Raw genomic sequence first — 56,075 nt, forward strand, 5'->3', positions numbered from 1 at the left:
CTTGAATTCTGATGGAGTTCGTACGTCAATAAGTGTACCGCCGTTTTCCACGATCGTATCAATCTCATGCCACTGAACGGTTTCAATCATACCTTCAACGATGTTACTTGCTACATATCCCGCCATATTCACCGGATCTTTCGCTGAAGAGTAAGGAGGGGCGTAGGCGAGTTCTAAGTCAGGGAGGTCGAGAACGGTTAAGGCTCCTTTAATCGCGGTTGCGATGACATCGATTCGCTTATCCACGCCATCCTTACCGACTGCTTGGGCACCGAAGATCTTTCCTGTTTCTTTATCGAAAATGAGCTTCAAGGCAATGGGGGAGGCGTTTGGATAATATCCGGCGTGTGAACCTGGATGAACGTGCACAACTTCATAAGCAATACCAAGGCTTTTTAAGGTTTTCTCATTATTACCTGTCGTAGCAACGGTGTAGTCAAACACTTTGGCAATGGATGTTCCGAGTGTCCCTTTATAAGGTGTTTTTTTGCCGTAAATGTTATCAGCTACGAGTCTTCCCTGTCTGTTTGCTGGCCATGCTAAAGGAATCATGGTTGGTTCCTTATTAATGTAACACTTTACTTCAATGGCATCACCAATTGCATAGATGGAAGGATCACTCGTTTGGAGGTATTCGTTTACTTGAATCCCGCCTCGTTTTCCTACAGATAAACCGGCATGGACAGCTAGTTGATTTTCTGGGCGGACGCCGATTGACAAAATGATCAGGTCCGTAGCGATTTCTTTTCCGCTTATGCTGAGCACTTTCGTTCCATTGCTTTCGAACGCCTTTACTCCGTCATTTAAAATCAAGTTAATGCCTTTATTCCTAAGGTGCTGGTGAACGATTGCGGCCATTTCATAATCGAGTGGTGGCATAATTTGATTCGCCATTTCAATTAGCGTGACGTTCATGCCAAGGTCGCTCAAGTTTTCAGCCATTTCAACCCCGATAAAGCCACCGCCTATAACAACAGCATGTGATGGCTTCTCTTCATCAACATAAGATTTGATCCGATCGGTATCAGGAATATTGCGAAGCGTAAAGAGTGCCTTTGCTTCATTGAGCCCAGGGATCGGTGGCACAATCGGACGCGCTCCTGTTGAGAGAATCAGTTGGTCATACGTTTCCTCGAAAGTTCGACCGGATTTTAAATCGTGCACAGAGATGGATTTTTTTGCACGATCAATTCGTGTGACTTCGCTCAAGGTACGAATATCAAAGTTATACCTTGCTGTCATGCCTTCTGGTGTTTGGACGAGTAGTTTCTTGCGGTCTTCAATCGTTCCACCTATATAGTAAGGGAGCCCACAGTTGGCGTAAGAAATATACTCACCTTTATCAAACATAACAATTTCTGCGGTTTCATCTAATCTCCTTAAACGAGCTGCCGCTGTTGAGCCACCAGCTACGCCACCAACAATGACAATTTTCTTACTCATATGATCGTCTCCTTTTTAATTACCTATAGGGGTATTTGTCTCTTTTATTATATTTCATTATTGTAGGGAAGAATGTGATGGTTCTCACATTTAATTGAATGATGACACATCTAGTAACACTGAAAATGCTTTTTGTAAAAGTTATCATCCAGGCTTAATCACAGTGAAACCTCGTGATCGAACTTTTCTGTTAGACTAGGTGAATCGGCTCGAAGAAGTGTGACAATCACACGGCATATAGGTTGCTAGTAGTTACATATCTTAAATTTTTATTTATCTATCAAGTTGCTAAACTTCAGCTAGAATCGGTAGGAGGAATTTACATGAACAAATCTAGATTAACCGCACGAAAATATATTGCTTCATCTACTTTGGTGGCCGCGATGGTTTTTTCTCCGGTCTTAAGTGAAGGGGTATTTGCTAAGGTCGACTCAAATGATGTGAAGCAAAGCGATTCTGTTAGTTCATCATCAATTAACGTTCTGAGCGGGGACCGTGGCGAGGCTGTTACGGCACTACAAACAGAACTGGAATCTCTCGGTTATTATTCATATAACTTGGATGGTATTTTTGGTCAGATCACAGAAGATGCTGTTGAAGAATTTCAAAAAGACGAGGGACTTACTGTAGACGGTATAGCTGGACCTGAGGTTATGGGTGCACTATCCTCAAGTGAATCCGAAGCGACTGAAACGTCAGATGACGCTCCTACTGAGTCCGTTTCCGAATCCGAAGTGGTTTCCATTGCGGAAAGCTTAATTGGAACACCATATGTATGGGGCGGCACAACTCCAGACGGGTTTGACAGCAGTGGGTTCATCCAGTATGTGTTTAACGAAGCTGGAGTCGACTTATCAAGAACGGAACGTGATATGTGGAAATATGACGGGACAGAAGTAGAGTCTCCAGCGATCGGGGATGTTGTCTTTTTTGAAGGCACTTATGATGTAGAAGGAGCTTCACATAGCGGAATCTATATCGGCGACAACCAAATTATCCACGCAGGTAGCGGCGGAGTGGAAGTCACTGATCTTAGCTACGACTTTTGGCAAGACCATTATTTAGGCGTTAAGTCATTCAAATAACCATCATATAAGGCCAGCGTGATTTCTAAATAATCGCGTGGCTAGTTCAAGAGGGATGCTAATCATTTCATAAGATGATTAGCATCTTTTTTTCGCGGTTCATTGAGCGCTGCATGAAATCTTCTCATTCATTTACAATCGTCATCTGTATGGATATCATTGAAATTGAGAAAAGATATCTTATGTTATGAAAGTGAGATTCAATCATGTCAAAACATCACGCACTACAAAACATCTATCAAAGAAAGTTAGCGGTAAGCGTTGCTTATATTGTGTTATTGTCACTTCTTACGTCAATGCTATTTTTTCCGGAAATGTCATATTTCCATGGTATGAACCATTTGTTCTTTGAAATATTTTTAGCTATTTACATTTATGGCATTTGGGCTTCGTTGTTAAGTGACGTCTTAGCCTCGATTCTATCGGATCGAACTAGAATACGAGAGGTGTATGGATCAGCGTTCTTTCATATCGGGGCTGGAGCACTCTTTGGCCTTGGGGCCATGGCTATCGCTTTTTCGTTTTTCTTATTGGATCGCTTTTTCATGAAATACATAAAAGTAAATTGGACGATCCCTTTCATATGTTTTGGAATTCTAGTTCTCATTTTTATTCTAAACTTGAATAACTATTTTCCGTCTTAGTTAAAAGATCAGTAGAATAATCATAAAACAACTATGGAGGTTAGTTATGGACTACATACAGCACCTACGTTCTATGGTAGGTCATGAGAAAGTCATTATGGTCGTAGCGGGGGCGATGGTTTTTGATGATGAGAATCGATTGCTGTTACAGCTTCGCACTGATAGCGAGTCATGGGGACTGCCAGGTGGGTTTATGGATTTGAATGAATCGGTTCAGGAAACGGCAAGACGAGAAGTATTTGAAGAGGCGGGTCTTGTGCTGAAAGACATGTCGCTGTTTGGGATCTATTCTGGCCCCGATAAAGAAAAAACGTTTGGTAATGGCGATTAGGTGTCACCGGTTCAAATTCTATTCCGCTGTCATGATTTTGAAGGTAAGCTACGAGGAAGTGAAGAGTCGTTCGAGACAGCATTCTTTTCACTAGGTGATCTTCCGGAAAACCTCTTCAGTGAGCACAGACTTATGATTAATGATCTTGTAAGTGATAAGGAGCAGCCTATCCTTGGGTAATAGAAATGATTCAAGTAAGGCAACATATTAGAGGTTAAATGTGAGATAGTAAGAGAGATTCGCCGTCTTTTCATTATTTGATATAGTGATCTTCCAACAAATCACTTCAATGAGTATATAGGAGGGAATTCAATGCCAAAGCGGAAAGTATCCGTATACATCGCAACTAGCGTTGACGGCTACGTTGCAACGGAAGATGACTCACTCGACTGGCTTTTTAAAGTTGATCCAGAAGGTGACGCGGGTTATGGGGAGTTCATGAAAGATGTTGACACACTCATCATGGGGCGACGTACATATGACTGGATAATGGAACAAGAGAACGGGGTTAACCCGTATGAGGGAAAAGCTTCCTATGTGTATACGACTCAATCACGAGAAAACACAGACGATGTTACATTTACATCGGAAGACCCTTCTTCATTATTGAGTAGATTAAATGAGCAGGGTGGAGGGACAGTCTGGCTGATCGGTGGCAGTGTATTGGTTCATGAGTTTCTTGAGAAGAATTTGATTGATGAATTCATTATCTCGCTTGCACCAGCGTTAATTGGAAAAGGAATTCCACTATTTCAACACAGTGAGATCAAGCATGACCTGGAGTTAACCGATGTGCGCCAGTATGGTCAGTTTGCACAGCTTCATTACTTAGTTAAAAAAGGATAATGGAAGATATTGAAAAAGCCGTTCAATCAAATTGTCCAAAAATGGTTTGGGCACATTGATGAACCGCTTTTTTTATGCGATTTTGATAAGAAAATCCTTGAAGGACGCAGTTTGTTGGTAAAAATATGGTATTGTTTAATAGTAAATGAATGGGATTATGAAAGTGGTTAGAAAAAAGTTATTGGAGGGTTTTTTTGTATTTACTATTATCGATCTTTTTAGCCTCTATTTTAGGGTTCATTTTGATGATGACTGGGCCACTAGTAGGTGGAATTGTAGCGTTTGGCATCGTTGCTGGTTGCCTTTTCCGTGGACTGTATCTCCTTCATGACATCCATCACAGAGTTTCTAAGATTACCCCAGAAAGAGATAAAGTGAAAGAAGCTTATCAAAAGTACCTAAATGAGCGTGAAAGCTCTTCCTCTTAAAGAAATTGATGAGTGCACAGCTTTAAGTATTGGGCAAGTAGGATAAAGATTAGAAATGGAAGATAAGGTAAAATTACATTGTATTTCATCTAAGAATATTGAAGAATGGAGTAGTGGTAGTTTGGATAATGGACCTTCCTTGTTAATCTTTATGATGACAATCATATTGATGGGCATTACTGTAGGATCTTTCGTATTATTTATAAGACGGCTGCTGATTAATTCAAAAGTTAATCATAAGCGAACGAAAAATGTTGAGGACAAGCTCGATAGAATTATCGAGTTGCTAGAAGAGAAGAAACGATGAAAGAGTTAAAATATGACCTTATGAAGAAGTGGAAGCTTGAGTAAATCTGATTGTGGCGTGTATGCGCGCAGTCTTTTTTCTATTTCTGTTAACGGTAATCGAAAAGGAAAGAGAAATTCCTAGTTCCTTCAAATAAACAAGAAAAACAGTCCCGCTATTTAGTTAAAGAACGATGCATTAGAAAGGCGTGATTTCTTTGACTCATTTACGAAAAGTGAATTTATTGTTGGCATTCGTAGCAATAGGAATGGCTTTTACTCATTTTTTTATTTTGCCTAACGCGATTTCTAGTCAAGTCTTTATCTCATTTTTGTTTGTCATGTTTCTGCTGTTTGGAATCGAAAAAATAAGAGAAGAAGAACAAAATAAAAAAATAGCCAATACATACATTGTTACAGCGGTTATACTTTTCATTCTGTTAATGACTGATTTATTATAAAAAATATAAACTAATGGAAACACACACTTTATTTAGCAAATTAGTAAACTATAATTAAATTATGTAAACTAGAAGGGGTGATTATATGCCGGACTGGTCCTACCACGTCATGTTTAAACCTTTTCTATCAAAATGGAGTCCCGAAGCTTCAAGAGAGTTTATTCATCAATCCATGAATCGTATCGCTTCACTTCCAGGTGGACAGCATCTCATTCATTTTTTAGGAAGAGAAGAGGTAGCGGATGAGCTGATGGTTAAGATCGAAGACATTACTTTTCCAGGCTGTGTGGGGCTATCAGGCAAAATTGATCCCAGACTCTCTGGTTTAAAAGGATTTAGTCATTTAGGGTTTGGCTGTATTGAAATTGGTCCGATTACGAAGGAGCCATTTGAAGAATACACGAAACCAACGAGGCTTCAGAATGGAAGTATTGCTTTTTCTGAACACGGAGAGAGAGCGGGGCTTGCAAAGACGATTCAACGATTAGATCAAGCCAAGTTGGTTCAGCCCGCTATGTTCCAGTTAAGCGGTACAAACGTTGAGTTAATTGAGATTGCTAGAGCTTTAAAACCTTATAACGGTGTTTATGAAATTGATTATAACGAAATCGATTTTACTCATATGGAAGTGCTGAGGTCCATTCGAGAATGGAAAAGCATTTATGTTCGAGTGCCAGGTAATCAAATTGAAAAGGCTGACTTGGATTCTATTTCTCCATATATAACGGGTGTTGTGATTGATGAAGTGCAAGGTTTGGATACGTTGGCAAACCTTGCGATACATAAGGAAGCGATTGCCTATTGTCAAAAAGAATATCCTTCATTACGATTGGTGACCGTGGGTGGAGTGAAGGAACCTGATGATGCTCTACAGCTAGTGAATCACGGTGCTGATTTGTTGTTCCTATCTGGTGAATATGTCGAAGCTGGGCCAGGGTTGCCTAAGAGAATTTATGAAGCGATGAACGACAGCGTTTTACAAGAAGAAAGTCGTGGATGGAAAGACTACTTTTTGTTTGGATTATTCATCATGATCGGTGGCATGATTGCTTTAATGTTAAGTCTTACTTCGATCGTTTTACCATATGATGAAAGGTTTATGCAGCTAACTCGTGAGGAGCTGTTTCTCTTTAATGAACGACTCTTATGGTTTATGGCACATGACCGAATGACGTTAGCAGGAACGATGATTTCTGGTGGGATTGTTTATATGACGTTGTCTTATAACGGAGTTAAGTACGGTTTGCTGTGGGCGAAGCAGGCGATTGATATTGCGGCAATTATCGGTTTTCTAGGCATCTTGCTTTTCATTGGCTATGGATACTTCGACTGGTTACACTTGCTGTTTTGGATTGTGTTATTACCCTTTTACTTTAGAGGATACGTGAAAACGAAAGGCATTAAGAAAACGCCAAAATCACGCAACCGTCGGAATGACCTGGCATGGCGTAAAGGCGTTATTGGGCAATTTTGTTTTGTTATGCTTGGCTTTTCATTTGTTCTGGGTGGAGTGATTATTGCAGGAATTGGTGTGACAGGGGTTTTTGTGCCAGCGGATTTACAATACATCTGCATGCCAGCGGATCTCATTCAGTCCTTCAATGATCGATTGATCTCAGTCATCGCCCATGACCGTGCTGGATTCGGAGGAGCGATGATTAGCGTTGGATTGTTAGTGCTAATGTCTGCTCTTTGGGGCTTCCAATCGGGGAATGCCTGGCTATGGTGGATGTTTCTTATAGGAGGATTGCCTGCATTTGTAGCAGGAATTTATGTACACATTATGATTGGCTATACGACGTTTATTCACTTGCTACCGGCCTATATCGCTCTTGCACTATACTTTGGAGGCTTGTATTTTTCAAAACGTTACTTGATGGGGAAGTATTCATCTTGAAGAATAAGAAAAGGTTTTGCAATTGTTTAATGCGGATTTAATTTTAATAAAAGCTGAAGTTGACTTTAAGGTACTTCAGCTTTTTTATATGAATAATTCTTTTATTTCATCCTAAAGTTGTAGAAAAGTTCATTCATTATTCCACTGCTATGACGCTGAAGAAATTTTAAAATATTAGTATATAACAAATATCTATTAGTATTATTGAGATCATGAATTGAAGGGAACGACGATGAAATTTCAAGATTTTAACGCAGTGCAAGTTCGAATAGCTAGGCCGACCGATCAATTGAATAAGATTATTCAGTTTTATGAACATGGATTAGGCTTGCAGCGAGTGGCTGAATTTACTGGACATGCAGGATATACGGGAGTGGTATATGGATTACCTCATCTATCTTATCAGCTAGAGTTCACGTCACATGAAGAAGGTAGCCCTTGCCCTGCTCCTACTGCTGATAACTTGATCGTTTTCTATATTCCAAATGGAGAAGAGCTGAAGAGCGTAGCAAAAAGACTTAATGAAATGGGGCATAGGGAAGTAGAACCTGAAAATGTGTATTGGAAAGAGAAAGGGATAACGATTGAAGATCCTGATGGCTGGAGAGTTGTACTAATGAATACAGAAGGGATTTAAACTTAATAGATACGTAACTTTTATACTTGTAGTTGGAATTGAGTGTGGAATAATATGTTAAAATCAACGGTAAGGATAAAAAGGATTTATTATTATGAAACTGCTCACACCAAAATTACGTAAAGCGTCACCACGTTGAAAAGGAGGAGGGGACAAATGACACCTGTTCTCTTAACAATTATCACGGTTATAGCCTTAATTGTAGCTACATTTATCGTTTTTCGTAAAAGAAAAGCGGCTGATTTGACCGGTATAAAGAGTGCTTTAACGCCAGTGTTTCTCTTTCTTATTGCGATCGTGAACCTTTTAGCTTACTGGTTTGATTTCATGGGAATGATTAACTGGGTTGCGATGATGGTTTTTCTCTTACTCGGTGCTTATTTCACTAAGTACTCCTTGAAAACCGAAAACAAGGCTTAATCTGTTGTTTTGACTGAAAGAGTGTAAACGATGGTTGTTCGGATTGCGTTGTTAGCGGCGATGATGCTTTCGATACTTTTTTATATCTACCGTCACGCACTCTTCATTAGGCCAAAAACATTAAACTGGCTCAGTCCTTGTAGGAATTTTGGGCGTTGCATGAATTGATTCATGATCGGTAAAGTTCTACTATGATTGATTTAGCGGGGGGAGAACATGATGGAAGTTAAAATACATAGACTTCAAAAAAGTGATGCGGAATCATTGTTTCACTTTGAAGTCGCAAACAGAATTTATTTCAATAAGATGGTCCCAGATCGTGGAGAGGATTATTATAAATTTGAGACGTTTAACGACAAGCTCGTACAATTAGTAACAGAACAATCTCTGGGTTTATCGACCTTTTATCTTATAAAAGATGAAAATGGCACGATCTTAGGAAGAATTAATTTAGTAGATTTCAATCCCTCCAATAATACCGTCGAGCTTGGTTATAGAATTGGTGAAGATAATACCGGCAATGGAATAGCGACAAAAGCGATCAAGCTTTTATTAGAAAAGACAACCAATCTCGAAGTCATTCAATGCATTATAGCTAGAACAACTCAAGATAATGTCGCCTCACAGAAAGTACTTGCGAAAAATGGTTTTACATATACCTATACGAATCAAGATGAAGTCTTATTGAACGGCAAGTTTGTATCGTTGCTTCATTACATATGGAAAAGGGAAGCCCGTTGATCATTGTGATTAGCGGGCCTTTATTATTATCCAGCTTGCTTTTGAGCAAGCTCTTGATCAATTAAGAGAAGAGCGGATGTATTATCACCTGCTAACTTTAATCTCTCTACGATCGTAAGCGCTTGTGCTTCTTCATCAATTTGTTCTCGTAAGAATTCCTGTCCAATAACTGCTGTTTGCGGGTTGATTTTTTTAATAAAGTTATAGGCCTGATGGTAGGAATTAGTGATATTCTGTTCGTGCTCCAATACTTGTTGGAACGTTTGAAGTGGAGTTCAAAAATTGGTCGATTGCTCAGGGAGAGCGCCTAATTCTACTACACCATCTTTTCCTGCTAAGCTTAAGCAAATGGGTACGTTCTTCGTCTGACTGAATTCGTAACCAACTAGCCATACCTGTGTAATTTTTTCGATCTATATACGCTAACATTGTCAACTACAACGTTGTAGAAATGCGTTCGATTTGAATCAATCTGTTTAACAGGGCTTGAACTTCCTTTTATACTATTGCATCTACCTCGTCATCTTCATATAACTCACTGTATTAAGTAGTTGTTTGTCTCGTTACAGCATAAAAAGTTTAAGAGAAACAGCCTCTTGTTTGAATTCGTATGAACGAGTTCAAAGGTGTTTTTTGCTTTTTTCATAAGAGTAAGCCGTCTCATTCGCCGTTTCATCATGTTCATGATCTTCATATATTAACGTAGGATTAGTTGATGCTAAGAAAACTGCGTCTATATTTACAATAGAGATCGTCTATCGAAATTAAAGAAAAGTGAAATACCTCTGATAGCTAGCAATAACATAATGTAGTAGTGACGGATTTAGGCATCGACGTAGGGAAGTGTAATTTACAATGAATTGTCGAACTAGACGAGCATGCACACCCTGTCCTAACGCGATGCATACAATAGATAAGAAATATTAAACAAATGGTAACTTGAAGAAGTTGAAGAATTCAGCTTCTCATGCTTCGAGTTTACTACATTGTTAGAAAGGATAACTGATTATGGCTTTTATAAATCGATTTGCAACAAATAACTGTGGTGCCATAACATTTACAGGAAATACACTCGGGCTTAGTGGAATTAGTAATATACCAAACACCGCAGGAACAGATGGTACAATCGGTGCATTTATTACGCTTGATAGTGGTTCAACTGTCGATGCCTTTCCACCACCAACAATCGTCGGATCAGCAGGCACAACGACAATCTATACTGAGAATGAATCTCAAGCTGTTCTCGTCTTACCTGTCGGAAGTACAGTGCTCTATGCTGAATTGATTTGGGGAGGACTGTATTTAGGTGGTGGAGAAGACCTTTCGGGGTTAATAGATGATGATATTTTATTTTCTACTCCGATTATCGGTGATACCCCGATTACACCTGATCCTATCACAGCAAATGAATTTAACGGTTTTTATATGCGTTCAGCAGATGTGACCACCCTAGTACAGTCTGCGGGAGCAGGAACTTATAGTGCAGGAAGTGTGCCAGCGATTGTCGATGCTCCAGGGTTTGTTAACCATGCGGGGTGGACTCTTGCAGTTGTCTATGCAAATACAGCTTTGAATAACCGTAATATGAACCTTTATGTTGGTGCAGATGGACAAGTAAGTAACGGTAACCCGATTGACGTCCCGATAGCGGGTTTTTTAACTCCACCTAGTGGTGACGTAGAAGCAAGAGTGCTCTTGAGTGCACAAGAGGGTGACGCGAATATTACTGGGGACCAGGCAGAATTTGGGGTAGATGCATTTACGCTAACGAATCTGTCAGGGCCACGTAATCCAGCATTAAATTTCTTTGGTTCACAGATAACGGACGATTCAGGAAACATTGATATTAGTGGTTCTTATGGAGACCGCAATCATATACCAGGTACTCCAGGTACAAACATATTTGCTGGAAGACAGGGATGGGACATCAGTAATGTGGATGCGACCAACTATTTACCTAACAACCAGGCCTCTGCGTTATTTCGATTTAGTTCCACAGGTGATCTTTATATGCCGAATGCGCTAGGCGTCCAGATTGACTTTGGGGAAGCAGATTTAGAATTGGATAAAGAAGTGAGTAAAACAATCTCCTACGCTGGAGACGTTTTAACATACACCGTTACAATAACAAACGATGGCGTGGTAGAAGCTGACAATGCTTTTTTTGAGGATCTTCTTTCTGATGGTTCAGAGTTTATTCCAGATACGGTGAAGATAGACGGCATTACCCAACCAGGTTTTGACCCGGCGGTGGGCTTCCCATTAGATCCAATTCCGGCGGGAGATTCCCGTGTAATTACCTATAAGATACGTGTTGGTAGTAAGTGCTTTATTATTAATGAAGCAACTCTTACGTATAGCTGCGGTAAAGTAGCAACTAGTAATTCAGTGATTACAACAGCTTGTCAGCGGTGTTGCGGGGATGACGGTGGGTGTTGCTGTTAATGAAAGGGTGCTGTATTCATGCTCAGCATCCTTTTTTACGTTCGCTAAAATTATAGAGATTTACTACCCTATCGGTGATTGTAAACAAACTGATTGCTAGATAGAAATATTTTTGAGAAACAGAATGAATAAAAGATGGCATTATTCTAAATTTTTTGAAATAATTGGTATTAATTAGCTTTCTATATATTTATGAATAAGGAAAAGGTGGGGGTATCGTATGTTTAGTTTAAAAGTGAATGAAGAGGTCTCCTTAAAGTTACTTCAAATGGAAGATGCGCAAGAGCTATTTGAATTGGTTGACCATTCAAGAGATTATTTAAGGGAGTGGCTTCCCTGGGTGGACAATATGAAAGAAAAAGAGGATTATATGCCAGTGATTGAAATGTGGCTAAAACAGTTTTCTTCACATGATGGATTTCAAGCAGGTATTGTGTACAATGAAAGATTAGCAGGCGTGGTAGGATTCCATGGCATCGATTGGTCTAACAAGAAAACGAGTATTGGCTATTGGCTATCAGATAAGTTCCAGGGTAAGGGGATTATGACAGCTGCCGTTAATGAACTAATTGTCCAGGCATTTGAAGTATACAAATTGAACCGAATTGAAATACAGTGCGGGATAGAGAATAAAAAAAGTCAGGGAATTCCGAGACGTCTTGGTTTTAAACCCGATGGAATCATAAAAGACGCTGAATATTTGTACGATCACTTTCATGACACCATCCTGTACAGTCTTCTCGCGAAAGAATGGAATGAATATCGTGAGAGTTAATAAACGCACAGAATTTAAATTGACTATAGCGTATAGGGGTATGAATGAGGTGTATTAATGGGAAAGTTGTATTTTTATAGCGATCAAGTAAATGAAACACCCGGCAACCGTAGATTAGATGGATTACTGTTTAGTGGTGGAAACAAAAAGATTAGCTACATACCTTCAACGGAGGATAAAGAAAAGCATTATTTTGGAGCTAAAGTGAATTATTATCGAAACTATGGAATCGAGAATATCATGTTTTTCGATTTATACAGTGAATTTGAACCTATGAAAATAGATGAATTATTGAGTTCAGATATAATCCATCTCTCAGCAGGTAATCCGCTAGAATTTAGTAAGGCTCTCAATCATCGGCATATGGATCATGTTCTTTTAGATTTCTATAATCGCGGAGGAATTCTTGTTGGGGTGAGCGGAGGAGCGGTTCAACTCGGTAGATCTACAAAGCTATTTCAGATGTATACAGAAAAAACTAGCGAGGCGGTGCACCAAACTATGGGTCTTGTCGATTTCGAGTTTTTACCTCACTACAATCGCTGGAGTTCAGATTATAAGAGTAAAGTTTGGGAGTACGCTAAGAGAACAGGAACAACTGTTTATGCAGCTAATGACGGCGATGGAATTATTTTTGAAGAGGGTAAACTACAAATGATTGGTGATATAGTAGTGATGAATAGTGAGTTGTAATGGCACTATCTCAGTGAGATATGGTACATCACTACAATTGCTTGTTTTATAGGAGGACTAAAAATGGATGTATTTGAAGAATATCTAGCAAAGATAGAGAACCTGCAGCACCGAGAGCGAACGGAACAAATTTTGACCTGGGTACAAAATGAATTTCCAAACCTGGTGCCGAAAATTGCCTGGAATCAGCCAATGTTTACAGATCACGGAACATTTATTATTGCCTTTAGCGTAGCAAAACATCATTTGGCTGTTGCCCCTGAAAAGACTGGAATTGTTCATTTTTCTGAAGAAATGAAACTTGCTGGCTATGATCACACTAAACAACTAATGCGTATTCCGTGGGGTAGTTCAGTTGAATTTTCATTACTTAAAAAAATGATCGAATTCAATATTCATGATAAGGCAGACTGTTCAACTTTCTGGCGCAAGTGAATAAATAGACGGGACAGGCTTCTATTTGGACCAACCGCTTGGTAGTCGCTATGTGAGATTAACGTTTAAAACTAAATGAGGTTCATATATGGTCAACGGGAACCCTTCTATTTATTTTTGCCCATATTGGCATCATTATGTGACTCATCGGGATAGCGGCTTCTGTTATGAAATTACAGGTAAGTGAAAAAATACACGTGTATAAATTAAGTAATAATAAATTACGGCGTAGGGCAAGTTCCATCAGCGAGCTTGCTCCTTTTTAGTACAAATTAATTCAGTCTGGAAAAATCGAAAAAGGCTAGAAATGCAGTTCATTAAATGATAGGTAAGCTTATCTATATGTCGAAAGATGCAGAGAAAACGTCACGGTTTTCTTTAACATAAGTATGTTATCCATACATGATCCACTTCGAATGATTCATTTTTGATCAGAATACTTGTAATAGTTTGAAAAATACAACCTCATATCTCTAAAATAGAAGATAGTTCAACTAGAAGAGGAGGAAAAAAGACATATGAAATCCAGGAAATGGAAATATGGAATTGCGCTTTTTATTGTAGGGATATTAACTTTCGGTTTCTTACCGTTAACTGGAAGTGCCAAAGGTGATTGCTTTAACACTGATGCGGCGCTAACACCAGAGGAGCAGCGAATGGAAGACGGTGCCCCAATCCCACAGCAAATTATGGATAAGGCGGAGTTTACAGTTTTTGCGGATGAATTTAAGGAGGATTTGTGCAAAGCGAAAAGTGTAAAAAAAGCAGAGAAAGTGATCGAAAAGCATGGTGAGAAGCTGTGGGAGACGGCTGTTGCTCGAGCTCAGGGAGAACGAAATGATTTAGGGGAACTAGATCGTTATGATGATCGCCCGCTTTATTGGACTCGATTACATATGACTGCTGCCCTCAGGCAATGGGAACCTTCATATACAGTAACGGAGAAAAAGCAAGAAGAACTGATGAAGAAACTAGAGTACACGTCAAGGGGAATTACTTCTATTGATTTTCCAAAAGGGAAGAAAGTTAAGCGTATTTTAGTAAGCGGATTTGATCCATACCGTTTAGAACAGGAATTTAGGAGATCAAACCCTTCTGGCGCTGCAGCGCTTCAGATGGATGGGAAAGTCGTTTTGACGGAAGAAGGTCCAGCTTTTATTCAAGCAGCGAATTTTCCGGTACGATGGGATGATTTTGATGAAGGAATCGTTGAAGATACTTTTGGACCTTACCTGGTTAATAGTAAAGAGCAGGTGGATCTCATGATGACAATCAGTCAAGGTGGTCCAAAAGCTATGACCATCGAAGGGTTTGCCGGGAGATGGCGCACAGGGGTTGGAAACACTCTTGAAGATCGCTCAGAAGTTATTCCGACAGTGAGCAATTGGCCGATGCCTGAAAAACTGCCGGAATTTATTGAAACAACGCTTCCTTACAAGGAAATGATTGCAGCCAATACTGGACCATGGCCGGTAGAAAGAGGCGATGAAGTATGCGAATGGCTCGCACCAGAATATCGTGATAAACCGTATGAGTGCCATGAAGGGGGTCCGACTGAAGGATCAAAAGCTCGTAAAGGAGGAGGCGGAAGCTACTTATCGAATGAAAGTCAGTACCGATCCAATCGCGTGCGAATTGGGATAGGAGCTTATGATATTCCGGGTGGACACCTTCACGTAGCCGCTCAGGAGTACTATCCTGAAGATCCTTCCGTTTATATCACTGATGAGTTCCAAAAGTTCCGTCAGGCGACAGTAGATCAAACAGTTGAATTAGTTATAGCGGCTTCAGAGGCTGCTGAAAAGTAACCGTTTAAGAATTATGTTAGAAGTATACAAAACCGCCCTTTATTTAAATGAAGGGCGGTTTTGTATAGCCTTTAAGAGTTAAAAGTAGGTAGGTGAGGTTGGTTGTAATGTAAAGCTACACCCCTATGCTCTTCAAACTGCGATCATTTACACAGACGGAGGGGTTAATAAATAAAAGAAGAGAAGAAGCTCGTATTGATATAGCCCAGAAAGCTTATATAACATAAAAAAAGAAGCGCACGCAGCGCTTCTAGTGAATGGAGCGAAAGACCCCAATTACTTTACCAAGAATAGAAACGGAATCAAGAATGATCGGTTCCATCGATGAGTTTTCCGGTTGAAGTCGGAAGTAGTTGCTTTCTTTAAAGAATCGTTTAACAGTTGCTTCAGCTTCATCTGTCATCGCGACAACAATATCACCGTTATTTGCAGTTGGTTGTTGCTTCACAATAACCATATCACCGTTATAAATACCAGCTTCGATCATACTATCCCCTTCAATCACTAGAATAAAGGTATGTTCTTCATCCTGTGCAAACTGTTCTGGAAGCGGGAAGTATTCTTCTACATTTTCAATGGCAGTGATGGGTTGACCAGCAGTTACTTTACCAATGACGGGAACGTTTACAGTATGTTGACGAGGAATATCGATCGTTTCATCAAGACCAAGCACTTCGATGGCTCTTGGTTTTGTTGGGTCTCGTCTGATATACCCTTTTTTCTCGAGTCTTGCCAGGTGGCCATGGACAGTGGAGCTTGAAGCAAGTCCAACAGCTTCGCCAATTTCTCTTACGGAGGGTGGATAACCCTTTTGCTTAACTTCGACTTTAATAAAGTCCAGAATGTCCTGCTGACGCTTTGATAGTTTCATAATATCTGGCACCTCGTTCCAATCTATCTATTTGTTAGTAGTATACCAGAATTTTTGTTCGCATACAAACATAAGTTCGAAGAAATTAGTTGACACGAACAGAGGTTCTGATATACTAAAAACAGAACAAATATTCGCATATGGGGTGATTGGGATGAGAAAGCAAGCTGGGGGCTTGTCTGGAGTTGATTTTCTTGTCATTATATCTTTTGTAGCTGTGTTAATTATTGTGTTTCTATCTTTGCGAACAGCTGCAGCTGAGGAGTATGATCGTTATACAACGGTACAATTGGAGCAGGGAGATACTGTTTTAGAAATTGCGGAAGAATACCGTACTGCTCATGAGTTGTCTGATCGGAAGTTCGTCAGTTGGGTTGAAGAAGTGAATAGCATTGATGCAAACCGAATTACAGCAGGAGATACTCTCATCATCCCTGTTGAAGCGAACGCTACCGCACTTGGGGGTAAAGAATAAAGTATGAACGCCGTTATTTATTGTCGGGTAAGCACAAAGAAAGAAGCACAGGAGTCTTCTCTTGCCAGGCAAAAAGAAGAACTACAACGATTTGCATCACAGTCAGGTTTTATTATACAGCGCTTGATTGAAGAAAAGCACAGCGGGTATGACATTGATCGTGATGGCATACTTGAGGTGCTTGACTTATTGAAAGAGGGGCATGTTGAGGCATTGCTCATTCAAGATGAAACAAGACTTGGGAGAGGGAATGCAAAGATCGCTCTTCTACATGCCGTCCATAAATATGGAGGGACGATTTATACAGTGAATCAAAACGGAGAACTTCAATTGTCGGAATCTGATTCGATGGTTCTTGAGATCGTTAGTATCGTTGAAGAATTTCAGCGCAAGCTTCATAATCTGAAAATTAAACGTGGAATGGACAAGGCGGTTAAAGAAGGCTATCGACCACAGCGAAACCTCAGCCATCAAAATCAAGGTGGGCGTGAGCGGGTGGAAGTTCCAATCGAAGAAATTGTTAATCTACGAAACCGTGGTCTTACGTTTAATGAGATAGCTGCAACGCTTAAAGGATTTGGACATCACGCTTCGAAAGCAACGGTACATAGACGTTATCAGGAATATGTTGACGAGCAGAACGAGAAGCACTAAACTTGTCTATGTTCAAAACATGCGTTAGCATGTGAGATACAAGTTTCAGTAAAGGAGCTATTTTACATGCCTTTTGAAGATAAACTCCAAAGAATTAACGAGCTATCTCGTAAAGCAAAAGAGTCATCATTAACAGAAGATGAGAAAAAAGAACAGAAAAAGCTACGTAAGGAATATTTAGCAAATTTCCGTTCTTCTTTCAAAAACCAACTTCATTCTATAAAAGTTGTGGATGAAGAAGGCACAGATGTAACACCTGAAAAGCTTAAGGAAAGCAAGAAAAACCGTCGCTTTCTTCAGTAGAAAATAGCCTAATTTTGCGAAAAGCAAAATTAGGCTATTTTTATGGTTGCAATTTTTCAAATATTCGTTATACTGTACTATAACAAGATGTACTAATACAAAACGGAGAGGGCGGATATGATGTTTGTTGTAACTGATTCTGCAGCTGAGTTTTACAAAAATGAAATGGAACTTGGTAACGGTGATTGCTTGAGGTTATTCGTACGCTACGCAGGGAGTGGAGACAGCGGAGGTTTTTCTCTTGGGGTCATGTCTGATAAGCCTTCATATGATGATTATAAGCAAGAAATTGGAGGAGTTACGTACTTCGTTCGACCGGACGATCAATGGTTTGTTGATCGAATGAAGCTTGATTATGATGAGAGATCCGGCGGTGTTCTTTGTGACCTGCCGAGTATGGCATAGCATTCTAAAGACCTGTACTATAACATATATGTTATAGTACAGGTCTTTTTGATTTCGACAAAACTAGTGAAAGCTAGCCTCCATGTATAGACAATCATTTTATGAGAACTCATTTATACTTTCTTTTATATGAGTGGATTCTTGGGCAGGGGGGGAGTTATATGAGGCATTACGAAATGTACTTCGTTAAGCAGCACATTGCAGAACAATATGCTGGTAAGGAGCATCTGTTGTATCAACTTTTCCTCGAAAGGAAGCGGGCCATACAGGCTGATCAGAAAGAGCTTCTAGAAAAACAGGTAGCCTTTATTACAGAGCCTGTGGAAGAAGAAGAACTAAATACCTGTTTGGTCAATGAATTGGGTGGCTTTCGCACGTATGAATATAAAAATGAAGGGCATCGATTGTGTATTAAACAATCTAAAAGTGATGCATCTTTATTTGTAAGAAGCGAGAAGATAAATATATATGCTAGCGGATCAAACGAGGCTGAAACAGTCTTTTTTGAAGTGATACGAAAATTAACTCCTTCGTTCTTTGCGATTGACTTCCAATCCGGTCGATACGGGTGGCTTAACCCGATTAAACAACAGAAACTAGTTTGAATAAACTCCTACTATTTTAATAGACGTTATTGTATAATCATTAAGGGTTGTAGTACACTATTGGAAGAGAAAGAATAAGGAGGAAATCTAGAATGTGGTGGATGTACACGCTTGTGGGCGTGCTAGCGTTGATTGCTGGAGTAGCACTTGGCTTTTTTATTGCCCGCAAATATATGATGGACTATTTAAAGAAGAATCCCCCTATCAATGAAAATATGCTTCGTGTAATGATGATGCAAATGGGGCAAAAACCTTCTCAGAAGAAGATTAATCAGATGATGAAGGCTATGAATAGTCAAATGACAAACAACGATAAATAGCTTATTGAGCACTCTGGTAACAGAGTGCTTTTTGTATGGAGTAATTTTGGTTGACGGGTCTAATTGGTGTGATGGTATGATAGATTAGACTATAAAAAATCAGGAAGTGTTCACATGACAATGAAAAATTTAGTAGTAGCAACAGGTCTTTCGTTCGCGCTTTTAGCCGGATGCCAGGCGGGAGATGACGAGCAAACGTCTAACCAGACAGAGAATCAGTCACAGAATGATGGACAGACGAATAACGGCTCCTCGAATAGTATTGAAAATAATGATGGAAACCAAAACAATAACAAGCAAAATGATAGCAGCAAGAAAGAAGATGAAGAAAGCGATCAAAGCGATGAGGCCAAAAAGGATAAATCAGCAGCGTATCCAACGATGGCTGAAACAGTTGAGAAAAATGGAGAGAATTTAACTGTAACGAATCCAGACAGTATTTATGTTGTGGCAAATAAAGAGCGAAATCTACCTTCAGACTTTGTGCCCCAAAATCTTGTGGAACCGGATGTTTCTTCATACGCACCAAAAGATGATCCTAAAAGGTTGATGGTCAAGGAAGCGGCTACAGCGCTTGAAAAAATGTTTGCCGGTGCAAAGAAAGATGGATTTGAATTAAAAGCTGTCTCTGGCTACCGCTCCTATGAGCGACAGGAAGCTATTTTTGCTTATAATGCTGAACAGCGTGGAGAAGAAGTAGCGAACCAGGTTAGCGCTCAGGCGGGGCAGAGTGAACATCAGACGGGATTAACGATGGATATTAGCACGCCTTCTCTAGGAAGCTCTCTTACCGAAGAATTTGGCAATACGCCAGAAGGTAAGTGGGTAGCAGAGCATGCGCATGAATATGGCTTTGTTGTTCGTTACTTAAAAGGAAAAGAAGATATCACTGGCTATCAGTATGAGCCATGGCACGTTCGGTATGTGGGCAAGGAAGCGGCTTCTGATGTTCATGAAGCGGGCGTTACGCTTGAAGAATTTTTCTCTGAAGAAAAATAGTTATGGAATGTTCATAGTTTGAATAAGATAAATCGTTTACAATAGAGGTTGAAATGGTAACGACATGCACATGATAAGATCATGCATTAGACAGGGAGTAATTTAATGGCAGATTTGAACTTGTTTTTAGCGTTCGGAGCCGGCTTTTTATCGTTCATCTCACCGTGTGTGCTACCGCTTTATCCAGCGTTTATTTCTTATATCACTGGGGTATCCGTTGACGACTTGAAAGAAGAACGAGGAATGATGCAGAAAAGGGCAATTCTTCATACGATCTTCTTTTTAATAGGGTTTTCAATTATTTTCCTCGTATTAGGGATGTCAACATCGCTCGTTGGAAATTTATTTATTCAGTACAAAGAGCTGCTTCGTCAAGTTGGAGCCATTTTGATTGTGGTATTTGGACTTGTAGTAGTAGGTTTTTGGACACCGAACTTTCTAATGAAAGATCGCAGGTTAAAAATTCGAAACCGCCCATCTGGCTTTGTTGGATCGATTTTAATTGGGATGGGTTTTGCGGCAGGTTGGACACCTTGTACAGGGCCGATTTTAGCTGCGGTTATTGCGTTGGGTGTTTCAAACCCTGGAGCTGGCTTCATGTACATGGTAGCTTATACGCTTGGTTTTTCTGTTCCATTTTTCATTCTGTCCTTTTTTATCGGTCGAATGCACTGGATTAAGAAAAATAGCCGGTTCATCATGAAGGCTGGCGGGTACTTAATGATTGTAATGGGAATCTTGCTTTACTTTAACTTTATGACAATGTTTACATCGTTCCTTGTAAATAACCTGTTTGGTGGATTTCAAGGATTTTAATAAAGAAAGGGTGTAGAAGTGTGAAGGGGACAAATGACCTTATACTTAAAACGACGACTACGATTATCGTCTTTATTATTCTAGGATTTTCAATATACTTATTCTTCGCTGGTCATAATGCACCTGGTGGAGGTTTCATCGGAGGACTTATGTCGGCGGGTGCTCTGGTGCTTCTTTATATCTCTTATGGCTTTAAAACCATGAATAAGGTCATCCGCATTGATTTTAAGAACTTTATTCCGATCGGTCTTCTGATTGCTGTTCTCACTGGCGTCGGTTCCTTTCTTTTTGGACAGCCGTTCTTGAGTCAGACAGACGCGTACTTTGAGCTTCCGATTCTCGGTCATTCTCACCTCGCGACAGCAATGTTATTTGACCTAGGCGTTTATTTTACGGTTGTCGGTGTTACGATGACGATTATCCTAAGCATTGCGGCAGATGAAGGCGAAGAAGAACTTTCAAAAGTAAATGGTTAATGTGAAAAGAACGGTTGTGCACCGTTCTTTTTTTCATGCGCTTGTATTTTTTGTCTCTTCCACATACAATGGAAATGATGGGTAGTACGGTATAGGTGAGGGATGAGTATATGCTGATTTTAAGTACAGTTGTTGGAGCTATGATGGCTCTTGCGATGGTAGTAATCAGGTTGAAAGCTTCAAAGAAACCTGCAACAATAAGGAAAATAATACTTCCGCCCTTTTTTATGGCAACTGGTTTTTTGATGTTCGTTGTTCCGGATGCAAGGGTTCCGTGGTACGAAGCGATTGAAGCGCTATCAGTTGGAGCGGCTTTTTCGTTGTTATTGATTCGGACGTCTAAGTTTGAAATTAAAGATGATCAAATTTATTTAACACGTTCAAAAGCTTTTGCGTTTATTTTGATCGGCTTACTTCTAGTAAGAATCGTTTTTAAACTAATCATTGGCGAGTCAATCCCTGTGCTTCAAACAAGCTCGCTTTTCTTCGTATTAGCATTTGGTATGATCGTTCCATGGAGAATTTCGATGTATTATCAATTTAAGAAAACGGAACGAAGCCGAGGACACAGTGGTCGACTTCATCAAACATTACTTTAAAAAAACTCGTTTAGCATCTGCTAAACGAGTTTTTTTATTGAAGCAAATGATGATAGGGGCTCATATCAATTCGCTTTTCATTTAATTTTTTCACGAGCCATTTGTGATCTCGTTTTGGAGTAGCGATAATATACCCTCGAATTATTAAGTCTTGAGACATATCTTTCGCTTTTTCTTTTAACGCAAGCTCGCCAATTGTTCCTGCAATCTTATACTTAGCAATATCTCGAAACAATTCAGGCACAGGGGCGACTAGTTCGTCTAATAACTTTTTTTGATCACTGCTCCACATATGCTTCGTTTGTTCAATGTAGTGCTCTTGCCAGTCAAGAGTTGACTTGCCATCTTCTTTTGGAAGGCGCTTGAGAAACTTCCGAAACATAAAGAATCCACCAATTGCAATTAGTGAAATTAAGATCACTGTCCATCCAACGATAAACCATTGAAACCATCCTGCCAACGCACTCACCTCATGGCATCATAATATAAACTGTATGAATACGGTCACATTATACGCCGAAAGCGCTTTTTAATCAAGAGGGTAGGGGAGTTACGTTTCTATCGTAGACGATGATGAAGGTGTGAAGTTGACTACTTCGACGACGATAGGGGTGTTTAATAATAGGGACGTAGCGGCAGGAACGTCAAATGCTAATTCTCCGACACCTGTAGCTCCTGGTGTATAAGTTGAGAGGTCCTGCATTTGTAAGACACCATTTACATATACGTTAAAGTAGCTATTGTCTGTATTTAGTGTAGGTAAAGTTGTTACCGCGGCTCCTGTATCATCAAAGAAATCTGCCGCATCAATTGTTAGAGTGGTTGCGCCAATAATTAAGCTAGTTGTGTTATAGAAAAAACGTTGGGTATCAGGAGTGGTCGCAACAGTAGTCGTCACGTTAGCTACAATTTTCATGATTTGTAAGGCCATTCGTTCACCTCCTGTCGTTTTATAATATGCTCATAACAATATTATGTAAGGGGACAAACATTTGTTTTAATTCGTTAGTAAAAAATTGTGCGTTGTGTAAAGAGAGGAGGGGGTCTAGTGATGAATAAGAGGAGAACCGATCGCTGTAACAATCCTAAAATTATGCTACCTATTATAAATTCGAAACCATTCAGAGCGAAGCTTCCGGCGAAAGTGCGAGTTTACGAATACTTTGCTATTGCAAATGGATATCAAAAAACCTTTACAGACAAAGACGCCGTAAAAGGATATGGTAATCATCAAATTTTATCGAGTAAGGACGTTTCCTTCATGAATCTATTTATAAATGCAGTGCTGCAACCTGAAATGAATTATAAAGTAGATGAGGGGATCTTAATACTTTTGACCGAAGATGCGCCGATTGAAGGAACGGCCATTATCTTGCAAATGATCAAAGTTTAAAGAATGGCGGGACTGTGTGGGAATCGAACCCACCGAAGACGGCACGCGCCTCCCAGGCGGTTTTGAAGACCGTGGCACTCACCAGACGTACAACCAGCCCCATATAAAAAGTATTACGCTAATATAGTAACGGAAAAAATTGATTAATTCAACACATGTGCTCAATAAGATTATTCTAAGAAAACTTTAAGTAAAACACCAAGTAAAGTTTTACTTAAATGTGTTTGTGCAGATTTTCATCAAAGACATTTGTCGAAAAAGGTCTAAACAATTTTGAAAGTATAGATTAATGTGGAAAAATCAGATGAATCGACAAAAAGCGTATCTTTTCCCATTATTCGTGATTTCGACAAATTGTTCAAATGAAACAGTTTTCTATAACGAACTATAACAGATGCTTGGGTGGTACAGTGGTGAAAAGCCGGTGTAACAGTTTTGTCTGTGGATAGCTGTGCATAACTTTTTAGCTATACATAGGTGAATATATATACATAAGTGAATGGAAAATGAAACGGTGATTTTAAGAAAGCAATGGTTTAAATTTGCATCCTGTTACGACATTTATTAAGGTTAATAAATGATGACAGTTGATTGGCGGGTGTGAAAGTGAACTATTATACAATTGGTCTAGCTGGACACATTGACCATGGAAAAACAACGTTGACTGGAGCGTTAACAGGAATCGATACAGATCGTTTGAAGGAGGAAAAAGAACGAAACATTTCAATTGAACCAGGTTTTGCTCCTTTTCATTTATCTGATGACATGAAAGTATCAATTATTGATGTTCCGGGCCATGAACGGTTCATTCGTCAAATGATTGCGGGTGTTGCAGGAATAGACCTTGTTGTTCCAGTCGTAGCGGCGGATGAAGGGGTTATGCCTCAGACGAGAGAGCATTTGGAAATTTTATCGTTGCTTGGGATTGAACGATCGATTATTGCGATTACTAAAGCAGACATGGTTGACGATGAGATGCTTCATCTTGTTAAGGAGGATATCCTTGAATACATAAAGGGCACTGGATTTGAAGGATCACCGCTTCATTTCGTCGATGGCAAGAGTGGGCGAGGTATTGAGGAGTTGAAAGAGAGTATTCGTGCCTTTTTAAAAGATGTTCCTTCGAGAAATAAAGGAGGAGCGCTAAGGTTACCGATTGATCAGATTTTCACGCTACAAGGTCACGGAACCATTGCGAGAGGCACGATCTTTGATGGGGAAATTCAAGAAGGAGAACTCGTTACACTGTTGCCAGACCGTGTAGCTGCTAGAGTAAGACAAGTCCAGACACACAGTCAGAAAGTGGAAAGGGCTTTTGCTGGCCAGAGGGTAGCAGTTAATCTAGCAGGACCTAATAAGCAAGAATTGTCGAGAGGACAGGTGATTATTAATTCTAATCACTATGCAGTTTCAACTACCATCGACCTTTCATTCACCAAAGCGCTCACGATGTCGTATGACTTGAAACAGCGATCAGAAGTAACGGTTCATATTGGTACTGCTGAAGTACGTGGGACGATTGTGTTTTTTGATCGCAACACTCTTGAGCCTGGAGACCGAGAAGATCTATTTTGTCAGCTTCGTTTACATGATCCCGTTACAGCAAAGAAAGGAGACCGCGTCATCCTTAGACGCCCTTCCCCGGTTGAGACGATTGGTGGAGGAAGCATCTTAAATGTTGCGGGAGAAAAATACAAATTTGGCTCAGAGACAATTGCGAAATTTGAGCAGATGGTGAAAGGAACGCCAGTCGAACAACTTGTTCAGATTCTTGAACAAGAGCACCTATTATCAAAAGAACAGGTGATGCAGCAAATTGGTTTAAATGAAAAATCCTTTCAACAGCTTATTGATGATCCGGAAATTGTAAGTATCGACAATGGCGTTACATCTAAAGACGTTTTAACTCGGATCGTTGAAGCCATTCACAACTTTGTACAGGGCTATCATGATCACTTTCCGATGCGAAAAGGACCACGCAAGGCGGAGGTCGTTCAAGATTTGAAAAAAACTTATCCTAAAAAAGTAATTGAAGTTGTCCTTCAAGCAGAGCTGAAAGAAGATATGTTGCAAACAGGGCCATTCTTATCAATGACTGGTTTTGAACCCACGATGCCTGATGCCTGGAAAACACGTATGACCCAAGTGTTCAAGAAGTTACTTGAACAGGGTGTGAATGTTTCACCGATCGATCGCTTGATCGAGGATCAACAAATCCCAGATTCCCATCAAGCTGAATTGAAGAAATTCTTATTAGAAGAGGAAATCGCGGTAAAATTAACAGATGACTTATATGTTCACAAAGAAAATTGGAGTCGCGTTGTGCTAGATTTAAAGGAAGGCACTGATAAATCCTTCACTCTTCAACAAGCTAAAGACATTCTGAATGTTAGCCGTAAATATCTGGTGCCGATTCTTGAGCGACTTGATGAAGAGAGCTACACAATAAGAAAAGATCAGGAAAGATATTGGAGATTAGAGAAATAGATCGATGCTTAGGAGTGGAAAAAAATGAAAAGATTTATGATGTTTACACTGGTGCTTATGCTAGGAATACTTGCCGCATGTAGCTCAAATAATAGCGAAAATGCTTCAGAAGAGAAAAACAGTGAGTCAGAAGATAAGGCCTTTACAATTGGGGTTATTCCTGTTCAAACAGAAGGTGAGATTGAAGAAGCGATGACGAAACTTCAAGGTGAACTTTCCGAGAAGTTAGATCAAGAAGTAGAAATCACAACGTTTCCAGATTATAACGGTGTTGTAGAAGCGATGAATTATGATCAAATCGATATGGCCTATTTTGGCCCGCTTACTTACGTGATTGCTCATGAGAAGAGTGGTGCAAAAGCGATTGTTACACAGCTAATTGACGGTGAGCCGTTCTATCATTCTTATATCATCACAAATGCTGAGAACGAGTGGGATACGTTAGAAGACTACCTTGAAGATAGTGAAGCAAGAAGCTTTGCATTTGGTGATCCGAATTCTACTTCAGGATCCCTCATTCCATCAATCGAGCTTCAAGACAGAGGAGTTTTTGAGGATCAAGACAAGAACAAATTTGCTTCTGTAGCGTACACCGGATCACATGATGCAACGGCTTTATCTGTTCAAAATAAACAGGTTGACGCTGGTGCGATTGATAGTGCTATTTACAATCAGCTTCTTGAGTCAGGAAAAATTGATGGAGATCAATTAAAAGTCATTTGGGAGTCAGAAAAGCTATTCCAATATCCGTGGGCTGTTTCAAAAGGTACGGATGATGAGACGATTGATAAGCTTCAGAACGCATTTTTATCGATTGAAGATGAAAAGATTTTGAATGCATTTGGTGCGTCCGGATTTACGAAGGCTAGTAATGACGATTATGAGAGTATTAGAAGCGCTGCTGACAAACAAGGGTTATTAGACGAGTAAAATGGCCTGGTTTAAATGGAAGCACCTTATCCTCTTCCTTGGGGTTATTCTATTAATTGTGTGGAGCATTGGGGTTACGGAATTCGACGTAAGGAAATTCAGTCAATTTAGCAACATGTTGGACTTTCTTTCCAATTGGTTTCCGCTAAATACTTCAGTGCTTCCGACAATGCTAAAAGCAAGTTTAGTGACGCTAGGTATGGCGTTTCTAGGAAGCTTTGCTGGTTTACTTATTGCACTACCTGTTAGCTTGTTGGCAGCAAAAAACACGGCTGGGCCCTTCTACGGAGCAGTTCGCATTGTGTTAAGTTTTGTACGATCTATTCCAGAAATTGTACTAGGCTTGATGTTCCTTACAGTTGTAGGGCCTGGCCCGTTTGCTGCAACGATTGCCATTATTGTTCATAATGCAAGCGTGCTTTCTAAATTAATTGCAGAGTTAATTGAAGCGGCTGATAAAGGCCCTCAGGAAGCGATGAAAGCGGTAGGAGCTCGTCCACTCACTGGTGCTCTTTTTTCTGTTTTTCCTCAAATCTGGCCAAACGTTTTATCCCATTATTTCTATCGTTTCGAAGTCGCTATCCGAACGTCGCTCATGCTCGGACTCGTCGGTGGCGGGGGAATTGGACAACAGCTGTTTGTTCATTTTAAAACATTTCAATACTCAACAGTTGCGGTTGATGTCATGTTGATTATGGTGATTGTCATCGTCGTCGATTTTCTCGGAAGCAGGGTGAGACAGTATGTTATGTGAAGAAGCGTTATTAACGATAGAAAATGGTTCAGTGCGTTATCGAAATGCCGATACTTCTGCACTAGACGACGTTACGCTCACTTTTCATAAAGGAGAGTTTGTCTGTATTCTTGGAAAAACTGGCGCTGGTAAGTCGACACTCATAAGGACATTGAATGGCCTCCAGGCTTTAACTGAAGGTGATATTCGATATAACGGTAGTACGTTCCGTCAACTGGATCGAGAGGGACTTAGAAGTAAAAGAAAGACTATGGGAATGATCTTTCAGCATCATCAGCTCATTCCGCGTTTAACGGTTCTGCAAAACGTATATACAGGATTATTTGGTTCTCGTTCAACTTTTCGTAACCTGGCAGGATTGTTTAATGAGGAAGAAAAGAAGTTAGCAGTGGACGTTATTGATCAGGTTGAATTACTTCCTCATCTAAATAAGCGCGTGGATTTACTGAGTGGGGGGCAGAGGCAGCGAGTTGGGATTGCGCGAGCTCTTGTTCAAACTCCCGATGTTTTTCTAGGAGATGAGCCTGTAGCAAGTCTTGATCCTGGTACCGCCAATCGGATTTTTCAGCTTATTCAACGGTTGCATCAAGAACACAACTTGCTAACGATTATTAATGTACATGATGTGAAGTTAGCAAAGAGGTACGCGACTAGAATTGTAGCTTTAAAAGAAGGTCGCGTTGTTTTCGATGATCAACCTGAAGCGCTCACTGAGGAGTTAGAAGATATGCTGTATGAAATATAAAAAAGGAAGTTGGGGACTCCCCAACTTCCTTTTTTTTATTTGCTTGCGGTGATCGCAAATGAATCTTTTTCATTTACATGACCGACAATGTGAGCTGATTTCCCTTTACCATTCATACGTGATACATATTCGTTTGCTTCTTGCTCAGGCAGGCTAATTAATAGGCCGCCAGAAGTTACCGCATCACATAAAATGAATTGCTCAAGCTCTGTTAGGTTTTCGTATTTGACAGTTTCAGCTATCCAGCGGTGATTTGCTTTTGATCCACCCGGAATATAGCCTTGCTCCGCTAACTCGACCGTACCAGGTAATATAGGTACGTTGTTGTAATCAATCTGAATACTAACGTTGCTACCAGTTGCCATTTCATAAGCGTGTCCAAGTAAACCAAATCCAGTCACATCCGTAACAGCATTTGGAGTTAATCCCGATAGCTGTTCTGCTGCTGTTTTGTTTAGCTCAGCCATCGTTTCAGATACACGCTGAAGCTGTTCGGCAGTAAGTTTTTCGGGCTTGATCGCAGTCGTTTGAATTCCCACACCAATTGGCTTTGTTAGCACAATAGCGTCGCCAGGCTTAGCGCCGACATTCATTAGAATTTCATCAGGATGTACAAGTCCGGTTACGGATAATCCAAATTTCGGCTCTTGATCATCAATGGAATGTCCCCCAGCAGTGACGGCGCCGGCTTCATCTACTTTATCTGCAGCACCTTTTAGGATTTCAGCAAGTATAGAAGGATCTAAATTTTTAATAGGGAATCCTACAATGTTAAGGACGGTCTTAGGTACACCGCCCATTGCGTACACATCACTTAGTGAATTGGCTGCGGCAATTTGTCCAAACATATATGGATCATCAACGATAGGTGTAAAGAAGTCTACCGTTTGAATCATGGCGAGTTCATCAGTTAGGCGGTATACGCCTGCATCGTCAGAAGTTTCCACACCGACAAGTAAATTTGGATCTTTTTTCTTGTTAGGTAATTGACGCAAAACTTGCGTCAGGTCCTCAGGACCGATTTTGCATCCTCAACCACCTTTTGTCGAAAGAGACGTTAAACGGATTTTTTCTTGGTTCGACATATGACCACCTCCTCCCAAGAGTATAAATCTTTTCATCGCTTTTTTGAAATGATATAGTATGAACAACTTAAAATTAAGTAAGAGGAGGCTTTTTTTATGAAATACAATGTTACAATCGAATTCTGTATGCAGTGAAACTATGCACCTAAAGCCGCGAGTTTCGCGGAACAATTATTTAATCATTTCAGACACGAAATTGGTTCACTTGAGCTAATCCCTGGTTCAGGAGGCGTGTTTGAAATTACGGTGAATGACAAGCGAATGCATTCGAAAAAAGAAACTGGTCACTATCCTGATATCGAAGCATTTATTATAGATATGGAAAATACAACGTTCTAGATGGGCACCTCCGGGGTGCCTTTCGTGTCGCTATAGGAGATGAGAGCTTTGAAATTACTGAGAGAACTTCCGCCGATTCATCAAATTCAAGAAGCATTACTTAATGAAAGCGTTGGAAGCGAGTTACCTCACAATGTGCTAAAACAACTGATTCAACAAGAAGTCAATGACTTGCGGGACTCTTTGTTGAGAAATACATATACGGGAGGCTCGGAGGGGAGAGAAGCATTTCATTATGAAATCATGCAGAGCGTGAGGGCGAAAATTGGATCTTCCAAAGAGTTTAACTTAAAGCCCGTGATCAACGCCACTGGAGTCGTTCTGCATACAAATCTTGGCAGAGCGCGTTTAAGTGACGTGGCTATTGATCATTTGGTGCAAGTATCTAAAAGTTATTCGACGCTTGAATATAATCTGCAGCAAGGAAAGCGCGGATCCCGCCATACAATCGTCGAAGATGCTATTTGTAAAGCAACAGGTGCAGAGGCCGCTATGGTTGTGAATAACAATGCAGCTGCAGTCTTTCTTATATTAAGTGCCCTTGCGAAAGAAAGGGAAGTGGTCGTTTCTCGAGGAGAGCTTGTTGAAATTGGCGGATCTTTTCGCGTTTCATCAATTATGGAGGAAAGTGGTGCTAAGCTTAAAGAAGTAGGGACGACAAATAAAACACATCCGTTTGATTATGAAGCAGCAATCAACGAAGAAACGGCTATGCTGATGAAAGTGCATCGTAGCAATTTTTCAATCGTCGGGTTTACAGCTGAAGTAGAACGAGAAGAGTTAGCCTCCATAGCGACGAAAAACCAGGTTGTTTTTTATGAGGATTTAGGGAGTGGGGCGCTTTTTGATTATCGAGACTATGGGATTGGCGAAGAGCCTACGGTGCAAGAAACGCTTGCTTCTGGTGCTGACCTCGTTTCCTTTAGCGGGGATAAACTTCTGGGTGGACCACAGGCAGGAATGATTGCTGGGAGAAAAGATCTGATCAATCGGTTGAAGAAGCATCAGCTCGCTCGAGTATTGCGCGTCGATAAGTTCACGCTTGCTGCGCTTGAGGCAACGTTACAGCAACACATGTATGAAGAGGCTGCTAACATACCAGCTATAAGAGACATTACAAAAAGTGCGGAAGAGATTCGAGAGCGCTCAGAACTCTTTCAGCAAAGACTTGAAAGAAAAGCGTCTCATTATAGTATTGAGGTAGTGGAGGGAACTTCACAAGTTGGGGGAGGTACAATGCCTTCAGTCGAGCTACCTACTTATGTCATCGCCCTCCAAACCGATCAATACAGCGTAAATGAACTAGAAGAATTTCTTCGTCTTAGTAACACACCAATCATTACAAGAATTCAAGATGGAAAAATACTGATTGACCTAAGGACGGTAACAATCGAGGAAGAAGACGACATTTTGCAATGCTTGATTCAAATACCAAAATAAAAGACGGCCACTTCGGCCGTCTTTTCTAATTGAAGTTTAAAACCCTTCACCATTCTTTTGCCTCGTGTGGTTTCTGTTTTTTACTTTATGGGAGCCTTTCATTGGCTCTGGTTGGCCAGTATGCCCTTTAGGAGCGTTTTTTCGAATGTCTTTGAACGTATTGCTCTCAGTCATATGAATCCCTCCTTACGCTTTAGTATGGTCAGAATGACAGTGCTTATTCCTGTCGAATAGGACGCTTCGTCCTGGTTACACTATGATGAAAGCTTAAGAAAAGGAGGTTGGTTGAATGCCTTACAATAAAGACAAACAACAGAGTTTCCAGGCAGCGCAGCAAGGTTACGAACAAGCTGTTGATGCCAAGAAAGAAATTGTGGTGAGTAGTAGTGGATACGGTAAAGACCTGAAGCATTTGCAACAAGAAGTGGGTGAAGCGAAAGAGCAGATTGAGAGTGCATTAATGAGCGCAACAGAACATCAGCGAGCTCAATTACTACAATTTCAGCAGGATTTGCAATCGATTGAAGCAGAAATGAATCAAGAATAAGAATGAAAACCCGTCATCAGGTGATGACGGGTTTCAAGCCTATTGGCGTTTCTTTGTCTTTTTATTATATTGACGCTGCTCTTGTGTCATATGCTCGTTTGCATATTCATTGTCATAGCCTGCGCCGTTTCCTTGAGCATCAGCATCATTCATTCCTGGACGCACACCGTTTGCTTTTCGCTTACCCATATTCATCACCTCCCTTCATCTAACTTTTCCTATAAGGGAGAAAATATGTGGTGATAAGCTAGACTTATCAATAGCAATAACAATCTTGTTATTTACTTATGTTTAGAAATTTACTAAACTGGATAAAGGGTAGTTGAAAACGTTTTTTCGACATCCGCTTTGTTATGCAATTTGGAGGAGGGAACTACATATGGCAAATCATGAACTTTATAATTCCAAAGCAACATTCGATGCCAATGGTAAATCATACTCTTTCTATCGTCTTCAGGCGTTAGAAGAAGCAGGCATCGCTAAGGTAAGCAAGCTCCCTTACACGATCAAAATTTTACTTGAGTCTGTTTTACGTCAATATGACGGTAAAGTGATCAAAGAAGAGCACATCGAAAACCTCGCTAAATGGGGAACTAGCGAGCAGAACAAAGATATTGACGTACCATTTAAACCTTCACGTGTCATTCTTCAAGATTTTACAGGTGTACCTGCTGTTGTTGACCTTGCGTCACTTCGTAAAGCAATGGCTGATATCGGTGGCGACCCTGACAAAATCAACCCTGAAATCCCAGTGGATCTTGTTATTGACCACTCGGTACAGGTTGATAAATACGCATCTGAGGATGCGCTTGAATTTAATATGAATAAAGAATTTGAACGTAACCTTGAGCGTTATAAGTTCCTTAAATGGGCTCAAGATGCATTTGATAACTATCGCGCCGTTCCACCGGCAACTGGTATCGTTCACCAGGTAAACTTGGAGTACGTTGCGAACGTTGTTCAAGAAAATACAGTTGATGGCGAGAATGTTGCCTATCCAGATACATTATTCGGAACTGACTCACATACAACCATGATCAACGGTCTTGGCGTACTTGGATGGGGTGTAGGCGGTATTGAAGCTGAAGCTGGAATGCTTGGTCAGCCTTCTTACTTCCCGGTTCCTGAAGTAATCGGTGTGAAGCTTACTGGAGAACTTCCAAGCGGAACAACAGCTACGGATCTTGCGCTTAAAGTGACTCAGCTTCTTCGTGAGAAAAAAGTTGTTGGGAAATTTGTTGAGTTCTTCGGACCAGGGCTATCAGGCATGCCGCTTGCTGACCGTGCAACAATTTCCAATATGGCACCAGAACAAGGTTCTACATGTAGCTTTTTCCCAGTTGATGAAGAAGCGCTTGAATACATGCGCCTAACTGGTCGCTCTGAAGAGCATATTAACCTTGTGCGTGAATACTCAATTGCTAACGGATTGTTCTACACGCCGGAATCAGAAGATCCTGAATTCTCAAGCGTTGTTGAACTTGATCTTGGAACTGTAGAGCCAAGTCTTGCTGGTCCTAAGCGTCCACAAGATTTAATTCTTCTTTCCGATATGAAGAAAGAATTCAATAAAGCAGTCGTTGCCCCTCAAGGTAACCAGGGTCTAGGTATGGATAAGAAAGAATTCGATAAGGAAGCTGTTGTTAAATTTAACGATGGAAAAGAAGTAACGATGAAAACAGGTGCAGTTGCGATCGCAGCGATTACAAGCTGTACAAATACTTCCAACCCTTCCGTTATGCTTGGTGCGGCTCTTCTTGCGAAGAAAGCTGTTGAAAAAGGACTACAAGTTCCTGAATACGTGAAAACAAGCCTTGCTCCAGGATCAAAAGTTGTAACAGACTACCTTGATAAGTCTGGACTTATGCCTTACCTTAGAGACCTTGGTTTCCACCTGGTTGGTTATGGCTGTACAACTTGTATCGGTAACTCTGGTCCACTTAAAGAAGAGATTGAAGATGCGATTGCGAAGAGCGATCTTACGGTGACTTCTGTACTTTCAGGTAACCGTAACTTTGAAGGACGTATCCATCCACTAGTAAAAGCAAACTATCTTGCTTCACCACCGCTTGTAGTTGCTTATGCTCTTGCTGGTACTGTAGATTTCGATCTTCATTCTGATTCATTCGGTAAAGACAAAGACGGCAACGATATATTCTTGAAAGATCTATGGCCTTCAGCAGAAGAAATCAAGCAAGCCGTTGCTGAAACAGTAACACCAGAAATGTTTAAGCGTCAGTACAAAACAGTATTCGACGAAAACAAACGCTGGAACGAATTAAGCACAAGTGAAGGAGATCTTTATAACTGGGACGATGAGTCTACTTATATTCAGAACCCTCCATTCTTCGAGAATCTTTCTAAAGATCCTGAAGACATTCACGAACTTAAAGACCTTAGAGCGATCGCGAAGTTTGGCGATTCCGTTACTACGGACCACATTTCACCAGCTGGTGCGATTGCGAAAGATATGCCTGCAGGGCAATATCTACAAAATAACGGCGTTCGTCCAATTGACTTTAACTCTTACGGATCACGTCGTGGTAACCACGAAGTTATGATGCGCGGTACGTTTGGTAACATTCGTATTCGTAACGAAGTAGCTCCTGGAACTGAAGGCGGCTGGACAACATTCTGGAACACGGATGAAGTTATGCCGATTTATGATGCAGCAATGAAATACAAAGAAGAAGGAACAGGTCTAGTTGTTCTTGCTGGTAAAGACTACGGCATGGGAAGCTCACGTGACTGGGCTGCCAAAGGAACAAACCTTCTTGGAATTAAAACGGTTATTGCAGAAAGCTACGAGAGAATTCACCGTAGTAACCTTGTGCTGATGGGTGTGCTTCCACTTCAATTTAGAGATGGTGAGACTGCAGATACGTATAACCTTACTGGTAAAGAAACGTTTGCTGTTGAAATCACAGAAAACGTGAAACCACGTGATGAAATTAACGTAACGGCAACATCTCCAGAAGGCGAAACGCAAACATTTAAAGTACTTGCTCGTTTCGATAGTGAAGTTGAAATCGACTACTATCGCCACGGCGGTATTCTTCAAATGGTTCTTCGCGACAAAATTGCAAATTAATTTAGAAAAGGATGGCTCTTGCCATCCTTTTTTATTTTGCTTTAATTTGTTGACAACATAGCTAGAAAGATGACGACATAGCTTAAATGTTCCAAGAATAGCAATGTTCATGGGCAGAACCCAATAAAATAAACAAAAAAATCGGATTTTTGTAATAAGTTTTGATCAATCGGGAATAATGGTTTTAAATACTGTTGAAGAGGAAAGGAGACTAACATGAGGAAATCTAAAAAAGTTTCTTTCAAAGAACTTGTTATGCAAAATAAGCTTGAATTAATGAATGATAAACAAGCGATTGAACGTATTGAAGACAAATTTGAACAAAAGCACGCAAAAAATTTGTAAGGGTATAGATATTTCTCTTTTAGTTGCACAGCCTATTACCTAAAGGAGGAGATACAAATGAGTAACCCAAAGAAATTCCCAAAATCTTTTAAGCCAAATCACCTCGCTTCTGTCAATCCAGAAGCTGAAGGGAACAAAGGAAAGCAAATGCAAACTAAAGGCAACGCTGAACCTGACTACGCCCCTCCAAAAGGTAAATAGGCTGATGACGACCAGAAAGGAAAGCTCTTTCTGGTTTATTTCAATTTTAACAACTTCTTTTCATTTCTTGTAAAGTTGTCCAAAAGTGTGGAGAGATGACGAAAGATTAGGAGACAAACGTTTTCGGGGGGAACTTTATGACAATTACAGCAAGGATTGAACCCATTTCAGTAATGGGGTCTGAAGAAGAACCAAACAAAGAGCTTCTTGTAAAAGAACTTGAAATCAAAATGCAGCAAATGGGCTATCTTGTGCCATATCGAGAAGAATTAAATTGGAGTCGCACAATTGCGAGCCTTGAGTTAGGTGAAGCACAAACCCTTCAAAAATTAAAAAAAGCCGCTGCTAAAAACGATCGCGTTCTTCTTATTTACGCACGTCTTTTCAAAGGGACGATTTTTCAGCATCTTATTCTTCACCCAAATCAATCTGGAATTTATCTTCCTTTTCGATTTGATGAGCCTTTTGTCATTCAAATAGAAGGTAGAAAGATCTGGATTGGTTCTTCTGTAAGGCTTCTTGAGGAATTATCATGGCTCCAAATTAGTTTTGATCAAGGAGATCATCAGGAAAGTGTGAAAGAGTACTGGCAGAATTTGATAGAGATCTCTAGAAAAAGCGTCAACTATATGAGTCCGATTATTTTTGAAGAAGCCATTTAGAAGATTTTAGTAAAGGAAGAAAGGGTATGGGCATATAAGAGGGGTGATAGTAGTGGATAAAAAAGATAGGTTAGGCAGTGATATATACCGCATGCTTGAGGAATCTGGACCACCTTATGGGTGTGGGACTGCATCCATTATAGGTGGTTTCGCTGCCAGGCTTGCTGTTATGAGTCTTACGATTTCTGATATTGACCACGAATTACATGACGTACCAGGTACTTTCTTTCTGATGTGTGATGAAGACGACCGTGAATTTCAATCGTTTTTAGATGAGGGAGGCAATCATTCACCAAACGATGTTCCGATACGATTATTAGAGTGTACGTATCGGCTTCTCGTCGAGCTGTCTTCCTATGAGGACCGAATTCAGAGCAATGTTGTCGTAGACTATCGAATGGGGATCAGAATGTTGAAACAGGTATTTACTGCGGCTGAGAACATTTTGCTTTCCAACGGATGTAGTGCAGAAGTGCGCAAGGATATGTTGTACTATGAAGGCAAGCTAGAAGGGGCGCTTCCCAAAAGCCTTCAATCTTAATTAAAATGAATACCTATTAAGATGATTAGTCATAATAAGCTCGTACCTACTTATTTCGGGAGGGCTTATGATGGTATCTAAACGAGATGATCGCAGCGATAATGCAGAGAAGTTATCTAAAATAATTCAGGATACGAAAGAGAATATTCATGATTCTGAAGCTTCGTTAGAATTTACGGATAGCGATTTGCAGAAAAAAGCTATTCAAGATAAAAACCAGCACCGAAAAGAGAGTATTCAGGCGCTGGAAAATGAAGTGAAAGACGAAACAAAGTAATAGCGATTTAAAGAACTGAGTGACAATAAGTCACTCAGTTCTTCTCATTCATGCTTCATGGGTGGATTATGGTAAAATAACATATACACCACGTTGAAGTTAGGAGAGGAAAGATTATGTACATAGCAACTACGTCTATTGATGTTCGATATGCAGAAACAGATCAAATGGGAGTCGTATATCATGCCAACTATCTCATCTGGTTTGAACTCGGACGAACGTCGCTAATCAATGATTTAGGATTCCGTTATGCTGATATGGAAAAAGAGGGGATTCTTTCTCCCGTTGTAGATATTAAAGCAAGCTACAAACGACCTGTCAGGTATGGGGATGAAGTAAATGTAAGAACCTGGGTCGAGCATTATGATGGGCTTCGTGTGAATTACGGCTATGAAGTCATAAACGGAGAGGGCGAGATTTGTGTTACGGGCGAATCGATGCATACGTGTGTAAAGCGAGATACGTTCCGTCCTGTCTCAATACGTAGAAAATTTCCGGAATGGCATCAGGCGTATGAACAAGCGAAGAAACAATCTGTTTCTACTGGAGCAGAATAATGGCCTTTGGTCTGTCGAAGCGAGAGCTAGCAGAATGGAAGGCAGCCGTTTCGAACGGAGAGGTCGCTTTATTGACTCATTTTTGGTATGATCCTCGCTTTCCACAGTATCACTCTGTGACGAAAGCAGGGTGTCGTAATAAAGAAAAGCTTGCCCGATGGGGAGAACAGTATGGTTTAAAAAGAGAGTGGATGCATGACCGTGAAGAATTTCCGCACTTTGACCTGTTAGGGGATGACCAGATCCGTATTCTTGAAGCAGAGGGTCTTGCAGCGCACATTCACCGATTTAGATTAACAAAAAAGTGAAATAAAAAACGCGAAAGCTTCTCGCTTTCGCGTTTTTCTCAATCAATTTCCGTGTACAAATTCTATTTCCTCTTTTTTTCGGCTGAATTTTACAGCGAAATCCTGATCCTCAAAGAACCAGATATCTTTTTGTTCTACAAAAAAGGTTATGCCTTCTTCTTCAACTGTAAGAGCAGGTTCCGTTGGTTCTTCCACAGTCATACCAAGGGAAAAGCCATCTTGAACAGTGCTGCAGCCACCTACACGTACAAAAAAGCGGAGGTTGTCACCTTTTTCAAGATCCATTTCTCGTTTAAACCAGTTCAATGCGGGTTTTGTAATTGTCATTTTCAAGTGTATTTCCTCCTTTGCCGTACGAGTCTTCTCGTACTATTATAAAGAAGTAGCGCCAACTTGCAAAAAGAAAAAGGTTATAAAGCGAAATAATGGCAATAAATCCACTTAAATATGTAAACCATCTCTTAATTCACGTTACATCAGCATAGAATAAGGGTATAAAAGGAAGTGTAATGAGGAGGTTTTTGGAATGAAAAAACAGAGAATATGGCTGTTTTTATTCCTCATTCTTGCTGCGGGTATTTTACTCAGTGTTAAACCAATTATGGAACACCGTAGTCAGCGTTTGAATGAAATAAAGCAAGCCGCATCCATGATGGTTATGAATGAAGCGCCGAATGAAACGGTCATCTCATCGATCGCGAATAAAAATGATCGAGAGAAAACGGATATAGTACCTGAAGTCTCTAAAGAAAAGTCAGATTCATCAGAACCTGAAGAAGTAACGCAGCCTGAAGATCCCGATATAAGAATGGTGGGATTAGGAGACTCACTGACGAAGGGTAGTGGTGACTCGACAGGGCAAGGGTACATTGGTCGACTTGCTGCGAATATAAAGAATGAAACAGATACGTCTGTACTTGTAGAGAACTACGCTGTTCATGGAAGGCAGACGCCAAAATTATATAAGATGTTAAACGAAGACGATGTGCAGGATTCCCTTTCAGAAGCAGATGTGATCGTCATGAGTATTGGTGGAAACGATCTAATGAAAGTTGTGAAAGAACATTTTCTAGATTTACAAATGGACGTTTTTCAACAAGAACAAACAAACTATGTAGAACGTCTAAGTGCCATTATGAAACGAATTAGAAGTATTAATTCCGACGCGCCGATTTTATTTATTGGTCTTTATAATCCTCTATTAGAGAATTTTCAATCGGTAACGGAAATTGATCAAATTGTGCAAAGGTGGAATGGAGCAAGTGAAGATACGGTCCTTAAAGATGGTAACACATCCTTTGTACCCGTGTATGAATTGTTTAATTCTGTAGATGAGAACTTGTTTTTTGATGATGGCTTTCATCCAAATGATCAAGGATACGAACTAATGGCGAGGCAGATTCAATATCGGTTGAAGCAGGATGAGTTATTAGAAGAAATCCCATTTGAATAGTTCATATACGAGTGAACTTCCGTTTGATAGAATAATAGGTACAATCGTTAGAGTAAAGGAAAATGACAATGAATCGATTTATGAAGCTAATCCTCATCTCGTTAACGCTCCTAGTATTTGTGGGAGCGAGCGCCTTAACCTATGTCTATTTTAAGGATGATCCAGAGCTAACGGACTCACTCCCTGTGAGTGATGAAATAAAGGAAACCTTTCAAGATGAAGAACCCATTCCTCAGAAAGTGCCAGATAATGTGCGGATTGTTGGTCTTGGTGATTCCTTAACAAAAGGCGTCGGTGACCAAGAAAAAAAGGGATATATCGGTTATGTAAGTGATTATTATTTTGAAGATGAACAGAATGCAAAGGTTACACTAGATAACTATGCGATAACTGGTAGTGAAACGGAAGATCTCATAAAAAGATTAGAAGAGAATGAAGTTCAAAGCGGTGTCAAAAAAGCGGATTATATCTTCTTAACGATCGGTGGAAATGATTTGTTTGGTGTTGTTAAAAATCATTTCATGAATCTTGATCAACAATATTTCTCTCTTCAAGAAAAGATTTATTTAGAAAATTTGACGACGATATTAGATAAGCTTAGAAGTTTAAATGGTGATGCACCAATTTATTTTACAGGTTTATTCAATCCGTTCTCAAAAGCTTTTGGGGATATTCCAGAAATGAATGAAATCGTAGACGATTGGAATGATGGTAGCCAATTAACTGTTTCAAATTATTCTGAAGTTACGTTTGTTCCAGTTGCCGATCTCTTCCTTGAGAGTGATGAGAACCTTCTATATGAAGATGCCTTTCATCCAAATGAAGATGGGTATCATTTAATGGGGGATCGGATTGTCTCTTATTTAGAAGAAAACAACGTAGCATTTAATCAATAAAGGTAGGGAACCATTTATGGATACGGTAGAAAAGTTTGAACAGCAATACGTAGCCCTCGCCCAACAGTATGAAGTGTCGGAAGTGATGACACCAAAATCAAAGCTCATCTTCATACTAGAGTCTCCTCACGTTTCTGAAGTGGAAAATGGTGTACCGGTCGCAGGACCTTCAGGAGCTACAATGTCAAAAAAGCTATTTGGTCCGGAGTATTCACATCCACTCGGCCTCTTGCTGAAGAAACATCAGGAAGAAAGTATAGAAAGGCCATCGCTTGACATTGTGGGATTGCTTAACGTATGCAATATTCCGATGCAATCGAAACCATATGCTGAGAGTGATCGAAATGCTAACAGTGAATTACTTGAACACTTAAGTAAAATCCGAACATCTAATCAAAAGACCCCTTTTAAAGATAATGAGTTACTAGCTGTGCAGCAACTTATATTAGAGAAGTTTAGAAATCGACTGAAGGCGATTTCTGATCGGGAACTAACGATCATTCCTTGTGGACGATTTGCTCAAAAGTTCTTTCAGCTAGCTAATGTGTCAAGTGAAAAATGGACGGTCATAATGGATGTTCCTCATCCTTCGTATAATTCTTGGAGTCGCGAACGTTACCAGGATGCGATTAACAATGTATTAGATGAATTCAATCGTCATAAAATATAAGAATGTTTATTTGATTCCCCAAAAAGCCCCGTTCTCTTGAGAACGGGGCTTTTGCCATTTAGTAGAGAAGCACATATAGCAAATGCATAAATATTGGATGCGTTGTAATATAAATGTAATGAAGGGAGGGGTGACAAAATGAAGAAATGGGCAGCTTTACTTCTTCTATCTCTCGTTGTAGTGAGTGGGTACGCGATCGCACCAAATGACTCATCACAAATGGTACAGGCCTCTGCTTATGTGGTGCAAGATGAAGATTTACCTTATTGTCATTAATTAAAGAAAAGGGGTCTGAAGTGTGTTGGTATCTTTCCAAGTTATCATTTGTCGAATGAATAGCCCTTAACCTCTTTGAAAGGAGGACGTACAATGGAAGAACTCACATTGTTTATCACGGCTGGCCTGTTCTTCGTGTCTCTCTTCAATTTTATTGTTATCTTAATCGAGAAAACAAAGCACAAATAGTTAGGCTTCGTGGACAATACCTATTTTTTTAACATAATTTTCAACGTGAGTCTTAAAGTTATTATTTTGGTCTAGTTCAAAGATCGTAGATGCTGTCTTCAGATATTCAATTGCCAGCTCTTGATTCCCAAGCAAATAATGGAGCTTACCGCACTGGTAACTAAGTTCGCCAAAAAGATAGAGGCGCTGCTTCTCCCTGCAAAGCAGAAATCCTTCCCTAGCAATCGAGAGAGCTTTCTCATAGTTTCTGCAGGTGGATAGCGCTTTTGAGTAATTATAATAAAGGCGAATTTCGATCGTTTCATCCTTAATAATGGGGAAAAAGCGAACGTGATAAAGAGCTTTATGAAATAACGGCAGAGCACATTCCCACTCTTTTTCCTCACTATGCAAAATGGCCATACTAATTAAAATTTCGATTTCACGTTCCGAGAAATTTTTAGACGTTGTCGTAGTAAGATGAAGGGCTTCATGGAGAAGTAGAAGGGCTGTAGAGGCATTATGTTCAAGATAATACGTACAAATAGCTTTATGCCAGAGATAAAACTGCTGGTTTTTGATTGTTCGGAAAAGGGGGTTCGATTCTTCTGCTTCAAGAATATCAGATACTTCATTATACTCACGTCGCTTAATGTGCCTTCTGACTTGGCGGATCACTTCATTAACGTAATCAAGTCGAGGGGTTTCCTTCATATGAAAAAAGTAATTAATATCAACACCGAGTCTGGAAGCAAGTTGGTACAGTAATTCTGCAGATGGTGAGACATCATTATTTTCAATTTGACTAATTAATGCCTGTGTACAAATGCCTTCCGATAAATCGGCCTGTGAGAGTCCAAGGTACAATCGAAGTTCACGCATCGCATATCCGAGTGTATCCTGACGCACCTGTAATCCCCCTTTTTTATCCAATTGTATCATGGATGTTTGTTTCCTATACATATTTTTCTAAATGACGTGAAAGATTACTATAATTTTATTATGTGAACATATAAGGTGCAGGAGTTTTCTTATTTTTAGAGAAACCTCTGTACAGAAAAATTATTAGAAAATAAACAATATCTTAAGGAGATCCTTGATCGAACGCCAATGAACAGAGTAGGTGAACTAAAAGATCTCGTAGGGGCAGCTGTGTTCTTATCCTCTGAAGCAGCAAACTACATAACAGGACAAACGTTGTTCGTAGACGGTGGAATGACGGTTTATGGATTCTAATTAGTAGTATTGTTCGTGAATAGTGGTTATATTTTGAATGTTTCTCGCACATAGCTAATAAAAAACCGTTACAATATGTAACGGTTTTTCCGATTAATCGACTAAGTCAGCTGAGAAACTAGGAGCTGTCAGTCCAGCATCTTCGTAGACAGTAGCCATTTTTTCTTCGAAAGAAGCGAATTGAGCGTCTGATTCTTCATACGTTGCTTCCGGGTCATCCGAAAGATTCGCAGCTCTTGTTTCATATGATTTTGCAAGCTCTTCTAAAGCAGCTTCGATATCACTTTTGTATGTTTCAAGTTCAGCAGGAATTTCCATGGCACGCACATCTTCAGCAACGGTCTTTGCAGCAGATTCTGCATCAGACTTCATCGTTGCAAGCTCTTCATCAGAAGGCTTTTCTTCAGCGACTTTAGCAGCTTCAAATTCATAAATTGGTGAATCGCTTTTGTTGACGGTTTGAATTAAGTTCAATTGAAAATCGAGCAGATCACTTTTTACATCTGATTCATTTGCACTGCTTGTTTCTTCTGAGTTTGCGGAATTAGTAGTAGCGTTAGAATCGTTCTCATTTGAAGCGCCATTGTTACTACAAGCAGCTACAAATACAAACAGTAGCATCACGAGAGGTAAAAATCTTTTCATTCAAAACCCTCCTAATTTTTAGAAAAATCATCTTACGAGTACAAATTTTAGTTTATTAGGAAGGTTTTGTAAACTACTAAACTACTATTTGGCATAAAATGTAATAAGTAAAACTATTCAGATAAATGCGTTCATAGTCCGTGCTTAAAATATGTTAAGGTAGAGAAGGAGAAAATAGAAGGTAGGAGTGAGCATAATGATTTTATTTAATCAGGATTTGATTACAAGAGAGCAGGCAACCATTGATATTGAAGATCGTGGTTATCAATTTGGAGATGGTGTTTATGAAGTAATCCGTATTTATAACGGAAGCTTTTTTGAGTTGGATGCTCACCTGGAACGTTTAGAACGAAGCGCGAGCGAGATCAAGATTTCTTTACCGTTTACTCAAAAAGAAATCAAGGGGAAAATCGAGCAACTTGTGGCTGCTAATCGCGTACATAGCGGGCACGTCTACATGCAAGTAACACGAGGCGTAGCTCCACGAAATCATCCCTTCCCGGCAAAATCAGAACCTGTGCTTGTCGCTTATACGAAAGAATATGAGAAAGAACCATCACGCGCACCAGGTCAAGCGATTTTTATGGAAGATATCAGATGGTTAAGATGTGATATTAAAAGTTTGAATTTACTTGGGAATGTATTGGCTAAACAATCTGCAACGGAGCAGAACGTTGACGAAGCGATTTTTCATCGTGGCGACTTGGTAACTGAAGGAAGTTCTACGAATGTTTTTATAGTGAAAAATAACATCCTTTATACTCATCCAGCTAACAACTTTATTTTAGATGGGATCACGAGACGGGTTATCCTTTCGGTTGCTTCTGAACTAGGTATTCAAATAAAGGAAGAAGCGTTTACAAAGCAGGAGCTGCTTGAAAGTGATGAAGTTTTCATTTCTAGTACAACCCAAGAAGCAAGACCAATTGTTGAGGTGGATGGCCGGCAGATTGGGAACGGAAAAGAAGGTGAGATAACCTCATCCCTTCATGCTAAGTTTGCTAGTCGTTTGTCATAACTAGAAGGTGTTGTTAAAATATTTTTAGTGTGCGCAGTTGAAATTTGCGCATATTAATGGTACTGTTATCTTTGGCTATATGTGAAAGAAGAGTTGCTTGTTCCGAGCGTTTTCCAACATTAGGGAAATGCTTTTTTTGAACACTATCAGGAGATTTTTCTCCCGTCTATAGCATTTAATGCATTTTAAAAGTAAAAAGGAGTTTTTAAAAGTTGAAAAAATTTCAAGATCTAGGTTTAAGTAATACGCTGCTAGAAGCAGTTAATCAAATGGGATTCGAAGAAACAACACCAATTCAAGCAGGTACGATTCCTCTAGCGCTTGAAGGCAAAGACGTTATCGGCCAGGCTCAAACTGGTACTGGTAAAACGGCTGCTTTTGGTATCCCAATGATTGAAAAAATCGACACTTCTCTATCTCATGTACAGGGAATCATTCTTGCGCCAACACGTGAGCTTGCTGTACAGGTTGCAGAAGAATTGAACCGTATTGGTCAAGCAAAAGGCGTGCGTGCCCTTCCTATATATGGTGGACAAAGCATCGTTCACCAAATCAAAGCACTTAAAAAGAGACCTCAACTAGTTGTTGCAACTCCAGGGCGTCTGATCGACCATATGGAACGTAAAACAATCCGTCTTCAAGAAGTATCTTTTGTTGTCCTTGATGAAGCAGATGAAATGCTTAACATGGGCTTCATTGAAGATATCGAAAAGATTCTTAAAGGTGTTCCAGACAAGCGTCAAACGCTTCTGTTCTCTGCTACAATGCCGAAACGTATCGCGATTCTTGCAGAGAAATTCATGAGCAATCCTGAAACAGTTAGAACAAAATCAAAAGAAATGACTGTTCCTTCAATCGAACAGCATTACTATGAAGTTCGTGATTCTAAGAAATTCGATATTCTTTGTCGCCTTCTTGATACTCAGTCTCCTGAGCTTGCAATTGTATTTGCAAGAACTAAGAAACGCGTTGATGAAGTATCTGAAGGACTTAAGAAACGTGGATACATGGCTGAAGGAATTCACGGTGACCTTCCACAGGGTAAACGTGATCAGGTTATTAAACAGTTTAAAGACAGCACAATCGATATCATGGTAGCGACTGACGTTGCTGCACGTGGTCTAGACATTAGTGGTGTTACACACGTTTATAACTTTGATATTCCTCAAGATCCTGAAAGCTACGTTCACAGAATCGGTCGTACTGGCCGTGCAGGTAAGTCAGGTCTTGCTTCGACGTTTATTACTCCACGTGAGTACGATCACCTTAAAGTGATTGAGAAAATTACGAAGAAGTCTATGCAAAAACGTACGATCCCAAGCTTTGCTGAAGCAATGGAAGGCCAGCAGCAAATGGCGATTCAACAGCTTCAAAGCACAATTGAAGAGCAGGATCACTCAGTATACCGTTCATCAGCTGAACAACTTCTCGATGATCACGATTCAGTAACGCTTCTTTCTGCAGCTCTTAAGTTGCTAACAAAAGAGCCGGATACAACTCCGGTTAAAATTACTGAAATTGCACCACTTCGTGCTAAAAAGGCTCATGGCCGTGGCGGCAGTGGCGGTGGAAACCGCAACCGTAACCGCAGTAATGATCGCGGAGGCCGTAAAGGTGGAAGCGGTGGCGGATATCGCGGAGACCGCAACAGCGGTGGCGCTAACAAGCGTCGTAAGTTCAACGACAAAGGAAATAAATAAGATATATGTAGAAGTCGGGAGAAATCCCGGCTTTTTTTATGCGGATTTTTGCTATTGCCCCACGGAAGCTAGGCTTTTGATAGTAGCCATATATTCTTTTATTGATGGTTTTACCGTGTTCATCATGGAGTTTATTTTTTATAATGCTGGGAAAAATCTACTGAAAGCGTTATTCTAAGAGGGACACTATTTATGGAAAGGCAGCGGGATATTATGAAGCATGATCACCAGTCACACACAAAACTAAAAGAGGACGTACTGTTTGAACGTCTTGCACTAATTGAAGAAGAATTAGAGGCTTCGGAAGCATCGAAAATCAAACAACTGATCGACAAGTTGTTGAGTGGTGAACAGCACTTCCTTTTCTCGGGCCATTTTTCTGCAGGGAAATCTTCATTAATAAACGCGTTATTTCAATCAAACCTCTTACCGTCAAGTCCCATACCGGCGAGTGCTAATACAGTTCGTATCCGTTCAGGTGAACCAGGCGCTTCCGTTCATTTCTTGAATGGAAAGAAAATGATTTTTAAAGCGCCGTATGATATTGATCAAGTAAAAGGGTATTGTTTGAACGGAGAAGAGGTCGAACGCGTTGAATTGTCCGCTCCGTCTTCTTTAGAAGAGGACGTTATTTTCATTGATACTCCTGGTATTGATTCAACAGATGAAGCGCATAGGCTATCAACGGAATCTTCGATGTATTTAGCTGATGTTGTTTTCTATGTGATGGATTACAATCATGTTCAATCTGAAGTGAATTACCAATTCATCCGAGAACTTTATCGTCAAAATAAAAAAATCATCTTAATTGTGAACCAAATTGATAAGCATCATGAATCTGAAATTTCATTCACATCATTTCAGAAATCAGTGGTCGAGTCTTTTGAAACGTGGGGGATGTCTCTCGAATCCTTTTTCTTTATCTCATTACGCGATTACGATCATCCCCATAACCAGTTTCATCAGTTGAAAACATACATTGACGGGCTTTCAAGGAAAACAGATGAAGACAAAGTGAAGCGAATTTTTAATGCAGCAAGAGAGCTTTTGGATGATCTGAATCAAGTAGATGCTCATAACGACGAAGTAGAAGAAGCTTATGAGCAGATGAAAAACAAGCTTGCATTTTCAAAGGAACGCATTGAACTAATCGATCAGGAATTTCAGACTGAAGCGGCGGCTATCCAAAAAAGTGCAATTTTAATGCCATATGAAGTGAGAGAAGCAGGACGAGCGTATCTTGAATCTCTTCAACCAGACTTTAAAGTAGGATTTGTATTTCGTGATAAGAAAACCCAGCAAGAACGAACGGCGAGGTACGAAACTTTCATTGCGGGTTTAAAAGAACAGGTAAAGTCGCAACTAGAGTGGCATTATCAGCAGCTATTACAAAAGCTAGTTTCGACAGCTGGATTAAAAGACGTATCATTTTCTCTCATTGATCAGCCATATGAAGTTGATTTTTCAGTGATACAAGAAGAAGCTAACAAAGGAAACGGTGCAACAGGAGAAGCAGTTCTTCATTATACTGAGAATATCGCTTATCGCTTGAAGACACAGGTCAAGCAGCAAGCAGAACAAAGGAAGGACAAGCTTGTTGATCAAGTCAATTCCGACCACGATAGGCAGGCTGAGGAGCTTAAGCAGTCATTCAAATCTCAAGTCGGAGAAGAGGATGCGGAGACTTTTTTATTAGAGCTGGAAGCTGCTAGTGAGAATACTGAAGAGCTTTGGTCTATTTTGGATGGGAGCCGTGATGAAGAGGCTCGACGTGCGGGAGAGGCATTTAAGAAAAGGTACACGCAAACGGAGGATGTTACTATCGTAGAGTCGACCAAAAGCGATAGTGGACAACAGCGTAAGCAACAGGAGCCTAAAGAGGTGGATTCACCTGAAGGTCAAACTTCTCTTCCTGATCCCGAAGCGACTAGTATCGCCCTTCAAAGAATGGCAGATGAATTAGAGGATCTTCTTGGTTTTGACTATACGAGACAAAACTTGATCAAGCGTGCAAATAAATTATCAGAAAAGTCATTTACGGTCGCATTGTTTGGTGCCTTTAGCGCTGGGAAATCCTCTTTTGCCAATGCGCTCATTGGCGAAAAAATACTGCCTTCTTCTCCAAATCCAACAACGGCTACGCTTAATCGTATTTGCCCGGTAACAGAAGATCATGCTCATAAAACGGCGATGATTTATTACAAATCGGAAGAAGAACTTTTGGAGGATTTGAATCATTCCCTTTCTTATTTTGGTGAGCAAGCTTTTTCACTAAGGGATTGTCTCCAAATCATTTCACAAGGGAAATTGTTTAAGAGAGAGTCTTCTGCAACAAAACCTCATGCCCTTTTCCTAAGAGCTGTACTTGAAGGTGAAGCTGAGCTAGCATACCTCGGTAAGGAACGTGAAGTCACACTGGATGACTATGAGGATATGGTCGTAAATGAGTCAAAAGCGGCCTTCGTTGCTTCTATCTCGCTCTATTATGATTGTACTTTAACGCGAAAGGGAATAACGCTTGTAGACACTCCAGGGGCAGATTCCATCAACGCACGACATACAGGTGTAGCGTTTCAATATATGAAAGCAGCCGATGCTATTCTTTACGTCACCTATTACAATCATGCATTTTCAAAAGCAGATCGAGAGTTCCTCATTCAGCTTGGACGAGTGAAAGACGTTTTTGAAATGGATAAAATGTTCTTTCTTCTTAATGCATCTGATCTTGCTGCAGATGACGAAGAGCTCGAAATCGTTCTTGATCATGTTACAAATCAGTTACAGCAGTACGGTATTCGCTATCCTGCACTGTATCCTGTCTCAAGTCTTGCAGGAATGCTTGCTTCTGAAGAGAATGTAAGTGAAAAAGAGGCTAAGTTTCTTGCGGCGTTACCAGAAAAATTGAGACAAAAAGGCGGTATTAAGCGGTTTGAATCGCGCTTCTATCATTTTATTCGCAAGGATCTTTCAAAAATGGCAGTGGAGTCCAGCTTAACTGAATTAACAAGTGTGATGAGCGAAATCGAGCGTTGGATCGAGAACTTTGAATTAAATGCGAGTGAAAAAGAACAGCAGATCACAGAGTTTCGTAATCAGAGTGACGAAGCAAATAGGAAGATTAATCACTATTCAAACACTTCATCTGAAAAGCTGATCAAACAAGAATTAACAGAACTTGTTCATTATATTCCTCAGCGTCTTTTTTATCGATTTAATGATTTCTTTAAGGAAGCCTTTAACCCATCGACTATTCAAGGGCGTGAAGGACTGCAACCTGCTTCAGAAACGCTGGTTGAAGATATTGAACAAGATTTATTACAGGAGCTCAGGGCAGCTTCTCTTCGAATCGATCGATTTATGAAGCGAGAAATTCAAAAGAGTGAGAAAGAAATACAAAAGCTTATTCGAGAAATGCTATCTGATTTTCATTACAGCAGTCTACCTGATCGGGACATGGAAACCCCGCAGTTTGATGAGTCTCTTACATCATGGATAGCGGTTGACCGTGTTTTAAAGCACGCTCGTAGCTCCTTTAAATCTTCGAAGCAATTTTTCGAACAGAGTGGAAGAGATACGCTTCATGATGAGTTGAAAAATGAGTTTCAACTACCTGTTAATAACTATTTGAAAACAGAACATAAAGTGATTGAAGAGGCGGCTACGAATTTCTTTGATCAATTAATTGTAGAGGTAAAAGGCGAAATGATGAAAGAAGTTACATCATATGTCAAGGCCAGAACAACGATGCTAACAAGCGATATATCAAAAGATTTCCTTGAAACTAAGCGAAATAAAGCTTTCGAATTTCAAACGGAGCTACTGTCGAAGGGAGAATAGGAAATGAAAAATCTAGTTTCAATTGAATGGCTATCAGATCATTTGTATGATGAGCAATTAGTGATTGTGGACTGTCAATTTGAACTTGGCAATCCAGAAAACGGTTATGCTTCCTATTTAAAAGGTCACATTCCAGGAGCGAAGTATGCTGATCTCGAAAAAGATTTATCTGGTGAAGTTGGAGAGCATGGTGGAAGACATCCTTTACCTGATCAAGAACAGCTCCAGACGCTCGTTGAAAGGCTAGGGATTGAGCAGGATTCGAAAGTGATCCTATACGACCATGAGTATGGTGCTATGGCAGCAAGATTATGGTTTCTACTCGGATTTGCTGGCCATAAAGCGCGTGCTGTTCTTGATGGGGGTCTTCAAGCTTGGAGAGGGGAGGGGCATAAACTTGAGACGAAAGTTCGACAAGTAACTCCTTCATCGTATCCTATAAGTCTTGATAAATCGATGATTGTTTCTATGAATGATGTGAAGCAGGCGCAGATAGAAGGGCGCACAATTATTGATTCGAGAGCAAGCGAGCGCTATTCTGGAGAGATAGAACCTATTGATCCTAAAGCAGGTCATATACCAGGCGCTATCAATTACTTCTGGAAGAATAACCTTAATGATAATAAAACATGGAAAGACCCTGAAGAGAGAGTAGGGGAGAAAGAGCATGGTCATGAACCAATTGTATACTGTGGTTCTGGTGTGACTGCTTGTGTTAACCTGCTTGCTTTACAAGAGGCAGGTATTCATGCAAAGCTTTATCCTGGAAGTTATAGTGACTGGATCTCCTATGAAGAAAATCAAATTGAAACAAAATAAACGAAACGCCAGCCCTTACGAGGGCTGGCGTTTATTCATTCTATCTAAGGGTGTGAATGAACTTTTCTAAGCGATCCATACCTTCTTTTAGTACATCAAGTTTATAAGCGAAAGAAATTCTTACATAGCCTTCACCGAGTGATGAAAAGGCGCTTCCTGGTACAACTGCTAAATTACCTTCTTTCGCGAGTTTCATTGCAAAGTCAAATGAAGATAAGCCGAACTCCTGAATGGAAGGCAAGATATAGAAAGCACCGTCAGGCTTGATTGGAGATAACCCCATACCAACTAAGCGATCATAAACATAATTCATTCGTTCCTTGTAAGCAACTCGCATCTCAATCGAGTCTTGCAATCCATTCTGTAACGCTTCTAGAGCGGCGTACTGAGATACTGATGAAGCACAGGAGACATTATACTGATGAACTTTCAAGATATGCTGGCATAGTTCTACTGGGGCGAAGAGAAAGCCAATGCGCCATCCTGTCATAGCGTGAGATTTAGATAGTCCATTGATTACGATCGTTTTATCACGCATGCCATCAAATTGAGCGATCGAAGAATGATCACCTGAAAAGTTAAGCTCTGAATAAATTTCATCAGATAAAACAAAAATGTTTTTAGCTTTAAGTAAATCAGCAAGATCGGCTAATTCATCATAAGACATCGCAACACCAGTAGGGTTAGATGGGGAAGGTAGAATAATGCATTTTGTTCGCTCTGTTAGGGCATCTTCAATTAGGTCGCGGGTCATTTTAAATCCGTTTTTAGTCGTATCGACGTGTACTGGAGTTGCGCCACATAATGTAATGATTGGCTCATAACCTGGATACACTGGACCTGGCAAAATCACTTCGTCACCTTCAGTGAGAAGTGTTCGAAGTGTCACGTCAATTGCCTGACTTGCTCCTGAAGTGGTAATGATCTCAGATTCAGCTTGGTAGTTAAGAGTGTATTTTGATTGTAGAAAATTAGCTGCTGCCTTTCGAAGTTTTAGGATGCCGGCATTATGAGTATACGTTGTTTTGTTTTCACTAATAGCGGCTTGAGCTGCTTCCTTAATATGAGCTGGTGTCTCAAAATCAGGTTGGCCGATTGTTAATGAAATCATGTTCTCATAATCAGCTACCATATTAAAAAAAGTTCGAATCCCAGAAATCTCAATTTCCTTCACGCGAGGGTTTAATAAATGCTCCATAGGTCTGTCTTCCTTTCCGTCTCTTCTTCTCATAAACATCATTGTAGCATAATTTCTATATTATCGTCGAAATGAAGATGTTCTGTTTATAAAGACATGAAACCTCTGGAAATTCAAGTGTTGATAACTTTGGAAACTATTGATAATATAGGCTTTCTGACACTTATCAACAGATGATTTCGTATACCCGCCCCTGGTATATTTTAAATACATGGGGGTATAGGTGCCGTAGATGGGTTACCCACAAAATTCTGTGGATAACCAATATTCAGATAATTTTCTTCTGAATTGGTCTTCGCTATCGTCTCAATAAAAAAAGCAGATTCCCTATCATTGATAGGGGATCTGCTTTTTTAAATAGCTGGAAGAATGCAATCGGTCCGATAAGCAAGTAGAGCAAACTGAAGCTGCATGCGCTGATCATATGCGTATATATCAATACCGGTGAGCTTTTCTAATTGTTTGATTCGATAGTTTAGTGTATGCCTATGAATAAATAATTTATCAGCTGTCCGGTTAATGACAAGGTTGTTTTCTAGAAAAGATTCAAGTGTCTTCATTAACTGAGCCTGGTGCTTTCGATCATAGTCAACTATTGGTGATAGAAGAGGTGAATAGTAGGGTGAAAGATCTTCGCCATTTTCTTTTAATCGAATGAATAACTGATAAGCACCTAGGTCAGCGAAGGATAGATGATGTTCGTTTCGATATTTAGCAAATTGATGGGCAACCGTAGCTTCTTTAAGTGCTAGTTCAAGCTGTTGTATGCCTATTTTGGTCATGCTGACTCCAATGATAGAAGAGCTCTTTCCTTCTTTGAAAGGAATGGTGTCACCTAAAAGAAGCACAACAATATGATCCATCTTCCTCTTTATTATACCTTTTGTTCTTGTTTCGATTAATTGCTGCTGACAGTCTTGCTCAAGTTTTGTAAGGTTTGATGATGAAAGAACTGCGATTGTATTAGAACCGGTTAAATCATAGCCCATTTCTTTGCTCTTTTTTAATATTATTTTCTCGTCTTCGTAGGATTGGGAGAGTAAAATATCAAGAAAATCAGCTTCGATCTGAGATCTAGTATCTTCAATAATACGTAGTTTTAGAAATTCAATCGCAAAAATATTAGCCGCATGCTTTAAAGCAAGGTGATCGAGTGCCGTGAGTGGTGTTAGTTTCTTGATATGAATTGTTCCAATTGCTTTTCCTTCGGTTTTGATCGGATAGAATTGATCGGTAGAATCATTTTGATTCGTGAGATAAGTCTCTGCTAAAAGAGCATTATCCGCATGATAAATTGAAACAGTGCAGTTTAGTAGTTTCGATAGTGCATCAGTGATAGCTGAAAAGCCAGCATTTTTAATAACAAGTGACGTTAAGTCATCCTGAATACGCTGAGCCTGTGTAAGAATGGACAGTTGTTTATTAACGAGCTGTTCCAAAATGCTTCTTGTAACCATTGAGAAATTCATCGTTCTCGGAATTTCAAGAAGCGGTAATCCGGTTCGGTTCGCCGCTTCGATCATCGCAATCGGAACTACGTCTAGATAAAATCCAGTATGAATGGCAAGAGCAGAGAGCTGTCTGTTCGAAAGGGCATCAATGAGTTTCGCATAAGAATCGGATTTCTCGTGCCATCCGTATGCCGTCGTTATTAAAAACTCCCCTTCATGAAGCCGTGTCATATCTTCCATTACTTCCACGATTGTTAACCATTTAATATCTCGGTCAATTCCTTTTTTTCCAGCAATTAATTTAATTCCACTCATCTCAGGCAGCTGTAAGGCTTCTCGAACTGATAGTCCCATAGGCGTCCCTCCGTCTCTTCTTATCCAAAGCGTACAATAATGTCAGAATTTTTTGTAGATGATGTGGGATAGAATTTTGCTTCATTTCAACATAGGCTATACATATAGACAAAAAAGTGAGGTGTCGATTCGGTGATGAGTAAAAGAACCCACTTAATAAAACCTTTATTAGGAATGGATTATGCCTTTATTTCTCATGGAAAAGGGATCTATTTATATGATGAGGATGGTCATGCGTTTATTGATGGATGTTCAGGTGCTGTGACAGCAAATATCGGCCACGCCGTTCCTGAAATTAAGGAAGCGATGGTAAAGCAAGCCGATCAAGTATCATTTGTTTATCGCTCTCAGTTTACGAGTTCGTCTGCAGAGCTTCTTGCTGAAAGACTATGTCGCCATGCTCCGGGTGATCTGGACTGGGTGTTTTTTGTGAACAGCGGATCAGAAGCATTAGAAACCGCTTTGAAAATAGCCGTTCAGTATTGGCAGGAACTGGGTCGACCAACGAAGAACAGAATCATATCGAGGTGGATGAGCTATCACGGGATTACAATGGGTGCCCTTTCAATGTCCGGTCATGTCATACGTCGGAGTCGCTTTAGCGCGATGTTAGAGCATTATCCAGAACTCTCTCCTCCTTATTGTTACAGATGTTCTTACAATGAGCACTGTCCGAATTGTTCAAAGCACTATGCGCTAGAATTTGAAAAAACGATTCAAAGACTTGGGGCAGAAACAATTGCGGCGTTTGTTTGTGAACCTATCATTGGTGCAGCTGGGGGTGCGGTTGTTCCACCTGATTCCTATTTTAAAGAAATGAAAGCCGTATGTGAGCGCTATGATATTTTGTTTATTGCAGATGAAGTTATGACAGGAGTCGGGAGAACAGGGAAAATGTATGCAATGGAACATTGGGGTGTCGCACCAGATATCTTAGCACTCGGAAAAGGAATGAGCGCAGGTTATACACCGATGGCAGCTACCCTTGTATCTGATCGGATCATACTGGAAATTGAACGCGGATCCAAAGTTGTGCTAAGCGGTCATACGTTTAGTGCAAACCCACTCTCATCTGCTATATGTCTCGCTGTTCTTGACTATATAGAAGAAAATAATCTTGTGAAAAATGCCGAAGAAAAAGGTGGTCTTCTCTTAAAAGGATTAAAAGAGCTTCAATCGATTTATCCTTTTATTGGTGATGTAAGAGGTAAAGGGTTATTAACAGCTATTGAATTTGTTCAGGATCAACTGACGAAGGAACCGTTCTTGCTACAGAATGAAGTGACAAATCGTTTTATCAGAAAATGCTATGACTACGGTTTACTCGTTTACACGGCTGCTGGGGGATTGAATGGGATAGCGGGTGATGCAGTCATTGTGGCACCACCTCTAATCATTCAAGAAAATGAGGTTCATCTCCTTCTGAATAAGCTGAATCAAGCATTAGCTGAATTGGAGAAAGAGCTTACAATAGAAGGCCTCTATAGTAGACGATCGATAAGCTGACGAAAGGATGAGAAATCCGTGAGAAGTAAAAGATGCGCATTGTCAGAGCTCGATCTATTAAGAGATAACATGACGATAATGTGTGGTGGATTTGGTGGAGTAGGTTCACCTCCAACACTTATTCAATGGATTCTTGATTCTGGTATTAAGAATATAACGCTCATTTGTAACGATGCTGGCTTCCCGTGGATTGGACCTGGAAAGCTTGTCACCGAAAAAAGAGTTTCAACACTTATTGCATCTCATATTGGCTCAAATCCTGAAGCAGGAAAACAAATGCATAACGGAGAACTTACCGTTCAATTCTACCCGCAGGGAACGCTGGCAGAAAAGATTCGCGCTGGGGGGATGGGGCTTGGTGGTATTTTAGTAGACGTCGGGCTTGGGACATCTATTGAACACGGAAAGGAAAAGACAATCATTCACGGTAAAGAATATATGATTGAACCTGCTCTTACGGCAGATTTATCTATTATTGCCTGCAAACGTGCTGATCCATATGGAAATCTAATCTACGATCAAAGTGCACGAAACACGAACCCACTTGTCGCCCAAGCAGGTGATGTTACTATCGCTGAATCTGTTGAAATCGTACAAACAGGTGAGCTAGGTCCAGAGGAAATTATCACTCAAGGTGTTTTCGTTGATCACGTCATTGAAAGCAAGGGAGTTGATTGGAAATGGGTATGGGAGCTGAAGCGAGAAAGTTAATTGCACAACGTGCTGCTCGTGAAGTCACGTACGGCATGATGGTTAATCTTGGGATCGGTATTCCTACGCTTGTAGCTGACTTTATTCCAAATTCCCTCGATGTCATGTTGCATACGGAAAATGGCATCTTAGGAATGGGGGGGAGTCCTGAGCAAGGTAAGGAAGATGGAAATCTATCTAACGCCGGGGGATATCCAGTTACCATTCAATCAGGTGCTTCATTTTTTGATAGTGCAGAAGCGTTTGGAATGGTTAGGAGGGGACATCTCGATTTAACGATTCTTGGCGCACTTGAAGTGAGTGGAAGAGGAGATATCGCAAATTGGATCGTACCTGGAAAACGAGTGCCTGGCATGGGTGGGGCTATTGATCTCGCTCAAAAAGCTAAAAAGGTGATTGTATTAATGAGTCATACAACAAAAGATGGGCAGCCCAAAATTGTCAAAGAATGTTCTCTCCCTTTGACGGTAAAAGAAGGTGCACACATAATTATTACAGAGAGAGCTGTTATGCGAATTGATCAGGGAGAGCTTTTTCT

Annotated in this window: 65 protein-coding genes, 1 tRNA gene and 2 pseudogenes (2 of these 68 cut by a window edge); 54 read left to right on the forward strand and 14 right to left on the reverse strand. The window is 40.2% G+C overall.

From position 1 onward, the window contains the following. On the reverse strand, positions 1 to 1,443 hold the 5' portion of the coding sequence (locus tag AC0VYH_RS10390) for a CoA-disulfide reductase (protein ID WP_475373733.1). Its footprint begins 231 nt before the window's first position; 1,443 of the gene's 1,674 nt are visible here — the first part of the coding sequence; its start codon is at positions 1,441 to 1,443; its stop codon lies beyond the left edge, outside the window. A 323-nt stretch (positions 1,444 to 1,766) separates the two neighbouring features. On the opposite strand from AC0VYH_RS10390, the gene AC0VYH_RS10395 reads away from it, so the two are divergent. From AC0VYH_RS10395 to AC0VYH_RS10440, 10 genes are all read left to right on the forward strand, one after another. Further along, the gene (locus AC0VYH_RS10395; RefSeq protein ID WP_475367302.1) at positions 1,767 to 2,528 is read left to right on the forward strand and encodes a C40 family peptidase; all 762 of its coding nucleotides are present in this window, start codon (positions 1,767 to 1,769) and stop codon (positions 2,526 to 2,528) included. A 206-nt stretch (positions 2,529 to 2,734) separates the two neighbouring features. Next, on the forward strand, positions 2,735 to 3,172 hold the full coding sequence (locus tag AC0VYH_RS10400; RefSeq protein ID WP_475367303.1) for a hypothetical protein: 438 nt from the start codon (positions 2,735 to 2,737) through the stop codon (positions 3,170 to 3,172). Between the two features lie 46 nt (positions 3,173 to 3,218). Beyond that, positions 3,219 to 3,503: an NUDIX domain-containing protein gene (locus AC0VYH_RS10405; protein WP_475367304.1), complete on the forward strand. Its 285-nt coding sequence runs from the start codon at positions 3,219 to 3,221 to the stop codon at positions 3,501 to 3,503. Between the two features lie 312 nt (positions 3,504 to 3,815). Beyond that, positions 3,816 to 4,349: a dihydrofolate reductase family protein gene (locus AC0VYH_RS10410; RefSeq protein WP_475367306.1), complete on the forward strand. Its 534-nt coding sequence runs from the start codon at positions 3,816 to 3,818 to the stop codon at positions 4,347 to 4,349. A gap of 194 nt (positions 4,350 to 4,543) precedes the next feature. Next, positions 4,544 to 4,777: a hypothetical protein gene (locus tag AC0VYH_RS10415; protein ID WP_303531359.1), complete on the forward strand. Its 234-nt coding sequence runs from the start codon at positions 4,544 to 4,546 to the stop codon at positions 4,775 to 4,777. 55 nt (positions 4,778 to 4,832) lie between these two features. Beyond that, entirely contained in the window at positions 4,833 to 5,084 is a 252-nt protein-coding gene (locus tag AC0VYH_RS10420) for a DUF4083 domain-containing protein (protein ID WP_430242539.1), read from the forward strand. A gap of 524 nt (positions 5,085 to 5,608) precedes the next feature. Beyond that, positions 5,609 to 7,420 carry a beta/alpha barrel domain-containing protein gene (locus tag AC0VYH_RS10425; protein ID WP_475373734.1) on the forward strand — a complete coding sequence of 604 codons (1,812 nt, stop codon included), beginning with the start codon at positions 5,609 to 5,611 and terminating at the stop codon, positions 7,418 to 7,420. A gap of 232 nt (positions 7,421 to 7,652) precedes the next feature. Beyond that, positions 7,653 to 8,057, forward strand: coding sequence for a VOC family protein (locus AC0VYH_RS10430; protein WP_475367308.1), 405 nt, complete (start codon positions 7,653 to 7,655; stop codon positions 8,055 to 8,057). Positions 8,058 to 8,213: 156 nt separating this feature from the next. Further along, on the forward strand, positions 8,214 to 8,477 hold the full coding sequence (locus tag AC0VYH_RS10435) for a hypothetical protein (RefSeq protein WP_475367309.1): 264 nt from the start codon (positions 8,214 to 8,216) through the stop codon (positions 8,475 to 8,477). A gap of 219 nt (positions 8,478 to 8,696) precedes the next feature. Further along, a complete protein-coding gene (locus AC0VYH_RS10440; RefSeq protein WP_475373735.1) occupies positions 8,697 to 9,218 on the forward strand; it encodes a GNAT family N-acetyltransferase in 522 nt (173 codons plus the stop codon). 26 nt (positions 9,219 to 9,244) lie between these two features. On the opposite strand, the gene AC0VYH_RS10445 is transcribed toward AC0VYH_RS10440, so the two are convergent. Beyond that, positions 9,245 to 9,466, reverse strand: a complete 222-nt coding sequence (locus AC0VYH_RS10445; RefSeq protein WP_475373736.1) for a hypothetical protein — start codon at positions 9,464 to 9,466, stop codon at positions 9,245 to 9,247. A gap of 760 nt (positions 9,467 to 10,226) precedes the next feature. Between AC0VYH_RS10445 and AC0VYH_RS10450 the strand changes: the two genes are divergently transcribed. The 5 genes from AC0VYH_RS10450 to AC0VYH_RS10470 all read left to right on the forward strand — a co-directional run bounded on the left by AC0VYH_RS10450 (position 10,227) and on the right by AC0VYH_RS10470 (position 15,374). Further along, positions 10,227 to 11,663 carry a DUF11 domain-containing protein gene (locus tag AC0VYH_RS10450; RefSeq protein ID WP_475368945.1) on the forward strand — a complete coding sequence of 479 codons (1,437 nt, stop codon included), beginning with the start codon at positions 10,227 to 10,229 and terminating at the stop codon, positions 11,661 to 11,663. Positions 11,664 to 11,883: 220 nt separating this feature from the next. Beyond that, complete coding sequence (locus AC0VYH_RS10455; RefSeq protein ID WP_430242527.1) at positions 11,884 to 12,438, forward strand: GNAT family N-acetyltransferase; 555 nt, start codon at positions 11,884 to 11,886, stop codon at positions 12,436 to 12,438. 57 nt (positions 12,439 to 12,495) lie between these two features. Beyond that, the gene (locus tag AC0VYH_RS10460; protein ID WP_475367312.1) at positions 12,496 to 13,131 is read left to right on the forward strand and encodes a Type 1 glutamine amidotransferase-like domain-containing protein; all 636 of its coding nucleotides are present in this window, start codon (positions 12,496 to 12,498) and stop codon (positions 13,129 to 13,131) included. Between the two features lie 63 nt (positions 13,132 to 13,194). Continuing rightward, positions 13,195 to 13,566, forward strand: coding sequence for an iron chaperone (locus AC0VYH_RS10465; RefSeq protein ID WP_475373737.1), 372 nt, complete (start codon positions 13,195 to 13,197; stop codon positions 13,564 to 13,566). A 518-nt stretch (positions 13,567 to 14,084) separates the two neighbouring features. After that, positions 14,085 to 15,374: a hypothetical protein gene (locus AC0VYH_RS10470; protein ID WP_475373738.1), complete on the forward strand. Its 1,290-nt coding sequence runs from the start codon at positions 14,085 to 14,087 to the stop codon at positions 15,372 to 15,374. A 250-nt stretch (positions 15,375 to 15,624) separates the two neighbouring features. Here AC0VYH_RS10470 and lexA read toward each other — a convergent pair whose 3' ends face one another. Then, the gene (lexA, locus tag AC0VYH_RS10475) at positions 15,625 to 16,248 is read right to left on the reverse strand and encodes a transcriptional repressor LexA (protein ID WP_194222291.1); all 624 of its coding nucleotides are present in this window, start codon (positions 16,246 to 16,248) and stop codon (positions 15,625 to 15,627) included. A 151-nt stretch (positions 16,249 to 16,399) separates the two neighbouring features. On the opposite strand from lexA, the gene yneA reads away from it, so the two are divergent. The 10 genes from yneA (at position 16,400) to AC0VYH_RS10525 (ending at position 21,897) form a co-directional block, all read left to right on the forward strand. After that, positions 16,400 to 16,720 (forward strand): cell division suppressor protein YneA, encoded by a 321-nt coding sequence (gene yneA, locus AC0VYH_RS10480; protein WP_194221497.1) that lies wholly within the window; start codon positions 16,400 to 16,402, stop codon positions 16,718 to 16,720. A gap of 3 nt (positions 16,721 to 16,723) precedes the next feature. Then, positions 16,724 to 17,374 (forward strand): YneB family resolvase-like protein, encoded by a 651-nt coding sequence (locus AC0VYH_RS10485; protein WP_475367315.1) that lies wholly within the window; start codon positions 16,724 to 16,726, stop codon positions 17,372 to 17,374. A 66-nt stretch (positions 17,375 to 17,440) separates the two neighbouring features. Further along, positions 17,441 to 17,677 carry a DUF896 domain-containing protein gene (locus tag AC0VYH_RS10490; RefSeq protein WP_194221499.1) on the forward strand — a complete coding sequence of 79 codons (237 nt, stop codon included), beginning with the start codon at positions 17,441 to 17,443 and terminating at the stop codon, positions 17,675 to 17,677. A 117-nt stretch (positions 17,678 to 17,794) separates the two neighbouring features. Continuing rightward, a complete protein-coding gene (locus tag AC0VYH_RS10495; RefSeq protein WP_194221500.1) occupies positions 17,795 to 18,082 on the forward strand; it encodes a HesB/YadR/YfhF family protein in 288 nt (95 codons plus the stop codon). Positions 18,083 to 18,243: 161 nt separating this feature from the next. Beyond that, positions 18,244 to 18,687 (forward strand): sporulation inhibitor of replication protein SirA, encoded by a 444-nt coding sequence (gene sirA, locus AC0VYH_RS10500; RefSeq protein WP_475367316.1) that lies wholly within the window; start codon positions 18,244 to 18,246, stop codon positions 18,685 to 18,687. Positions 18,688 to 18,779: 92 nt separating this feature from the next. Beyond that, positions 18,780 to 19,007: a YneF family protein gene (locus AC0VYH_RS10505; RefSeq protein ID WP_098443499.1), complete on the forward strand. Its 228-nt coding sequence runs from the start codon at positions 18,780 to 18,782 to the stop codon at positions 19,005 to 19,007. A 114-nt stretch (positions 19,008 to 19,121) separates the two neighbouring features. Next, a complete protein-coding gene (locus AC0VYH_RS10510; RefSeq protein WP_430242514.1) occupies positions 19,122 to 20,006 on the forward strand; it encodes a M15 family metallopeptidase in 885 nt (294 codons plus the stop codon). 105 nt (positions 20,007 to 20,111) lie between these two features. Then, the gene (locus AC0VYH_RS10515) at positions 20,112 to 20,822 is read left to right on the forward strand and encodes a cytochrome c biogenesis protein CcdA (protein ID WP_226612931.1); all 711 of its coding nucleotides are present in this window, start codon (positions 20,112 to 20,114) and stop codon (positions 20,820 to 20,822) included. A 20-nt stretch (positions 20,823 to 20,842) separates the two neighbouring features. After that, entirely contained in the window at positions 20,843 to 21,298 is a 456-nt protein-coding gene (locus AC0VYH_RS10520; protein ID WP_430242511.1) for a Na(+)/H(+) antiporter subunit B, read from the forward strand. A gap of 110 nt (positions 21,299 to 21,408) precedes the next feature. Next, positions 21,409 to 21,897, forward strand: coding sequence for a CcdC family protein (locus AC0VYH_RS10525; RefSeq protein WP_194221505.1), 489 nt, complete (start codon positions 21,409 to 21,411; stop codon positions 21,895 to 21,897). Positions 21,898 to 21,931: 34 nt separating this feature from the next. Here AC0VYH_RS10525 and AC0VYH_RS10530 read toward each other — a convergent pair whose 3' ends face one another. Further along, positions 21,932 to 22,357, reverse strand: coding sequence for a DUF2621 domain-containing protein (locus AC0VYH_RS10530; RefSeq protein WP_404682171.1), 426 nt, complete (start codon positions 22,355 to 22,357; stop codon positions 21,932 to 21,934). 90 nt (positions 22,358 to 22,447) lie between these two features. Further along, complete coding sequence (locus AC0VYH_RS10535; RefSeq protein WP_475367317.1) at positions 22,448 to 22,828, reverse strand: DUF4183 domain-containing protein; 381 nt, start codon at positions 22,826 to 22,828, stop codon at positions 22,448 to 22,450. Positions 22,829 to 22,948: 120 nt separating this feature from the next. On the opposite strand from AC0VYH_RS10535, the gene AC0VYH_RS10540 reads away from it, so the two are divergent. Next, positions 22,949 to 23,290 carry a DUF4183 domain-containing protein gene (locus AC0VYH_RS10540; protein WP_475368951.1) on the forward strand — a complete coding sequence of 114 codons (342 nt, stop codon included), beginning with the start codon at positions 22,949 to 22,951 and terminating at the stop codon, positions 23,288 to 23,290. A gap of 4 nt (positions 23,291 to 23,294) precedes the next feature. Here the strand turns inward: AC0VYH_RS10540 and AC0VYH_RS10545 are convergent. After that, positions 23,295 to 23,391, reverse strand: a tRNA-Sec gene (locus AC0VYH_RS10545). 499 nt (positions 23,392 to 23,890) lie between these two features. Here AC0VYH_RS10545 and selB point away from each other — a divergent pair. From selB to phnC, 4 genes are read left to right on the forward strand one after another with little or no spacing between them, the layout of a single operon-like run. Beyond that, complete coding sequence (gene selB, locus AC0VYH_RS10550) at positions 23,891 to 25,777, forward strand: selenocysteine-specific translation elongation factor (protein ID WP_475373787.1); 1,887 nt, start codon at positions 23,891 to 23,893, stop codon at positions 25,775 to 25,777. A 24-nt stretch (positions 25,778 to 25,801) separates the two neighbouring features. After that, complete coding sequence (phnD, locus tag AC0VYH_RS10555; RefSeq protein ID WP_430242502.1) at positions 25,802 to 26,707, forward strand: phosphate/phosphite/phosphonate ABC transporter substrate-binding protein; 906 nt, start codon at positions 25,802 to 25,804, stop codon at positions 26,705 to 26,707. A gap of 1 nt (position 26,708) precedes the next feature. Next, positions 26,709 to 27,461 (forward strand): phosphonate ABC transporter, permease protein PhnE, encoded by a 753-nt coding sequence (gene phnE / locus AC0VYH_RS10560; protein WP_430242500.1) that lies wholly within the window; start codon positions 26,709 to 26,711, stop codon positions 27,459 to 27,461. Further along, a complete protein-coding gene (phnC, locus tag AC0VYH_RS10565) occupies positions 27,451 to 28,206 on the forward strand; it encodes a phosphonate ABC transporter ATP-binding protein (RefSeq protein ID WP_430242499.1) in 756 nt (251 codons plus the stop codon). Before phnE ends, phnC begins: the two co-directional genes overlap by 11 nt. 35 nt (positions 28,207 to 28,241) lie before the next feature. On the opposite strand, the gene selD is transcribed toward phnC, so the two are convergent. Further along, positions 28,242 to 29,291, reverse strand: coding sequence for a selenide, water dikinase SelD (gene selD / locus AC0VYH_RS10570; protein ID WP_475367319.1), 1,050 nt, complete (start codon positions 29,289 to 29,291; stop codon positions 28,242 to 28,244). Between the two features lie 147 nt (positions 29,292 to 29,438). Here selD and AC0VYH_RS10575 point away from each other — a divergent pair. Both AC0VYH_RS10575 and selA read left to right on the forward strand, forming a co-directional pair. Continuing rightward, positions 29,439 to 29,630, forward strand: a pseudogene (locus AC0VYH_RS10575) (Rdx family protein); the annotation flags it as partial. A 39-nt stretch (positions 29,631 to 29,669) separates the two neighbouring features. Then, positions 29,670 to 31,070, forward strand: a complete 1,401-nt coding sequence (gene selA / locus AC0VYH_RS10580; RefSeq protein ID WP_475373739.1) for an L-seryl-tRNA(Sec) selenium transferase — start codon at positions 29,670 to 29,672, stop codon at positions 31,068 to 31,070. A gap of 36 nt (positions 31,071 to 31,106) precedes the next feature. On the opposite strand, the gene AC0VYH_RS10585 is transcribed toward selA, so the two are convergent. Beyond that, positions 31,107 to 31,244, reverse strand: coding sequence for a small acid-soluble spore protein P (locus AC0VYH_RS10585; RefSeq protein ID WP_098443510.1), 138 nt, complete (start codon positions 31,242 to 31,244; stop codon positions 31,107 to 31,109). Between the two features lie 115 nt (positions 31,245 to 31,359). On the opposite strand from AC0VYH_RS10585, the gene AC0VYH_RS10590 reads away from it, so the two are divergent. Beyond that, a complete protein-coding gene (locus tag AC0VYH_RS10590; RefSeq protein ID WP_194221513.1) occupies positions 31,360 to 31,617 on the forward strand; it encodes a hypothetical protein in 258 nt (85 codons plus the stop codon). Positions 31,618 to 31,656: 39 nt separating this feature from the next. On the opposite strand, the gene sspO is transcribed toward AC0VYH_RS10590, so the two are convergent. Then, positions 31,657 to 31,806 (reverse strand): small acid-soluble spore protein O, encoded by a 150-nt coding sequence (sspO, locus tag AC0VYH_RS10595; RefSeq protein WP_194221514.1) that lies wholly within the window; start codon positions 31,804 to 31,806, stop codon positions 31,657 to 31,659. A gap of 190 nt (positions 31,807 to 31,996) precedes the next feature. Between sspO and acnA the strand changes: the two genes are divergently transcribed. The 8 genes from acnA to AC0VYH_RS10635 all read left to right on the forward strand — a co-directional run bounded on the left by acnA (position 31,997) and on the right by AC0VYH_RS10635 (position 37,599). Further along, positions 31,997 to 34,708 (forward strand): aconitate hydratase AcnA, encoded by a 2,712-nt coding sequence (acnA, locus tag AC0VYH_RS10600; RefSeq protein ID WP_194221515.1) that lies wholly within the window; start codon positions 31,997 to 31,999, stop codon positions 34,706 to 34,708. A gap of 216 nt (positions 34,709 to 34,924) precedes the next feature. After that, entirely contained in the window at positions 34,925 to 35,053 is a 129-nt protein-coding gene (locus AC0VYH_RS10605; protein ID WP_194221516.1) for an FbpB family small basic protein, read from the forward strand. A gap of 57 nt (positions 35,054 to 35,110) precedes the next feature. Continuing rightward, a complete protein-coding gene (gene sspN, locus AC0VYH_RS10610) occupies positions 35,111 to 35,254 on the forward strand; it encodes a small acid-soluble spore protein N (RefSeq protein ID WP_098443515.1) in 144 nt (47 codons plus the stop codon). A 137-nt stretch (positions 35,255 to 35,391) separates the two neighbouring features. After that, positions 35,392 to 35,916 (forward strand): hypothetical protein, encoded by a 525-nt coding sequence (locus tag AC0VYH_RS10615; RefSeq protein WP_194221517.1) that lies wholly within the window; start codon positions 35,392 to 35,394, stop codon positions 35,914 to 35,916. Positions 35,917 to 35,968: 52 nt separating this feature from the next. Further along, positions 35,969 to 36,457 carry a polysaccharide deacetylase family protein gene (locus tag AC0VYH_RS10620; RefSeq protein ID WP_430242487.1) on the forward strand — a complete coding sequence of 163 codons (489 nt, stop codon included), beginning with the start codon at positions 35,969 to 35,971 and terminating at the stop codon, positions 36,455 to 36,457. 70 nt (positions 36,458 to 36,527) lie between these two features. Further along, entirely contained in the window at positions 36,528 to 36,734 is a 207-nt protein-coding gene (locus AC0VYH_RS10625) for a small acid-soluble spore protein Tlp (protein ID WP_430242485.1), read from the forward strand. 116 nt (positions 36,735 to 36,850) lie between these two features. After that, entirely contained in the window at positions 36,851 to 37,291 is a 441-nt protein-coding gene (locus tag AC0VYH_RS10630; protein WP_283152181.1) for an acyl-CoA thioesterase, read from the forward strand. Then, complete coding sequence (locus tag AC0VYH_RS10635) at positions 37,291 to 37,599, forward strand: hypothetical protein (protein WP_430242484.1); 309 nt, start codon at positions 37,291 to 37,293, stop codon at positions 37,597 to 37,599. Before AC0VYH_RS10630 ends, AC0VYH_RS10635 begins: the two co-directional genes overlap by 1 nt. Positions 37,600 to 37,641: 42 nt before the next feature. Here AC0VYH_RS10635 and AC0VYH_RS10640 read toward each other — a convergent pair whose 3' ends face one another. Next, a complete protein-coding gene (locus AC0VYH_RS10640) occupies positions 37,642 to 37,932 on the reverse strand; it encodes a HesB/YadR/YfhF family protein (RefSeq protein WP_303531430.1) in 291 nt (96 codons plus the stop codon). Between the two features lie 193 nt (positions 37,933 to 38,125). Here AC0VYH_RS10640 and AC0VYH_RS10645 point away from each other — a divergent pair, with 193 nt between their 5' ends. From AC0VYH_RS10645 to AC0VYH_RS10665, 5 genes are all read left to right on the forward strand, one after another. Next, on the forward strand, positions 38,126 to 39,052 hold the full coding sequence (locus tag AC0VYH_RS10645) for an SGNH/GDSL hydrolase family protein (protein WP_475373740.1): 927 nt from the start codon (positions 38,126 to 38,128) through the stop codon (positions 39,050 to 39,052). Positions 39,053 to 39,120: 68 nt separating this feature from the next. Further along, complete coding sequence (locus AC0VYH_RS10650; protein ID WP_430242480.1) at positions 39,121 to 39,948, forward strand: SGNH/GDSL hydrolase family protein; 828 nt, start codon at positions 39,121 to 39,123, stop codon at positions 39,946 to 39,948. A 16-nt stretch (positions 39,949 to 39,964) separates the two neighbouring features. Next, positions 39,965 to 40,618, forward strand: coding sequence for a uracil-DNA glycosylase family protein (locus AC0VYH_RS10655; RefSeq protein WP_430242478.1), 654 nt, complete (start codon positions 39,965 to 39,967; stop codon positions 40,616 to 40,618). Positions 40,619 to 40,756: 138 nt separating this feature from the next. Then, a complete protein-coding gene (locus AC0VYH_RS10660) occupies positions 40,757 to 40,894 on the forward strand; it encodes a hypothetical protein (protein WP_194221526.1) in 138 nt (45 codons plus the stop codon). 93 nt (positions 40,895 to 40,987) lie between these two features. Beyond that, on the forward strand, positions 40,988 to 41,083 hold the full coding sequence (locus AC0VYH_RS10665) for a putative holin-like toxin (protein WP_425589651.1): 96 nt from the start codon (positions 40,988 to 40,990) through the stop codon (positions 41,081 to 41,083). On the opposite strand, the gene AC0VYH_RS10670 is transcribed toward AC0VYH_RS10665, so the two are convergent. After that, positions 41,084 to 41,971: a helix-turn-helix domain-containing protein gene (locus AC0VYH_RS10670; RefSeq protein WP_430242476.1), complete on the reverse strand. Its 888-nt coding sequence runs from the start codon at positions 41,969 to 41,971 to the stop codon at positions 41,084 to 41,086. A 132-nt stretch (positions 41,972 to 42,103) separates the two neighbouring features. On the opposite strand from AC0VYH_RS10670, the pseudogene AC0VYH_RS10675 reads away from it, so the two are divergent. Next, positions 42,104 to 42,298, forward strand: a pseudogene (locus tag AC0VYH_RS10675) (SDR family oxidoreductase); the annotation flags it as partial. 93 nt (positions 42,299 to 42,391) lie between these two features. On the opposite strand, the gene AC0VYH_RS10680 reads toward AC0VYH_RS10675, so the two are convergent. Next, complete coding sequence (locus tag AC0VYH_RS10680; protein WP_475373741.1) at positions 42,392 to 42,943, reverse strand: hypothetical protein; 552 nt, start codon at positions 42,941 to 42,943, stop codon at positions 42,392 to 42,394. A gap of 196 nt (positions 42,944 to 43,139) precedes the next feature. On the opposite strand from AC0VYH_RS10680, the gene dat reads away from it, so the two are divergent. The 4 genes from dat (at position 43,140) to AC0VYH_RS10700 (ending at position 50,317) form a co-directional block, all read left to right on the forward strand. Next, the gene (gene dat, locus AC0VYH_RS10685; RefSeq protein ID WP_430246224.1) at positions 43,140 to 43,961 is read left to right on the forward strand and encodes a D-amino-acid transaminase; all 822 of its coding nucleotides are present in this window, start codon (positions 43,140 to 43,142) and stop codon (positions 43,959 to 43,961) included. Positions 43,962 to 44,173: 212 nt separating this feature from the next. Continuing rightward, on the forward strand, positions 44,174 to 45,661 hold the full coding sequence (cshA, locus tag AC0VYH_RS10690; RefSeq protein WP_242057383.1) for a degradosome RNA helicase CshA: 1,488 nt from the start codon (positions 44,174 to 44,176) through the stop codon (positions 45,659 to 45,661). Between the two features lie 192 nt (positions 45,662 to 45,853). Further along, a complete protein-coding gene (locus AC0VYH_RS10695) occupies positions 45,854 to 49,498 on the forward strand; it encodes a dynamin family protein (protein WP_475373742.1) in 3,645 nt (1,214 codons plus the stop codon). A 3-nt stretch (positions 49,499 to 49,501) separates the two neighbouring features. Further along, positions 49,502 to 50,317, forward strand: a complete 816-nt coding sequence (locus tag AC0VYH_RS10700; RefSeq protein ID WP_475373743.1) for a sulfurtransferase — start codon at positions 49,502 to 49,504, stop codon at positions 50,315 to 50,317. A gap of 40 nt (positions 50,318 to 50,357) precedes the next feature. On the opposite strand, the gene AC0VYH_RS10705 is transcribed toward AC0VYH_RS10700, so the two are convergent. Both AC0VYH_RS10705 and AC0VYH_RS10710 read right to left on the reverse strand, forming a co-directional pair. Further along, positions 50,358 to 51,515: an aminotransferase A gene (locus tag AC0VYH_RS10705; protein ID WP_475373744.1), complete on the reverse strand. Its 1,158-nt coding sequence runs from the start codon at positions 51,513 to 51,515 to the stop codon at positions 50,358 to 50,360. A gap of 353 nt (positions 51,516 to 51,868) precedes the next feature. Continuing rightward, positions 51,869 to 53,320: a PucR family transcriptional regulator gene (locus tag AC0VYH_RS10710; RefSeq protein WP_475368963.1), complete on the reverse strand. Its 1,452-nt coding sequence runs from the start codon at positions 53,318 to 53,320 to the stop codon at positions 51,869 to 51,871. Positions 53,321 to 53,455: 135 nt separating this feature from the next. Here AC0VYH_RS10710 and AC0VYH_RS10715 point away from each other — a divergent pair, with 135 nt between their 5' ends. The 3 genes in view from AC0VYH_RS10715 to AC0VYH_RS10725 are tightly spaced (at most 18 nt apart) and all read left to right on the forward strand, a layout consistent with a single transcriptional unit that may run on beyond the window. Next, positions 53,456 to 54,826: an aspartate aminotransferase family protein gene (locus tag AC0VYH_RS10715; protein ID WP_475367329.1), complete on the forward strand. Its 1,371-nt coding sequence runs from the start codon at positions 53,456 to 53,458 to the stop codon at positions 54,824 to 54,826. Between the two features lie 18 nt (positions 54,827 to 54,844). Further along, positions 54,845 to 55,537 (forward strand): CoA transferase subunit A, encoded by a 693-nt coding sequence (locus tag AC0VYH_RS10720; RefSeq protein ID WP_430246235.1) that lies wholly within the window; start codon positions 54,845 to 54,847, stop codon positions 55,535 to 55,537. Further along, positions 55,507 to 56,075, forward strand: the 5' portion of a protein-coding gene (locus AC0VYH_RS10725) for a 3-oxoacid CoA-transferase subunit B (RefSeq protein ID WP_475367330.1). The gene runs 94 nt beyond the window's last position; 569 of the gene's 663 nt are visible here — the first part of the coding sequence; it begins with the start codon at positions 55,507 to 55,509; its stop codon lies off the right edge, out of view. Before AC0VYH_RS10720 ends, AC0VYH_RS10725 begins: the two co-directional genes overlap by 31 nt.

The sequence above is a fragment of the Anaerobacillus sp. QJM3NY_32 genome (genome assembly GCF_056173645.1).

Coding starts and splice junctions, on each gene's coding strand:
- AC0VYH_RS10395 (WP_475367302.1), top strand. CDS start 1,767: ATGAACAAATCTAGATTAACCGCACGAAAATATATTGCTTCATCTACT.
- AC0VYH_RS10400 (WP_475367303.1), top strand. CDS start 2,735: ATGTCAAAACATCACGCACTACAAAACATCTATCAAAGAAAGTTAGCG.
- AC0VYH_RS10405 (WP_475367304.1), top strand. CDS start 3,219: ATGGACTACATACAGCACCTACGTTCTATGGTAGGTCATGAGAAAGTC.
- AC0VYH_RS10410 (WP_475367306.1), top strand. CDS start 3,816: ATGCCAAAGCGGAAAGTATCCGTATACATCGCAACTAGCGTTGACGGC.
- AC0VYH_RS10420 (WP_430242539.1), top strand. CDS start 4,833: ATGGAAGATAAGGTAAAATTACATTGTATTTCATCTAAGAATATTGAA.
- AC0VYH_RS10425 (WP_475373734.1), top strand. CDS start 5,609: ATGCCGGACTGGTCCTACCACGTCATGTTTAAACCTTTTCTATCAAAA.
- AC0VYH_RS10430 (WP_475367308.1), top strand. CDS start 7,653: ATGAAATTTCAAGATTTTAACGCAGTGCAAGTTCGAATAGCTAGGCCG.
- AC0VYH_RS10435 (WP_475367309.1), top strand. CDS start 8,214: ATGACACCTGTTCTCTTAACAATTATCACGGTTATAGCCTTAATTGTA.
- AC0VYH_RS10440 (WP_475373735.1), top strand. CDS start 8,697: ATGGAAGTTAAAATACATAGACTTCAAAAAAGTGATGCGGAATCATTG.
- AC0VYH_RS10450 (WP_475368945.1), top strand. CDS start 10,227: ATGGCTTTTATAAATCGATTTGCAACAAATAACTGTGGTGCCATAACA.
- AC0VYH_RS10455 (WP_430242527.1), top strand. CDS start 11,884: ATGTTTAGTTTAAAAGTGAATGAAGAGGTCTCCTTAAAGTTACTTCAA.
- AC0VYH_RS10460 (WP_475367312.1), top strand. CDS start 12,496: ATGGGAAAGTTGTATTTTTATAGCGATCAAGTAAATGAAACACCCGGC.
- AC0VYH_RS10465 (WP_475373737.1), top strand. CDS start 13,195: ATGGATGTATTTGAAGAATATCTAGCAAAGATAGAGAACCTGCAGCAC.
- AC0VYH_RS10470 (WP_475373738.1), top strand. CDS start 14,085: ATGAAATCCAGGAAATGGAAATATGGAATTGCGCTTTTTATTGTAGGG.
- yneA (WP_194221497.1), top strand. CDS start 16,400: ATGAGAAAGCAAGCTGGGGGCTTGTCTGGAGTTGATTTTCTTGTCATT.
- AC0VYH_RS10485 (WP_475367315.1), top strand. CDS start 16,724: ATGAACGCCGTTATTTATTGTCGGGTAAGCACAAAGAAAGAAGCACAG.
- AC0VYH_RS10490 (WP_194221499.1), top strand. CDS start 17,441: ATGCCTTTTGAAGATAAACTCCAAAGAATTAACGAGCTATCTCGTAAA.
- AC0VYH_RS10495 (WP_194221500.1), top strand. CDS start 17,795: ATGATGTTTGTTGTAACTGATTCTGCAGCTGAGTTTTACAAAAATGAA.
- sirA (WP_475367316.1), top strand. CDS start 18,244: ATGAGGCATTACGAAATGTACTTCGTTAAGCAGCACATTGCAGAACAA.
- AC0VYH_RS10505 (WP_098443499.1), top strand. CDS start 18,780: ATGTGGTGGATGTACACGCTTGTGGGCGTGCTAGCGTTGATTGCTGGA.
- AC0VYH_RS10510 (WP_430242514.1), top strand. CDS start 19,122: ATGACAATGAAAAATTTAGTAGTAGCAACAGGTCTTTCGTTCGCGCTT.
- AC0VYH_RS10515 (WP_226612931.1), top strand. CDS start 20,112: ATGGCAGATTTGAACTTGTTTTTAGCGTTCGGAGCCGGCTTTTTATCG.
- AC0VYH_RS10525 (WP_194221505.1), top strand. CDS start 21,409: ATGCTGATTTTAAGTACAGTTGTTGGAGCTATGATGGCTCTTGCGATG.
- AC0VYH_RS10535 (WP_475367317.1), bottom strand. CDS start 22,828: ATGGCCTTACAAATCATGAAAATTGTAGCTAACGTGACGACTACTGTT.
- AC0VYH_RS10540 (WP_475368951.1), top strand. CDS start 22,949: ATGAATAAGAGGAGAACCGATCGCTGTAACAATCCTAAAATTATGCTA.
- phnD (WP_430242502.1), top strand. CDS start 25,802: ATGAAAAGATTTATGATGTTTACACTGGTGCTTATGCTAGGAATACTT.
- phnE (WP_430242500.1), top strand. CDS start 26,709: ATGGCCTGGTTTAAATGGAAGCACCTTATCCTCTTCCTTGGGGTTATT.
- phnC (WP_430242499.1), top strand. CDS start 27,451: ATGTTATGTGAAGAAGCGTTATTAACGATAGAAAATGGTTCAGTGCGT.
- selA (WP_475373739.1), top strand. CDS start 29,670: ATGAGAGCTTTGAAATTACTGAGAGAACTTCCGCCGATTCATCAAATT.
- AC0VYH_RS10585 (WP_098443510.1), bottom strand. CDS start 31,244: ATGACTGAGAGCAATACGTTCAAAGACATTCGAAAAAACGCTCCTAAA.
- AC0VYH_RS10590 (WP_194221513.1), top strand. CDS start 31,360: ATGCCTTACAATAAAGACAAACAACAGAGTTTCCAGGCAGCGCAGCAA.
- sspO (WP_194221514.1), bottom strand. CDS start 31,806: ATGGGTAAGCGAAAAGCAAACGGTGTGCGTCCAGGAATGAATGATGCT.
- acnA (WP_194221515.1), top strand. CDS start 31,997: ATGGCAAATCATGAACTTTATAATTCCAAAGCAACATTCGATGCCAAT.
- AC0VYH_RS10605 (WP_194221516.1), top strand. CDS start 34,925: ATGAGGAAATCTAAAAAAGTTTCTTTCAAAGAACTTGTTATGCAAAAT.
- sspN (WP_098443515.1), top strand. CDS start 35,111: ATGAGTAACCCAAAGAAATTCCCAAAATCTTTTAAGCCAAATCACCTC.
- AC0VYH_RS10615 (WP_194221517.1), top strand. CDS start 35,392: ATGACAATTACAGCAAGGATTGAACCCATTTCAGTAATGGGGTCTGAA.
- AC0VYH_RS10625 (WP_430242485.1), top strand. CDS start 36,528: ATGGTATCTAAACGAGATGATCGCAGCGATAATGCAGAGAAGTTATCT.
- AC0VYH_RS10630 (WP_283152181.1), top strand. CDS start 36,851: ATGTACATAGCAACTACGTCTATTGATGTTCGATATGCAGAAACAGAT.
- AC0VYH_RS10635 (WP_430242484.1), top strand. CDS start 37,291: ATGGCCTTTGGTCTGTCGAAGCGAGAGCTAGCAGAATGGAAGGCAGCC.
- AC0VYH_RS10645 (WP_475373740.1), top strand. CDS start 38,126: ATGAAAAAACAGAGAATATGGCTGTTTTTATTCCTCATTCTTGCTGCG.
- AC0VYH_RS10650 (WP_430242480.1), top strand. CDS start 39,121: ATGAATCGATTTATGAAGCTAATCCTCATCTCGTTAACGCTCCTAGTA.
- AC0VYH_RS10655 (WP_430242478.1), top strand. CDS start 39,965: ATGGATACGGTAGAAAAGTTTGAACAGCAATACGTAGCCCTCGCCCAA.
- AC0VYH_RS10660 (WP_194221526.1), top strand. CDS start 40,757: ATGAAGAAATGGGCAGCTTTACTTCTTCTATCTCTCGTTGTAGTGAGT.
- AC0VYH_RS10665 (WP_425589651.1), top strand. CDS start 40,988: ATGGAAGAACTCACATTGTTTATCACGGCTGGCCTGTTCTTCGTGTCT.
- AC0VYH_RS10680 (WP_475373741.1), bottom strand. CDS start 42,943: ATGAAAAGATTTTTACCTCTCGTGATGCTACTGTTTGTATTTGTAGCT.
- dat (WP_430246224.1), top strand. CDS start 43,140: ATGATTTTATTTAATCAGGATTTGATTACAAGAGAGCAGGCAACCATT.
- AC0VYH_RS10695 (WP_475373742.1), top strand. CDS start 45,854: ATGGAAAGGCAGCGGGATATTATGAAGCATGATCACCAGTCACACACA.
- AC0VYH_RS10700 (WP_475373743.1), top strand. CDS start 49,502: ATGAAAAATCTAGTTTCAATTGAATGGCTATCAGATCATTTGTATGAT.
- AC0VYH_RS10705 (WP_475373744.1), bottom strand. CDS start 51,515: ATGGAGCATTTATTAAACCCTCGCGTGAAGGAAATTGAGATTTCTGGG.
- AC0VYH_RS10710 (WP_475368963.1), bottom strand. CDS start 53,320: ATGGGACTATCAGTTCGAGAAGCCTTACAGCTGCCTGAGATGAGTGGA.
- AC0VYH_RS10715 (WP_475367329.1), top strand. CDS start 53,456: ATGAGTAAAAGAACCCACTTAATAAAACCTTTATTAGGAATGGATTAT.